This is a genomic window from Aquipseudomonas ullengensis, from assembly GCF_014174475.1.
In the GTDB taxonomy this organism is placed as follows: Bacteria; Pseudomonadota; Gammaproteobacteria; order Pseudomonadales; family Pseudomonadaceae; genus Aquipseudomonas; species Aquipseudomonas ullengensis.
Genome location: NZ_JACJUD010000008.1, coordinates 110380 through 167386 on the forward strand (window position 1 = coordinate 110380; position 57007 = coordinate 167386).

General features: G+C 62.7%; 49 protein-coding genes (2 of these 49 running past the window's edge). 30 read left to right on the forward strand and 19 right to left on the reverse strand.

Going from position 1 to position 57007, the window contains the following annotated elements:
- Positions 1-582: the 5' end (the start) of an amidohydrolase family protein gene (locus tag H3H51_RS20305; protein ID WP_183090900.1), read on the reverse strand. It extends 618 nt beyond the left edge of the window; 582 of the gene's 1200 nt are visible here — the first part of the coding sequence; its start codon is at positions 580-582; the stop codon falls past the left edge of the window.
- A gap of 148 nt (positions 583-730) precedes the next feature.
- On the opposite strand from H3H51_RS20305, the gene H3H51_RS20310 reads away from it, so the two are divergent.
- The 10 genes from H3H51_RS20310 to H3H51_RS20355 all read left to right on the forward strand — a co-directional run bounded on the left by H3H51_RS20310 (position 731) and on the right by H3H51_RS20355 (position 10776).
- Complete coding sequence (locus tag H3H51_RS20310; protein ID WP_183090901.1) at positions 731-1468, forward strand: SDR family NAD(P)-dependent oxidoreductase; 738 nt, start codon at positions 731-733, stop codon at positions 1466-1468.
- Positions 1469-1721: 253 nt separating this feature from the next.
- Positions 1722-2231 (forward strand): MarR family winged helix-turn-helix transcriptional regulator, encoded by a 510-nt coding sequence (locus H3H51_RS20315; protein ID WP_183090902.1) that lies wholly within the window; start codon positions 1722-1724, stop codon positions 2229-2231.
- 100 nt (positions 2232-2331) lie between these two features.
- A complete protein-coding gene (locus tag H3H51_RS20320) occupies positions 2332-3396 on the forward strand; it encodes a phosphotransferase family protein (protein ID WP_183090903.1) in 1065 nt (354 codons plus the stop codon).
- Positions 3397-3429: 33 nt separating this feature from the next.
- Positions 3430-4731 (forward strand): acyl-CoA dehydrogenase family protein, encoded by a 1302-nt coding sequence (locus H3H51_RS20325; protein ID WP_183090904.1) that lies wholly within the window; start codon positions 3430-3432, stop codon positions 4729-4731.
- A complete protein-coding gene (locus H3H51_RS20330; protein WP_183090905.1) occupies positions 4731-5474 on the forward strand; it encodes an SDR family NAD(P)-dependent oxidoreductase in 744 nt (247 codons plus the stop codon). Before H3H51_RS20325 ends, H3H51_RS20330 begins: the two co-directional genes overlap by 1 nt.
- A 68-nt stretch (positions 5475-5542) precedes the next feature.
- On the forward strand, positions 5543-6316 hold the full coding sequence (locus H3H51_RS20335) for an SDR family NAD(P)-dependent oxidoreductase (protein WP_183090906.1): 774 nt from the start codon (positions 5543-5545) through the stop codon (positions 6314-6316).
- Between the two features lie 12 nt (positions 6317-6328).
- A complete protein-coding gene (locus H3H51_RS20340) occupies positions 6329-7159 on the forward strand; it encodes an SDR family NAD(P)-dependent oxidoreductase (protein WP_183090907.1) in 831 nt (276 codons plus the stop codon).
- Between the two features lie 4 nt (positions 7160-7163).
- Positions 7164-8813, forward strand: a complete 1650-nt coding sequence (locus H3H51_RS20345) for an AMP-binding protein (RefSeq protein ID WP_183090908.1) — start codon at positions 7164-7166, stop codon at positions 8811-8813.
- Positions 8814-9019: 206 nt separating this feature from the next.
- Positions 9020-10312 (forward strand): MFS transporter, encoded by a 1293-nt coding sequence (locus H3H51_RS20350; RefSeq protein ID WP_235981437.1) that lies wholly within the window; start codon positions 9020-9022, stop codon positions 10310-10312.
- A gap of 11 nt (positions 10313-10323) precedes the next feature.
- Positions 10324-10776 carry a PaaI family thioesterase gene (locus H3H51_RS20355; RefSeq protein ID WP_183090910.1) on the forward strand — a complete coding sequence of 151 codons (453 nt, stop codon included), beginning with the start codon at positions 10324-10326 and terminating at the stop codon, positions 10774-10776.
- Here H3H51_RS20355 and glcE read toward each other — a convergent pair.
- On the reverse strand, positions 10773-11780 hold the full coding sequence (glcE, locus tag H3H51_RS20360; protein ID WP_183090911.1) for a glycolate oxidase subunit GlcE: 1008 nt from the start codon (positions 11778-11780) through the stop codon (positions 10773-10775). The two genes, H3H51_RS20355 and glcE, sit on opposite strands and share 4 nt — an antisense overlap.
- A 104-nt stretch (positions 11781-11884) precedes the next feature.
- Here glcE and H3H51_RS20365 point away from each other — a divergent pair, with 104 nt between their 5' ends.
- Positions 11885-12745 carry an acyl-CoA thioesterase gene (locus H3H51_RS20365; RefSeq protein ID WP_183090912.1) on the forward strand — a complete coding sequence of 287 codons (861 nt, stop codon included), beginning with the start codon at positions 11885-11887 and terminating at the stop codon, positions 12743-12745.
- A gap of 84 nt (positions 12746-12829) precedes the next feature.
- Here H3H51_RS20365 and H3H51_RS20370 read toward each other — a convergent pair whose 3' ends face one another.
- On the reverse strand, positions 12830-13705 hold the full coding sequence (locus H3H51_RS20370; protein ID WP_183090913.1) for an alpha/beta fold hydrolase: 876 nt from the start codon (positions 13703-13705) through the stop codon (positions 12830-12832).
- Between the two features lie 13 nt (positions 13706-13718).
- Positions 13719-15344 (reverse strand): AMP-binding protein, encoded by a 1626-nt coding sequence (locus H3H51_RS20375; RefSeq protein ID WP_183090914.1) that lies wholly within the window; start codon positions 15342-15344, stop codon positions 13719-13721.
- A 243-nt stretch (positions 15345-15587) separates the two neighbouring features.
- Between H3H51_RS20375 and H3H51_RS20380 the strand changes: the two genes are divergently transcribed.
- From H3H51_RS20380 to H3H51_RS20400, 5 genes are all read left to right on the forward strand, one after another.
- The gene (locus tag H3H51_RS20380; protein WP_183090915.1) at positions 15588-16772 is read left to right on the forward strand and encodes a thiolase family protein; all 1185 of its coding nucleotides are present in this window, start codon (positions 15588-15590) and stop codon (positions 16770-16772) included.
- Positions 16773-16862: 90 nt separating this feature from the next.
- Positions 16863-18059, forward strand: a complete 1197-nt coding sequence (locus H3H51_RS20385) for an ABC transporter substrate-binding protein (RefSeq protein ID WP_183090916.1) — start codon at positions 16863-16865, stop codon at positions 18057-18059.
- A gap of 97 nt (positions 18060-18156) precedes the next feature.
- A complete protein-coding gene (locus H3H51_RS20390) occupies positions 18157-19827 on the forward strand; it encodes a GMC family oxidoreductase (protein WP_183090917.1) in 1671 nt (556 codons plus the stop codon).
- Entirely contained in the window at positions 19824-21314 is a 1491-nt protein-coding gene (locus H3H51_RS20395; RefSeq protein WP_183090918.1) for an aldehyde dehydrogenase family protein, read from the forward strand. The genes H3H51_RS20390 and H3H51_RS20395 overlap by 4 nt, the downstream gene beginning before the upstream one ends.
- 31 nt (positions 21315-21345) lie before the next feature.
- Positions 21346-22533 carry a CaiB/BaiF CoA transferase family protein gene (locus H3H51_RS20400; RefSeq protein ID WP_183090919.1) on the forward strand — a complete coding sequence of 396 codons (1188 nt, stop codon included), beginning with the start codon at positions 21346-21348 and terminating at the stop codon, positions 22531-22533.
- 100 nt (positions 22534-22633) lie between these two features.
- Here the strand turns inward: H3H51_RS20400 and H3H51_RS20405 are convergent, their stop codons facing one another.
- The 4 genes from H3H51_RS20405 to H3H51_RS20420 form a co-directional block, all read right to left on the reverse strand.
- The gene (locus tag H3H51_RS20405; protein WP_183090920.1) at positions 22634-23251 is read right to left on the reverse strand and encodes a TetR/AcrR family transcriptional regulator; all 618 of its coding nucleotides are present in this window, start codon (positions 23249-23251) and stop codon (positions 22634-22636) included.
- A 70-nt stretch (positions 23252-23321) separates the two neighbouring features.
- Positions 23322-24137: an SDR family oxidoreductase gene (locus H3H51_RS20410; RefSeq protein ID WP_183090921.1), complete on the reverse strand. Its 816-nt coding sequence runs from the start codon at positions 24135-24137 to the stop codon at positions 23322-23324.
- Between the two features lie 91 nt (positions 24138-24228).
- A complete protein-coding gene (locus H3H51_RS20415) occupies positions 24229-24984 on the reverse strand; it encodes an SDR family oxidoreductase (RefSeq protein WP_183090922.1) in 756 nt (251 codons plus the stop codon).
- 32 nt (positions 24985-25016) lie between these two features.
- Complete coding sequence (locus H3H51_RS20420) at positions 25017-26237, reverse strand: cytochrome P450 (protein WP_183090923.1); 1221 nt, start codon at positions 26235-26237, stop codon at positions 25017-25019.
- 184 nt (positions 26238-26421) lie between these two features.
- Between H3H51_RS20420 and H3H51_RS20425 the strand changes: the two genes are divergently transcribed.
- A complete protein-coding gene (locus H3H51_RS20425) occupies positions 26422-26742 on the forward strand; it encodes a 2Fe-2S iron-sulfur cluster-binding protein (RefSeq protein ID WP_183090924.1) in 321 nt (106 codons plus the stop codon).
- A gap of 67 nt (positions 26743-26809) precedes the next feature.
- Here the strand turns inward: H3H51_RS20425 and H3H51_RS20430 are convergent, their stop codons facing one another.
- From H3H51_RS20430 to H3H51_RS20440, 3 genes are read right to left on the reverse strand one after another with little or no spacing between them, the layout of a single operon-like run.
- On the reverse strand, positions 26810-27640 hold the full coding sequence (locus H3H51_RS20430) for an SDR family NAD(P)-dependent oxidoreductase (protein WP_183090925.1): 831 nt from the start codon (positions 27638-27640) through the stop codon (positions 26810-26812).
- 15 nt (positions 27641-27655) lie between these two features.
- A complete protein-coding gene (locus H3H51_RS20435) occupies positions 27656-28516 on the reverse strand; it encodes a MaoC/PaaZ C-terminal domain-containing protein (protein WP_183090926.1) in 861 nt (286 codons plus the stop codon).
- A 19-nt stretch (positions 28517-28535) separates the two neighbouring features.
- The gene (locus tag H3H51_RS20440; protein WP_183090927.1) at positions 28536-29432 is read right to left on the reverse strand and encodes an alpha/beta fold hydrolase; all 897 of its coding nucleotides are present in this window, start codon (positions 29430-29432) and stop codon (positions 28536-28538) included.
- Positions 29433-29606: 174 nt separating this feature from the next.
- Here H3H51_RS20440 and H3H51_RS20445 point away from each other — a divergent pair, with 174 nt between their 5' ends.
- The 4 genes from H3H51_RS20445 (at position 29607) to H3H51_RS20460 (ending at position 33784) form a co-directional block, all read left to right on the forward strand.
- A complete protein-coding gene (locus tag H3H51_RS20445; RefSeq protein WP_183090928.1) occupies positions 29607-30758 on the forward strand; it encodes a thiolase in 1152 nt (383 codons plus the stop codon).
- A 52-nt stretch (positions 30759-30810) separates the two neighbouring features.
- A complete protein-coding gene (locus H3H51_RS20450; protein ID WP_235981438.1) occupies positions 30811-31629 on the forward strand; it encodes an enoyl-CoA hydratase-related protein in 819 nt (272 codons plus the stop codon).
- 55 nt (positions 31630-31684) lie between these two features.
- Positions 31685-32818: an epoxide hydrolase family protein gene (locus tag H3H51_RS20455; protein WP_183090929.1), complete on the forward strand. Its 1134-nt coding sequence runs from the start codon at positions 31685-31687 to the stop codon at positions 32816-32818.
- A gap of 159 nt (positions 32819-32977) precedes the next feature.
- Positions 32978-33784 carry a metal-dependent hydrolase gene (locus H3H51_RS20460; RefSeq protein ID WP_183090930.1) on the forward strand — a complete coding sequence of 269 codons (807 nt, stop codon included), beginning with the start codon at positions 32978-32980 and terminating at the stop codon, positions 33782-33784.
- A 59-nt stretch (positions 33785-33843) separates the two neighbouring features.
- Here H3H51_RS20460 and H3H51_RS20465 read toward each other — a convergent pair whose 3' ends face one another.
- Complete coding sequence (locus H3H51_RS20465) at positions 33844-34929, reverse strand: glycerol dehydrogenase (protein WP_183090931.1); 1086 nt, start codon at positions 34927-34929, stop codon at positions 33844-33846.
- Between the two features lie 233 nt (positions 34930-35162).
- On the opposite strand from H3H51_RS20465, the gene H3H51_RS20470 reads away from it, so the two are divergent.
- The 5 genes from H3H51_RS20470 to H3H51_RS20495 all read left to right on the forward strand — a co-directional run bounded on the left by H3H51_RS20470 (position 35163) and on the right by H3H51_RS20495 (position 40024).
- Positions 35163-35957, forward strand: a complete 795-nt coding sequence (locus H3H51_RS20470; protein ID WP_183090932.1) for an enoyl-CoA hydratase/isomerase family protein — start codon at positions 35163-35165, stop codon at positions 35955-35957.
- A gap of 6 nt (positions 35958-35963) precedes the next feature.
- Positions 35964-36860 (forward strand): alpha/beta fold hydrolase, encoded by an 897-nt coding sequence (locus H3H51_RS20475; RefSeq protein WP_183090933.1) that lies wholly within the window; start codon positions 35964-35966, stop codon positions 36858-36860.
- Complete coding sequence (locus H3H51_RS20480) at positions 36853-37632, forward strand: enoyl-CoA hydratase/isomerase family protein (RefSeq protein WP_183090934.1); 780 nt, start codon at positions 36853-36855, stop codon at positions 37630-37632. The genes H3H51_RS20475 and H3H51_RS20480 overlap by 8 nt, the downstream gene beginning before the upstream one ends.
- A 75-nt stretch (positions 37633-37707) precedes the next feature.
- Complete coding sequence (locus tag H3H51_RS20485; RefSeq protein ID WP_183090935.1) at positions 37708-38586, forward strand: tyrosine-protein phosphatase; 879 nt, start codon at positions 37708-37710, stop codon at positions 38584-38586.
- 367 nt (positions 38587-38953) lie between these two features.
- Entirely contained in the window at positions 38954-40024 is a 1071-nt protein-coding gene (locus tag H3H51_RS20495) for a dihydrodipicolinate reductase (protein WP_183090936.1), read from the forward strand.
- 60 nt (positions 40025-40084) lie between these two features.
- On the opposite strand, the gene H3H51_RS20500 is transcribed toward H3H51_RS20495, so the two are convergent.
- The 7 genes from H3H51_RS20500 to H3H51_RS20530 form a co-directional block, all read right to left on the reverse strand.
- Positions 40085-40579, reverse strand: a complete 495-nt coding sequence (locus tag H3H51_RS20500; RefSeq protein ID WP_183090937.1) for a nuclear transport factor 2 family protein — start codon at positions 40577-40579, stop codon at positions 40085-40087.
- 35 nt (positions 40580-40614) lie between these two features.
- The gene (locus H3H51_RS20505; RefSeq protein ID WP_183090938.1) at positions 40615-41628 is read right to left on the reverse strand and encodes an aromatic ring-hydroxylating oxygenase subunit alpha; all 1014 of its coding nucleotides are present in this window, start codon (positions 41626-41628) and stop codon (positions 40615-40617) included.
- An 82-nt stretch (positions 41629-41710) separates the two neighbouring features.
- Positions 41711-43918 carry an acyl-CoA dehydrogenase gene (locus H3H51_RS20510; protein WP_183090939.1) on the reverse strand — a complete coding sequence of 736 codons (2208 nt, stop codon included), beginning with the start codon at positions 43916-43918 and terminating at the stop codon, positions 41711-41713.
- Between the two features lie 111 nt (positions 43919-44029).
- Complete coding sequence (locus H3H51_RS20515; RefSeq protein ID WP_183090940.1) at positions 44030-45583, reverse strand: class I adenylate-forming enzyme family protein; 1554 nt, start codon at positions 45581-45583, stop codon at positions 44030-44032.
- Positions 45576-46739, reverse strand: coding sequence for an acyl-CoA dehydrogenase family protein (locus H3H51_RS20520; RefSeq protein ID WP_183090941.1), 1164 nt, complete (start codon positions 46737-46739; stop codon positions 45576-45578). The genes H3H51_RS20515 and H3H51_RS20520 overlap by 8 nt, the downstream gene beginning before the upstream one ends.
- A gap of 2 nt (positions 46740-46741) precedes the next feature.
- Positions 46742-47944: an acyl-CoA dehydrogenase family protein gene (locus tag H3H51_RS20525; protein ID WP_183090942.1), complete on the reverse strand. Its 1203-nt coding sequence runs from the start codon at positions 47942-47944 to the stop codon at positions 46742-46744.
- 34 nt (positions 47945-47978) lie between these two features.
- Positions 47979-49991, reverse strand: coding sequence for an oxidoreductase (locus H3H51_RS20530; RefSeq protein ID WP_183090943.1), 2013 nt, complete (start codon positions 49989-49991; stop codon positions 47979-47981).
- Between the two features lie 589 nt (positions 49992-50580).
- Between H3H51_RS20530 and H3H51_RS20535 the strand changes: the two genes are divergently transcribed.
- The 4 genes from H3H51_RS20535 to H3H51_RS20550 all read left to right on the forward strand — a co-directional run.
- Positions 50581-52326, forward strand: coding sequence for a DUF1302 domain-containing protein (locus H3H51_RS20535; protein ID WP_328803693.1), 1746 nt, complete (start codon positions 50581-50583; stop codon positions 52324-52326).
- A 39-nt stretch (positions 52327-52365) separates the two neighbouring features.
- A complete protein-coding gene (locus H3H51_RS20540) occupies positions 52366-53745 on the forward strand; it encodes a DUF1329 domain-containing protein (protein WP_183090945.1) in 1380 nt (459 codons plus the stop codon).
- Between the two features lie 132 nt (positions 53746-53877).
- Positions 53878-54915: a WD40/YVTN/BNR-like repeat-containing protein gene (locus H3H51_RS20545; RefSeq protein ID WP_268945838.1), complete on the forward strand. Its 1038-nt coding sequence runs from the start codon at positions 53878-53880 to the stop codon at positions 54913-54915.
- A gap of 35 nt (positions 54916-54950) precedes the next feature.
- On the forward strand, positions 54951-57007 hold the 5' portion of the coding sequence (locus H3H51_RS20550) for an efflux RND transporter permease subunit (RefSeq protein ID WP_183090947.1). 448 nt of this gene lie beyond the right edge of the window; 2057 of the gene's 2505 nt are visible here — the first part of the coding sequence; the start codon lies at positions 54951-54953; its stop codon lies off the right edge, out of view.

Genomic DNA, 57007 nt, shown 5'->3' on the forward strand with positions numbered 1-57007 from the left:
CGGGGCCGGGCGGATGCCCACCACGCGGGCGCCGTGCTTGAGGACGAACTCGAGCTCTTCGACGGCGCGATCGACGTCGTACAGGTTGATCATCGGCACCGGGAACAGGCGGTTCTCGCGAGCGAAGCCACAGCCTTCGGCCAGCCAGCGGTTGGAGGCGTGCATCAGGGCGGCAATCACGTCCGGCTTGTCGGCCAGACGCTCTTCAATTACCGAGGCCAGGGTGGGGATGAACAGGCCGGCGTGGATCTTCTGCTCGTCCATCACCTTCAGGTGCGCGGCACCATCGAAGAAGGCTGGGTCAGAAGGCACCGGATCACCGCCGAACTCGCGTAGCGACAGGCCATCGGGATTCTCACCGCGGTACCAGCCTTCATGCGCGCCTGGCGCGGCCACGACATCGAACGTCGGGTTGGGAATGTAGTCACTGATCACGCCGCCGACGGCCAGTTTGGTGCGGCCATTGACCTGCACATATTGGAATTCCTTGCGGTATTCCTTGGGCAGGTGGGTCAGGAAGGCTTCTGGCGGCTCGTAGAAGTGTCGGTCGACATCGTAGATCGGGTAGTTGACGTTACGCATCATGACCTCTGTGATCGGTCTGGTTGATTAGTGAAACTGACTGTATGTTAGTTATAGGCATGCGTCAATACTGCTTGAGCTGACGCCTGCCAGGAGTTACTAACTGACGTGTTGTCACTGATATTGAAAGTATCCGGAGAAACGAAGCATGAGCGAAGCATTGGCGGGAAAGGTTGCGGTAGTCGTTGGGGGCAGTAGCGGTATCGGTCTGGCCACTGTGGCTGAACTGCTGCGCGCTGGGTGCGCGGTGCGTGCCACAGGCGTTTCCCAGGCAGAAATAGATGCCTGCCGGGCGGACGCCGGGCTTGCCGGCGCTGTATTCGACCTGCTCGACGTTCGCGACAGTGGCGCGGTGACGCGCTATTTCGCCGGCCTCGAGCGTCTGGACATCCTGGTCAATTCTGCTGGGATCGGCCGGGGCGCGGCGGAGTTTGCGGAGGAGGGCTTCCTGCAGACGGTGGAGATCAACCTCAATGGCTCCATGCGTTGCTGCTACGCCGCCCGCGAATTGTTGGCGCGTGATGGCGGAGCCATCGTCAACCTGGCTTCGGTGATGAGCTTCTTCGGCAGCCCCACGGCGCCGGCCTACGCGGCCAGCAAGGGCGGCGTGGTCCAGCTGACCCGCAGCCTGGCGGTGGCCTGGGGCGGCGAGGGCATCCGGGTCAACGCCGTGGCGCCGGGCTGGACCGATACTCCGATGACCCGCGGGATCAAGGAGAACTCCTCCGAGCGTAACGCGCGGGTGCTGGCGCGCACGCCGCTGGGGCGCTGGGCTCGGCCGGAGGAGATCGCGGCGTGCATTCTGTTTTTGGTATCGCCGGCCGCCTCGTTCGTTACCGGTCATGTGCTGGCGGCGGATGGGGGGTATATGGCCAACGGTGTGTGAAACCAGGGCCCGGCATTCGCCGGGCCTTTCTTTCTGGGCCGGACGCTTGCCGGACCCACCTTGCGAAGTCCTGCCAACCCCCGCATCCATTTCGCCGCCCCACGCCGGCAAGGCTGATGTGCCGATAAGCCTGTTGCTCAGGACCAGCGCACCGCATAGCCTGCCCCCTCTGATCCGGCGCACCGGGCCAAGGGAAATTTAATAACAATTAAAACGACAACATGTTGTCATAGTGGAAATGAGGTGTCATAGTTTGAGCAAGACGTCCGATACAAGCGGTGCAGTGACGTTCGACCACTCGGTTCACAGCGAGCAGGGTGCCCGCCTGGCTGAGTTGGTCGATGAAGTGCTGCGTCTGCATGGTCGGGTGATGAGTGCGAGGAAACCGGCGGCGCTGGGCAGTTCGGCCCAAACCATCGTGTTGGCTTCGGTGGTCTTGGCGCAGGAACCACCCACCGTGGCGCGCATTGCGCGCAGCCTGGGCTACAGCCGCCAGGCGGTGCAGCGGGTGGCCGATGTGCTGGTTGAGGACGGCTATGTCCTCTACGTGGACAACCCTCATCACAAGACCTCCAAGCAACTGGTGCCCACCAACAAGGGGCGCCAGGCCTATGTCGAGGCCAACCGGGAAAGCGCGGAGTGGACAGAGCGCATCTCCCATGGGCTGGCGGCAGAGGAGCTGGAGCAGACGCTGAGTGTGCTGAGGCGAATTCGCCGGAATCTCGAGTTGGACAAACAAGAGTCCACGGGAGGGCCGGCATAACAAGAACCAGGTAAACGGGAGGTGGGTCGATGGTCGCGACAACGAGCAATCCACGCTGCCCCGCCAGTCGGGCGGTGCGGGTAGTCAGGGGGCGAGCCAGATGACGTCGACCCTTCCCGATTTCGACGGACTGCTCGACTGGGCAGCCCTGTCTCCCTGGGTCGAGTCGGCCGGCCTGCCTGGTGGCGGTCCGGTGACCGCAGTGACCCAGCTCACCGGCGGCTCACAGAACAACCTGTTCCTCATGCAGCGCGGCGATGCTCGCTTCGTGCTGCGTCGCCCGCCGCGTCACGTTCGTGCCAACAGTAATGTCACCATGCTGCGTGAAGCGCAGGTGCTCAAGGCGTTGGCCGGCAGCGATGTGCCGCATCCTGCCTTGCTGGCCGCCTGTACCGACACTGATGTGATCGGTGTGAACTTCTTCGTGATGGAGCCGCTGGAAGGATTCTCCCCAGCAGGCCCTCTCCAGGGGCGTTATGCCAGCGATGCCGGCTGGCGTCGGCAGATGGGCGAGGAGTTCGTTCGTGCCGCCGTAGCATTGGGCCGCCTCGACTATCAGGCGCTGGGCATGGCGGACTTTGGCAGGCCGGATAATTGGCATGGCCGTCAGGTCGAGCGCTGGCGTTCGCAACTGGACGGTTACCGTGACACTCCCGGCTACAGCGAGACTTCGCTGTCCCATGTCGACGAGGTGGGCCGCTGGCTTTCCGACAATGTCCCCGCGGACGGTTGCATCGGCATCATCCACGGCGACTTCCAGTGGCCCAACGTGATGTTTTCCCTCGAATCCCCGCGTATTTCCGGGTTGATCGACTGGGAACTCTCCACCCTTGGCGATCCGCTGCTGGACCTGGCCTGGGTGCTGACCTCCTGGCGCGAGCCGGGTGACCCCGAGGGTGGTGCCGGCGCCAAGCCGGTGGTAGAGCCTTGGGATGGCTTCATGAGCCGCGCTGAGCTGATCGCCCTGTACGGCGAGCTGAGCGGTCGTTCCATGACCAGCATGCCGTGGTTCTTCGTGCTGGCCTGCTACAAGCTCGCCTGCCTGCTCGAAGGCACCTATGCGCGCTCACTGATCGGCAAGGCCCCGAAAGAAATGGGTGCCTACCTGCACGACTACGCCACCTGGCTGATGGCCAAGGCCCGACAACTCATCGCAGCCGCCTGACGCGGCCCGCCGCCCCTGACTGGAGAACGACAGATGTGGGATTTTTCTACCGACCCTGAATTTCAAGCCAAGCTGGACTGGATCGACCGCTTCCTGCGTGAGGAAGTGGAGCCGCTGGATGTGCTCTATCCCTCGGTGAGCGTGGTCTACGACACGCGTCACGAGAAATCCCGCGCCATCCTCAAGCCCCTGCAGGAGAAAGTGCGTCAGCAGAGGCTCTGGGCCTGCCACCTTGACCCGCATTTGGGTGGCGAGGGCTACGGTCAGCTCATGCTGGCGCTGATGAACGAGCGCTTGGGTCGATCCCTCTGGGCGCCCACCGTCTTTGGTACCGCCGCGCCGGATACCGGCAACGCCGAGATCCTGGCCATGTTCGGCACCCCCGAGCAGAAGGCGCGCTACCTGCAGCCGCTGCTGGATGGCGACATCGTTTCCTGCTTCTCGATGACCGAGCCTCAGGGCGGTGCGGACCCGCGGGTATTCGCCACCACCGCCGTGCAAGAGGGCGACCACTGGGTGATCAATGGCGAGAAGTGGTATTCCTCCAACGCCCGCTACGCCGAGTTCATTCTGGTGCTGGCGGTGACCGACCCGGAGGCGCCGATCCAGAGCCGCATGTCCATGTTCATCGTGCCGCGTGAGACTCCGGGTCTGGAAATCATCCGCAACGTGCCGCACATGGGCGAGCGTGTGGAGCAGGACGAGGCCACCGAAGGCTATCTGCGCTACAGCAACGTGCGGGTACCTCTGGACCATATGCTTGGCGAGGTTGGTGGCGGATTCGCCGTGGCCCAGGCTCGCCTCGGTGGCGGTCGTATTCACCATGCTATGCGCACCGTCGGCCAGTGCCAGCGGGCACTGGACATGATGTGCGAGCGCGCGCTCAGCCGTTCTACCCAGGGCACCCTGCTGGCGGAGAAGGGCACGGTGCAGGCCATGCTCGCCGACACCCAGATCGAGCTGGAGCAGTTCCGTCTGCTGGTACTCAAGACCGCCTGGATCATCGACAACAGCCACGGTGACCCGCGCAAGGCGCGCGCCCATATCGCCATGGTCAAGGTGGCAATGGCGAAGATCTACTACGAGATCGTCCGCCGTGCCATCCATCTGCACGGCTCCCTCGGTGCCACCTTCGAAACGCCGCTGGCCTACATGTGGAACAACGTGCCCACCATGGGCCTGGCCGATGGCCCGACCGAGGTGCACCAGATCACCGTCGCCCGAGAACTGCTGCGTAACTACAAGGCTGCCGAGGGGATGTTCCCCTCCGAGCACCTGCCGCCGAAGATCGCCGCTGCCCGCGCCCGTTATGCCCACATCCTGGGGGAGCAATGATGAGCGACAAGCTGTTCGACCTGACCGGCAAGGTCATCCTGGTCACTGGGGGCAGTCGTGGCCTGGGCTACCAGATGGTCAAGGCGTTCGCCGAACGCGGCGCTGACCTGGTCATCGCCAGCCGCAAGCAGGACGCTTGCGAAGCCGTAGCCGAGGAAGTGCGGGCACTGGGCCGGCGTGCCCTGGCCGTCGCCTGTCACGTGGGCAGGTGGGCCGAAGTGGAGCGTCTGGTGGAGGTGGTCTACGCCGAGTTCGGTCGCATCGACGTGCTGGTCAACAATGCCGGCATGTCGCCGGCAGTGCCTAGCCACGAAGTGACCGAGGAGCTGTTCGACAAGGTTCTCGGCCTCAACTTCAAGGGGCCGTTCCGCCTGAGTGCGTTGGTCGCCCAGCGCATGGCGGGCGGCGAGGGCGGCTCGATCATCAATATCAGCAGCACCGGCGGTATCCGCCCGTCCCCGCAGATAGTGCCCTACGCCGGCGCGAAAGCCGCGCTGAACGCCATGAGCGTGGGTCTGGCCCAGGAATATGGGCCCAAGGTACGGGTGAACACCATCTCCGCCGGCCCCTTCCTGACCGACATCGCCAAGGCCTGGACCGAGGACATGCGTCAGAGCTGCGCCAACGCCTTGGGTCGACCGGGTCAGTCGGAGGAAATCATCACGACCGCGCTCTACCTGGCCAGCCCTTACTCCAGCTACACCACCGGTTCGCTGATCAAGGTGGATGGCGGCTTGCCATAGCGCAGGTGGGCTGACGCCCACCCACGAGTACTTTCAACTCCATACAACAAGAACAAGAGGTCGATGCCATGCAGCTAGCAGGCAGGAACGCGATCGTCACCGGCGGCGCCCGCGGTATAGGCGCCAGCGTGGTGCGTGCCTATGTAGCGGAAGGCGCGCGGGTGGTTTCCCTAGACGTGCTGGACGAGCAGGGCAGGGCCCTAGTCGATGAACTGGAGGCCCGCCACCCTGGACATGCCCTGTTCCTCCATTGCGATATCTCCGACAAGGCCCAGGTGGACGAAGCCTTCCGTGAGGCGGTGGCTTGGTTGGGCGGGCTCAATGTGCTGGCGAACGTCGCTGCGGTGGAGCGTACCGCGCCGGCCGAGACCATTGGCCAGCCGGACTGGGACCTGATCTTCGACGTCAACATGCGTGGCACCCTGCACACCAACCAGGCGGCCTTTGCGTATCTGCAGGACCAGGGCGGGCGCATCATCAATTTCGGCTCCGCCGCCGGCCTCAACGGCATGCCGGGCGCCGCCCACTATGCCGCGTCCAAGGGCGCGGTGCTGGCCTGGACCCGCACCCTGGCCCAGGAGTGGGCGCGCTATGGCATTACGGTGAACGCCCTGGCGCCGATGATCTGGACGCCCATGTACGACGCCCACCGGGCCAAGATGAGTGCAGAGGAACTCGCCGCCCACGACCAGATGCTCAGTCGCCTAATCCCCCTGGGGGGCAAGCTGGGTGACGCCGAGCGGGACCTGGCGCCGGTGATGGTCTTCCTCGCCGGGGAGGGTTCGCGCTTTATTACCGGGCAGACCCTGTGTGTCGACGGCGGCACTGTGCCGGTCCGCTGAGGGAGATGAGCGATGCGCGAGTTTGCGAACAAGACTGTGGTTATCACTGGTGCAGCCAGTGGCCTTGGCCTGGCCATGGCACGGTCCTTCCAGCGTGAGGGCATGCGGGTGGTACTGGGCGATCTGCCTGGCCCGGCGCTGGAAGCGGCGCGGGACAGTCTGGCTGGTCAGGGCGGCAAGGTGCTGGCAATTCCCGTTGACGTCTCCGATGCCGATTCGGTGGAAGCCCTGGCCCGCCAGGTGGATGCCATCGGCGGGGCGGACATTCTCTGCAATAACGCCGGCATCACCGGCGACCGGCCCAGGAGCAGCTGGGAGCACGACCTGAACAACTGGCGACGGGTGCTGGACGTCAACCTGATGGGGGTCATCCATGGCCTGCACAGCTTCGTGCCGCGCCTGCTGCGCCAGGGCCGTCCGGCCCACATCGTCAACACCGCCTCGATGGGTGGGCTGATGGCCATTCCCTTTATCGCGCCCTATGTGGCGGCCAAGTCGGCGCTGGTGGCGCTGTCCGAATCCCTGGCCCTGGAGCTGGTGAGCGAAGGGGCAAATATTGGGGTTTCGGTGTTCTGCCCGGGGCTGGTGCGCACGGGTCTCACGGGGCCGGGACGCGACCATCCCCATTCGCAGGCCCCCGAGCCTTCGAGCGCCGCCCTGGCCTTTCAGCAGGGCACCCAGCAGGCGCTGGGAAAGGCGGTGCTGAGCGCCGAGAGCGTGGCTGAAGTGCTGCTTGCGGCCATTCGCGAAGAACGTTTCTACGTGCTGACCCATGAAGGTTCCCTAGCGCTGGCAGGACAGCGCTGGCAACGCCTGGTCGGCCACTACCCATCCGGAGTTTGAAACCATGAGCTTTTCCATTCAACTCAACGATAAGGCGCTGCCGGGCTGGTCCGTCGGCCAGATGGACACCGTCAACGACGTGGTGCGTCGCGCGGCGTGGGAGCATGGCGAGCGTCTTTTCCTCGACGTGCAGGGCGATATCTACAGCTTCGCCGACATCCAGCGGGAAAGCTGCCGGCTGGCCAATGGCCTGGCCGCCTTGGGCGTGGTCAAGGGCCAGACGGTGGTGAGCCTTCTCGACAATAACGCCGATGCCGTACTGCTCTGGTTCGCCCTGAACAAGCTGGGCGCCATCAGCGTACCGGTGAACACCGCCCTCAAGGGCGAGTTCCTGCGTCACCAGATCGCCGATGCGACCGCCGAACTGGTGATTGCCGAGACCGAGTACGTCGAGCGCATTGCCCTGGTCAAGGATCAGCTGCCGCATCTCAAGTACATCGCCCACCGTGGCGCCGCGCCTGTCGCGGATCTCAGCGGGAAGACACTGGTCTGCCTGGAGGCGCTGCGCAGCGAAGACAGCAGCGATCCCCAGGTCGAAGTACTGCCCAGCGACCTGAGCATGCTCATCTATACCGGCGGCACTACCGGCCCGTCCAAGGGCTGCATGATCAGCCACAACAACGCCTGCAACGAGGCGCGGCAGATCATAGAAGCCCATGGGCGTACGCCTGAGTCCATCACCTGGACGCCACTGCCCCTGTTCCACCTCAATGCCACGGTTACGACCGTCCTGTGCAACCTGATGATCGGCGCCCGCGCTGTGATCTACCCGAGATTTTCGGTTTCCGGATTCTGGGCCGATATCGAGCGCAGTGGCGCCAACGAGGCCAACCTGCTGGCCTCGATGGGCCCGCTGTTGGCCGACGCTCCGGACAACGAGGCCATGAAGCGCTGTTACGGCAAGCTCAACAAGGTCTATTCGGCGCCTTTCCCGCCGGAGCTGCAGGCGCGCTGGCGCGAGCGTTTTGGCGTACGCCACACGGTAGGCGGGGCTGGTTTCGGCCTCACCGAATGCGCCATCGTCACCCTGCTGCCTTTCGGCCAGCCGGACAAACCCAACTGCGCCGGGCGCCGCTGCGACTCGTTTGATATCCGGGTGGTCGACGATTTTGACGTCGAACTGCCCTATGGCACGCCCGGCGAGCTGATCGTGCGGCCCCTCAAGCCCCACGTGATGTTCGAGGGTTACTGGAACCGCCCGGCCGACACCCTCAAGGTGATGCGCAACATGTGGTTCCACACCGGCGACATCGGCAAGATGGACGAGGATGGTTTCTTCTTCTTCCTCGACCGCAAGAAGGACTACATGCGCCGTGGCGGCGAGAACATCTCCGGCTTCGAGATGGAGCGCAGCTTCATTGCCCATCCGGAGATCGAGGAAGTGGCGGTTCACGCGGTGTTCTCCGAACTGTCGGAGGACGAGGTGAAGGTAACCGCCGTGCTGCGCGCGGGCAGCACGCTCAGCGAAGAAGATCTTTGCCGCTGGGCCATCGATCGCGTGCCGTACTACGCGGTACCGCGCTTTATCGAGTTCCGCTCCAGCCTGCCGCGCAGCCCTGTAGGGCGGATCCTCAAGTACCAGCTACGCGATGACGGGGTTACCCCGCAGACCTGGGACAGGGTTAAGGCCAACCTAACCTTCACCAAACGCTGACTCGCTGAAGTGCGGCGATACCTGTCAGGCGTGATTGCTGATGGGGGCGTCGCACTCAAGCATCGAGCGTCCTTGCTGAGCTACACAAACGGCAAAAAATTAAAGAGTGTCATTTATTGATTTGGCAGGTATAGAATCCGGCTAAACAACAACACGGCTGAGTGGGGTATCCACGCATGAGTTCCCAGCATAAATCCGGTCCATCCATGGCGATCGACCTCACCGAATTTCGCCAGGGTTGGCGCATCCTGATCCTGGCACTGCTGGGAATCGGTACTTCTGTGTCCGTCGTTCCGCTTTATTCCTTCGGTTCCCTGGTGCTGCCGCTGCAGGAAGGTCTTGGCTGGTCACGTGAAGTGATCCAACCGACCATTGCCTTTCTGCTTGTCGCGACCGTCATCGCCGTGCAGATCAGCGGCTGGCTGATCCGCCGCTATGGCTTGCGCCCTGTGGCTATCCTCTCGCTGCTCGGGCTGTCGCTGGCTTATTGGTTGGTCACTTTCGTCACAGAGGTCTGGCAGCTTTATGCCTGTTACACCCTGCTGGCTTTCGCCGGGATGGGTACGACCATGGTGACCTGGACACAACTGGTAAACCTCTGGTTCGACCGCAACCGTGGCTTGGCGCTGGCGATCATTCTTTGTGGTACCGGCAGCGCTGCATTGGTCCTGCCGCCACTGCTTAGTTGGGTCATCGGGCTGGCGGGCTGGAAGGCCGGCTACTGGGTTCTCGCGCTTATGCCGCTGCTGATCACTATGCCGCTGTCGATTTTCTGGATGCGCAGCGACAGCCCGGTCATCGCCGTAGCCACTCATGCCGTAGGCGGGCCGTCCAGGCTCGTTGGTTTGTCGCTGGGCGAGGCCGCCCGTTCACCACGCTTCTGGCTGTGCAACGTCGCTCTGCTGATGTCCGTTACTGCGATGGTCGGCATGGTCACCAATACCATTCCGATGCTGCGCGACAAGGGCCTGTCTGCCAGTGACGCGGCGTTAGCCTTCAGTATCTACGGCGCCTCGCTGATTTTCGGGCGGGTGGTGGTGGGTTACCTGGTCGATCGCCTGTGGGCGCCCGGCGTGGCTTTTGTGGTGCTGGCGATGCCGGCGGTGGGCTGCCTGATGTTTTCCGTGGTGGACACCCACTTGCACAGTCTGATGCTGGCCTCGGCACTGGTCGGCTTAGGTGCCGGGGCGGAAATGGACATCGCTGCTTTTCTTATGGCCCGTTACTTCGGGATGCGTGACTACAGCCGCATCTTCAGCCTGCATATGGGCTTCATTGGCCTGGGGGCCGCCCTGGCACCGCTGTATTTCGCCTATCTATATGCCCAGACCGGTTCCTATTCCGGATTGCTGACCCACTGTGTCATCACCTTCGCCTTGGGCTCGGTGCTGATTCTCACCCTAGGCCGCTACCCGAAGTTCGACCAGCCGGAGCCGGCCGAGCAGGCTAGCCAGCGGCCCGATGACGACTTGTCGGGCCTTGCCCGTAACCAGGCGTGAGGAGTACGGAAATGAGCGGCAGAAATGTCCAAGAAGTCAGCGCCTATGCGGCCAGTGTTCCACCCCTGCAAGGTATGGATCCCTTCCTGACGCACTTGGCGATCTATGGCACACCGGAGTTCGACGAGGAGGGCGCAACTCTGCGCCTACGCCTCAAGGATCATCACATGAATGGTGGGGCTTCAGCCCACGGTGGATTGTTGATGACCCTGATGGACGTCGTGCTGGCCTGCTGCACACTGGGTCATGGCAGCGGCCGCAGCTGCGTCACCGTGGAACTCAAGACCACCTTTATGCGTCCTGGCGGCATTAGCGGCAACCTGCTGGTAGCCAGGGGTTTCCTGCGTTCCAGCGGCAAGTCCTTGGCGTTCTGCGATGGCGAGGTGCGTAACGAAGCGGGCGAGTTGCTCGCCACCGCGTCGGGCACCTTCAAGTACGTGAATCGCAAGACGCCGGCAGCCTAGCGGGAGAACAGGCCCTGCGGGTCCAGCTGTTTCCGGAGCGCCCGCATGTCCTCTGCTTCCGGCAGCTGAGCTAGGCCTGGCGCGCAGCCGTCCGGGGTGAAGCAGATCGCCTGGCCACCCAGGGCCTGAGCGTGGCGCTGGATCACCAGTGTCGGCTCGGCGCTTTTTAGCCAGCGCTGGGTGCCGCCCCAGTCCAGAAGCACCGGCCCCGGCAACTTCCGCTGCGGGACACTTGCGTTCGCATGAATGCACCAGAGCGGGCGCGGGTCACGGAAGAAGCTCAGGCGCTGTTCGCGCAGATCGTCCCACAGGCTGTCGCTAGTTTCTTCGCCGCCAATCAGGCTTCTTGCCCTTTTCACTGCTTCCGGAGTGCCTTCCAGGCGTAGATAGAGCGCATCGCCGGTGTGGCAGCTTCCGCTGAGCGGGGAGGAGTAGCGCATCCAGCTGTGGAACTGGTGCAGGGCCAATGACTGGCTGATTTCCAGGCGCAGAGTCAGGCTCTGGCGAGGCTTTTGTCGTACTCGCAGGCATATCTCGGATATCACACCCAGGCGGCCAAGGCTGCCAGCCACCAGTCGGCTCGGAATATCCTCGCCACCAAAGTGGCGCATCTGCCCCGTGCCATCGATCAAGCTGCCGCCTTGGAGGTGCTCCGCCACGCCACCGGCCCAGGGCCGGCGAGGGCCGGCCAGGCCCGTGGCAACCATGCCACCGACTGTGGCGTTGTTTGAGAACGCCGGTGGCTCAAAGGCGAGCATCAACTGATGTTCATCCAGGGTGGCGCTGAGCTCCTGCAACGCTGTGCCTGCTCGTGCGCGAATCCAATGTTGCGTTGGGTCGAGTTCGAGAATTCCACTGTGGTTGCGACTGTCCAGGGTTTCTCCTGAAGTGCCCAGACCCAGAAAGGTTTTGCTGTCGCCGCCGCTGATTCGCAGCTTGGCACTCCTTGCCTGGGCGGAACGGATGGTGTCGATCATCTGTGCACTGGCGTCGTGATCCTTCATCGCTGTCCTGGCTGATTTCAATAATTGACTATGTGTCAGTTTATTGGTTAGTTTCACAGCCATCAACCAGGGCTTGAAAAGCCAGTTTTCGGAGTACGGATTTCATGACTGCAGCAGTGCTAGCTCCACAGAACTGGAGCCAGAAACACCTGGCGGAGCTGTTTGTGCTGGAGCAGGAAGCTTGCGGTTCATTCCTGGCCAGTACCCACGACACCAACCTCAATGGTCGGGTGTTCGGCGGCCAGCTGCTGGGGCAGGTATTGGCCATCGCGCAGCGCTGCAGCCCGGAGCTGATGCCTGCGACACTGCATTGCCTGTTCCTCCAGGGAGCGCGCACCGACCAGCCATTGCACTACCGGGTGACGCCCTTGCAGAAGGGCAAACGTTTCACCAGCTTGCATGTCAGCGGCCAGCAGGGAGCACGTCGGGTAGTGGATGCGCAAGTCACCCTGCAGGCGCCGATCAGTGGCTTTTGTCACATGGAAACGGTGGCCGAACTGCCCGGGCCAGAAGAGCTGCAGGCGCTGGATGTCATCGAAGACGGTCGTTGGGCACGCTTTGTCAGGCCGTTCGTGGAGCTGCGCATCGTCGAGCCGCAGCGCTATCTGCGGCAATGCGCCGGAGAGCCGGCCATCGCCTACTGGTTGAAGCTGCGCGAGCGGCTGCCGGCATCGCCTGCAGTGCACGCCCAGGCCTTGGCCTATCTCAGCGACTACTGGATCAATTCGGCGGCAATCAGCTACCACGTGCCTATCCAGCACGCGCGGGACCGACTGTTCGTCTCCAGCCTCAACCATTCCTTATGGTTCCACCAGCCAGTGGTGGCCGATGACTGGCTGTTATTCGTCTGCGAGAGCCCAAGCATGCAGCGGGGGCGCGGCCTTACCCAGGCACGGGTATATGACCGGGCGCGCAACCTGGTGGCATCCATTGCCCAGGATTGTCTTGTTGGGGAGCGGGAGTAGGGAGGGCCTACCTGAATGGGCTGCCCTTTTCCCTCCGCGAGATGATTGGGGTGAGGGCATGAGGGGAGTGCAGGGCCTGGACAGCTACAGCCCTGTGTCTGTCTGCTGTTCCTGTGGCAACGGATGGTGTTCCCGCAGGAAGTCGATAATGGCGGCGTTAAAGCGGTCGTTCTTGTCGCCAGCGACCATGTGTCCAGCGCCCTCGATATCGACGAAAGCCAACGGCAGCATATGGCGCAGTTCCTCCACGCCTTCTGGGCTGACCACGTCGCTTTGACGGCCGCGTACCAGCAGGGTGGGTATTTGGATCGTCGCAGCTGCCGCCGCCATCGTCTGGCTAATATGCGCGACCTTTTCCAGATGGTTGCCGGCGATAAAGCGCGGGTCCCAGTGCCAGTACCAGCGGCCGTTGTCGCGTTGGCGTAGATTCTTGGCGAGGCCGCTGAGATCACTGGGTGGAGGGCGGTTGGGGTTGTAGGCGCCAACCACTTCGGCGGCCTGCTCCAACGAAGCGAAGCCGTCCGGGTGCTGGGTCATGAATCCAAGGATATGTTCAATACCCTGGGGCTCAAGGCGCGGCGTGACGTCCACCAGTACCAGTGCCTTGGCGATGTCTGGATAGCGCCCGCAGGCCACCAGCGAATGGGTGCCGCCCATGGAAGCGCCGACCAAAGCTGGAGGGCTACCACCCAGAGCTTTGATCACCGCCAGCAGGTCAGCGACTTGGGCCTCCAGGCTGTAATCGCCGTCCTCGACCCAGTCGGATTCGCCATGGCCGCGGGCGTCCACTGACACCGCGCGGTAACCTTTTTCGGCCAAGATCTGGTGGGCGCGCGCCCAAGAGTGGCGGGTTTGCCCGCCACCGTGGAGGAGCACTACCGTAGGGGCGCTCCCGGCGCCGGAGAGATCCACCGCGAGGCGGTTCCCACTGGCGCCTTTGAACCAGATCCGCACTTTCATCGCGTCCGTTTCCTCAGCGCTTTGCAAGCTTGAAGCCGGCTTTTTCACGGTCCCAGGTGCTGGTGGTGACGCCTTCATCACGCAGCTGGAACTTGTAGATGCGGCCCAGCGGGCTCTTCGGCAGAGCACTACGGAACTCGATATAGCGCGGGACTGCGTAGTAGGGCATTTGCTCGGCCGCCCAGCTGCACAAGTCTAATTCGCTCAGCACGGTGTCCGGTTTGAGAGTGATGGTCACCTTCAATTCGTCCTCGCCCAGATCGGAGAGCACTGCATGGGCGGCCACTTCGTCCACGGCTGGGTGCTGCAGGAAGGCGCTTTCCACCTCGAAGCTGGAAATGTTCTCGCCCCGGCGACGCAGGTAGTCCTTCTTGCGATCGAGGAAATAGAAATAGTCATCCTCGTCGAACATGCCGATGTCGCCGGTGTGGAACCACATGTTGCGCATGACCTTGAGGGTATCTTCCGGACGCTTCCAGTAGCCCTCGAACATGATGTGTGGCTTGCGCGGCCGAACGATGATCTCGCCGGGAGTGTTGGGCGGCAATTCGTTGTCGTGGTCATCGACGATGCGTACGTCGAAGTATTCCGTGTTGCGTTTGCCGGAGCTGTTCGGACGCATCGGAGTACCGAATGGCAGGATGGTAGGCAGCGAGCATTCGCTCAGGCCGAAGCCGCCAACGACGGTGTGGGTGACGCCGAAGCGTTCTTTCCACTGCTGCTGCACTGGCACTGGGAACGGCGCGCCCCAGACTGCTTTGATCTGGCCGAAGCAGCGCTTCATCGAGTCGTTATCTGGCGCGCCGGCCAGCATCGGCATCATCGCCGCCAACAGGCCTACGTCATTGGCGCCGGTGCGCTCTATTTCCGGCCAGAAGTTGGAAACCGAGAAGCGCGGGTAGATGGCGACCTGAGCGCCGACCATCATGTTGCACAGGATACTGGTAGCCACGGCATTGAAATGGAACAGCGGTAGCGGAGTCCAGGTGATGGTCGTTTCATCTCGATTTGTGATCATCAGCATCTGCCGCGCCAGGCTGCACGTATAGTTGTGACTGATCATGCAGCCCTTGGACGGGCCAGTAGTGCCGCCAGTATAAATGAGCATGGCCAGGTCACCTGGCTCTACGTCAACGTCTGGCTCACTGGTGTCATCGCTGAGAATGCTGGTCCAGGGCAGCAGTTGTTTGTTAAACACAAGGTCGGGCGTGTTGCCGCGATAGACCAGGGTTTCCAGCTTCGGCAGCTTGTCGGCGATGCTGGCCACGCGCTCGGCATAATCGTGTTCGGCGATCACTACGGCAGCATCGGCGTCCGATACCTGGTGGCGTAGGAAGTCCCCCTTGAGCGCAGTGTTTACGGGCACGCTTATCGCGCCAAGCTTGTTGATGGCGAACCAGATGGCTACGGCATCTGCCGAGTTGTCGAGGATGGTTACTACCGTCTGCCCTTTACAAATACCCAAGGCGCTCAGTCCGTTGGCAAGACGACAGGCTGTCCGGTTCAGTTCGGCGAAGCTGTAGGTCTCGCCAAGAAACTCGAGGAACTGTCGGTCGCCATACTTCTCTGCGGAGCGTTGCAGCACGGCGTTGATGGTATCGACCTGATCAGTGCTCCAGCCGGGTTCGCGTGTTGACATATATCTGGACCTCGATGTTGTTTTTGTAGGCGCCTCTCGTCGAGCCTGAATTGAGAGGCAGTTCCGTTACCATGGCCAGCAGTCAGGTTGCTTCAGCGTCGGCCGCTTTGGCCATTGGTGGGCTAAAACTGACTGTTTGACATTTTTTAGAGTCTGCCGCAGTCTGGATGGGGGGTCAATACTCTCTCGAAGAGTCCACCCTGAACTCGCCTGAAACCCGATAACAAGCAAAGAGGAAGCTCCATGGTGTCGGCTCTGGAACGAACAGCGATCATTTCTGGCATCGGCCAGTCGGCAGTGGGGCGCCGGTTGGGGCGCACAGGTCTGGATCTTACGCTCGAAGCCGTTATGGCGGCGCTGGCGGACGCGGGCCTGGATCGCAGTCAGATAGATGGTGTGGCCAGTTGGCCGGGCTATCGCGCCGACATGCCATCCTTCTCGCCAGTGTCCATCGGTCAGGTCAAGGAAGCCCTAGGGTTGGAGCTGAATTGGTACTGCGCGGGTAATGAAGCGACCCAGATGAGTGCCCTGATCAATGCCTGCATGGCTGTGTCCTCGGGCCAGGCGCGTCACGTCCTGTGCTTTCGCACCATGACCGAATCCAGCGCCATGGCCCAAGGGGTGCGCTCCAGCACCGTGGGTGGGGGCGCGCAGCGGGTATCCGGCTTCGCTGAGTTTCTGGTGCCGTTCCAGGCTACGTCCGCAGCCAACTGGGTGGCCCTGGCCGCCAGCCGTTACTTCCATGAGTTTGGGGTCCGTCGCGAGCAGTTGGCGGCCATTGCCCTGAACGCCCGGCGTAACGCCATGCTCAACCCCAAGGCGGTTTACCGCGATCCGCTCAGTCTTGACCAGTACATGGAGGCGCGGATGATTTCCACGCCGCTGTGCCTGTTCGACTGCGACGTGCCGGTGGACGGCTCCACCGTGCTGATCATCTCGCACCGTGACACCGCAGCGGATCTGCGCAGCAAGCCGGTATTCGTCGAATCCATCTGCGGCCCGTTCAGTGGTCGTGATGCTTGGGATCAGATGGACGATCTGACTCGTTACAGTGCCGAGGCCTGCGGTAAACGCCTGTGGAGCCGCACGGATTACAAACCGGCGGATGTCGATTTGGCTGAACTCTATGACGGCTTCAGCTTCCTCTCGCTGCTGTGGCTTGAGGGGTTGGGCTTCTGCGGTCGAGGTGAGGCGGCGGCGTTCGTCGAGGGTGGCCAGCGCATTGCACTCGATGGCGAATTGCCCCTGTCTACCCACGGCGGTCAACTTTCGGCCGGTCGCCTGCACGGCCTCGGTCATGTGCACGAGGCCGTGGTGCAGCTACGTGGCGAGGGCGAGGCACGCCAGGTTCCGGGCAATCCGAAACTGGCCATGGCCAGCAATGGCGGCGGCCCGCTGGCCGGTGCGGTGCTGTTGTCGCGCGAGTGACGCCTGGATTGGTGCTCCGCCACATGATCAGGTGGGAGCACCCTCTGCATACGCAGTAACGATCAGCACAAAACCTTCAAGGAGACGGACATGAGAGTCCTGGTCGCCGCATTGGCTTTTTTTTGCCTGCAATTCCAGGCGTTCGCCGCAGAGCCCCTGGTGATCGGGCTCAGCTATCCCAGTACTGGAAGCTACAAGTGGGAGGGGTTGTCGCAAAAGCGCGGGGCACTGATGGCGGTGGAGGAGATCAATCGCGAAGGCGGCGTCCTGGGCCGGCAGCTCAAACTGGTCAGCCGGAACAGCGGCGCCATGCCCGATCGGGCGGTGCAGAACGTCGAGCGCCTGGCGGCCGACGGCGCCGTGATGCTAATGGGCGGTGCCTCCAGTGACGAGGTCATAGCCGCCGGCGAACGTGCCCGGCAATTGCACTTGCCGTACTTCGTGCCCACCGCCTACTCCAATCGGGTGACGGGTCGCGCCGGTCACGCCTTCTTGTTCCGGGAAGGGGCGAGTGCCCGGATGGCCAATAACCTGCTGATGGAGTACCTGGAGACCACACTGCCGGGAAAACGCTACTTCATCATCACCAGCGACACTGTTATCCCCAATGGCCGGAGCAGCGACCTGGGCGAGGCCTCACGTAGTCGTGACCTGTCCAGTCAGCGCCACTACCGCGAAGCGCTCAAGCAAGCCGCCCAAAGCAAGACCGAGGTGCTGATCCTGATGCTGTATGGCACGGACGTGGTGAACGCCATGCGCATGGTGGATCACCTGGGGCTGAAGAAACGCATGCAGGTGGTGGTACCCAACCTCAATCAGGACGTGGTCGACCAGGCCGGGCCAGCCTTGATGAGTGGCGTGATCGGTACTGACACCTGGACCTGGCGGGTGCCTGAGCGCGAGGGCAACCCGAGCGGCAAGCGCTTCGTCGCCGACTACAGCGGTCGCTACCAGAGTTACCCCTCCAGTGCCGCCGCCTCGGCCTACGGCATTGTTCGGCAATGGGCCGACGCGGCGGTACGCGCCGGCACGACGGAGTCGACGGCAGTGATCGCGGCCCTGGAAGGCCACACTTATCGCCTCCTCAAGGATGAGCAGACTTGGCGCGCACTGGATCACCAGAACCTGCAGGGTATGTATGTGGTCAGGGTCAAGCCGCGGGCGGAGGTTCTCAAGGACGAACTGAAACAGGATTACTTCGAGATCCTCTACTGGATGGAGGGCGAGGTGGCCGCGCCGACTGAGAAAGAGGTGCTCTGGGAGCGCAGTCCGGAAGGGCCTGAGTGATTCCCTAGCCTGTTCGTGGAAAGGCATTGGCGAAGGCATAAAACTGATGATATGTTACTTAGCGGTAACGTAAAACAACAACAATCAGGTGCCTGCCATGCAAGAGCAATATGACTACATCATCGTGGGCGCGGGCTCGGCCGGTTGCGTGCTGGCCAACCGGTTGTCCGCCGATCCAGGGGTTTCGGTTCTGTTGGTCGAGAGCGGCCCCGCCGACACTGACCCGATGATCAGAATGCCGCGCGGCATCGGCAAATTGTTGGTCGCGGGTAACAAGCATGTCTGGGATTACCAGATTGATCCGGGCACTGGTCAGCCCGAGGAGCTGTGGCTGAAAGGCCGTACTTTGGGCGGCTCCAGTTCGATCAACGGCATGGTCTACGTGCGTGGCACACCGGCCGACTACGACGCCTGGGAAGCTGCTGGCTGCACCGGCTGGGGCTGGCAGGACATCGGTCGGCAGTTCGTTGCGCTGGAAGATCACCAGCTTGGCGCGGCGCAGTGGCGCGGGGCCGGCGGCCCGCTCAAGGTCAGCATCCATCCAGCGGGCTCGCCGCTGTGCGAGGCGGTGATTGGCGCCGCAGAACAGTGCGGTATACCACGGGTTGCGGACACCAATGATGTCGCCACGGTAGAGAGTGGTGCCTTCGGCTATCAGCCCCAGAACACCTGGCGCGGCCAGCGTTTCAGTACTGCACGGGCGTTTCTGCAGCCCATCCGCGCGCGCACCAATCTCACCGTGTTGACCGCCACTAATGTGCTGAAGATCAACTTCCACGGGGGGCGTGCTACCAGCGTCAGCCTCAGGGGCAAGCGTGGCATGCGGGAGGTCGGCATCGGTCACGAGGTGATTCTCAGCGCCGGTGCCATCGAGTCGCCAAAGCTGTTGCAACTTTCCGGTGTCGGCCCGGCGGCGTTACTGCGCGAGCATGGCATTGGCGTGGTCGCCGACCGTGCGCAGGTTGGCAGGAACCTGCGTGAGCACGTCTGCCTGCCTCTGCAATACCGGGTGCGCAGCGGCAGCCACAACCCGGCCTTCCGTGGCCTTGGCCTGCTGGGTTCGCTGTGGCAGTACTTCACAGCCAGCAGCGGTCCGCTCAGCCACGCTGCCCACGAGGCGGGCGGCTTCGTCAAGACGCGTCCGGAGGTCGAGCGCGCTGATGCGCAGATCGGCGTCAGCCTGCATTCCCTGACGGTGGCGAAGACCAACCAGGTGGTACCTGAGAAGGAGCATGGCCTGACCTTCTACAGCTACTTCACCCGTCCCGAGAGCCAGGGCGAACTGACGATCCGCAGCGCCGATCCCGACGTCGCTCCGGCGATCAAGGCCAACTACCTGGCGGCACAGGCCGACCGCGATGCCGCCGTGGCCGTGATTCGCTGGATCCGCAAGCTGGTCGCGCAGCCGGCATTGGCACCGCTGGTGGTCGAGGAGCTGGTGCCCGGCCCGCAGTACCACAGCGACGAGCAGTTGCTCGAAGCGGCCTTGCGCATCGGCCGGACCGCCTACCACGTGGCCGGCACCTGTCGCATGGGCGGCGACGCCGATTCGGTGGTGGATCCCGAACTGCGGGTGCGCGGTGTGGAGGGCGTGCGGGTGGTGGATACCTCGATCATGCCGACGCTGCCCTCGGGAAATACCAATGCCCCGACCATGGCCATCGCCCTGCGTGCGGCTGAAATCATCCAGGCGGACGCCAAGAGGCGCGAGACCGAAGCAGCGCAGCACCAACCGGAATTTCACGAACTTGAGGGTCAGCAGCAATGAGCGTTCCTTTCACTGATATCAAATCCTTTTATATCGATGGCGAATGGGTGCTGCCGACTCAAGGGTACGAGCCCATTATCAACCCGGCCACCGAGGAGATTATTGGCGAAGCGCCCCTGGCCGGCCGAGCCGAACTGGAGCTGGCCCTGGCCGCGGCGCGCCAGGCGTTCGACGATGGCCCCTGGCCGACCCTGCCGATGGCCGAGCGGATCACGGCGGTGAAGCGCCTGCGGGCGGCGATTCTGGCTCGCGAGGAGCGCATCAAGCAGCTGCTGATCGCCGAAGTGGGCGCGGCCCAATTGCTGCTGAACAGCGCTCAGTTCAAGGGCGCCATTGAAGCTATCGACTACGCCATCGGTCTGGCGGAGAAGCTGCAGCCCCACGGCACGCCCATCGAGCTAAAGCCCAATCCCTTCGATCCGGCCGGCGGCGACATCCTCGCCGCCGGCATGGTGGTTCAGGAACCCTACGGCGTGGTGGTGGGCATCACCCCGTACAACTATCCGTTCCTGCTGAATATTGTGAAGGCCGTGCCGGCCTTGCTGACTGGTAACACGGTGGTCATCAAGCCATCGCAGTTCACCCCGTTCTCGGCCCTGCTGCTCGGTGAGGTGATTGTCGAGGCCGAGCTGCCGCGCGGTGTGCTCAGTGTGGTCAACGGCGGGCCTGAAGTCGGCGCGATGCTGACTGAGGACCCGCGAGTGGACCTCGTCACCTTCACCGGCTCGGACAAGGTAGGGCAGGCGATCCTGCACCAGTCCGCCGGCACCCTGAAGAAGGTCCACCTGGAGCTGGGGGGCAAGTCGGCAATGATTGTCCGGCACGACGCCGATCTACTGAAGGCTGCCGGCACCGCCGCCTTCAGCATGTCCATGCATGCTGGCCAGGGTTGCGCATTGCTGACCCGCTACCTGGTGCACAACTCGATCCGCCCGGCCTTCGTCGAGACGGTCAAAGCAGTGCTCAGCCAGTTCAAGATTGGCAACCCCGCCGACCCCAGTGTGATGGTCGGGCCGTTGATCCGCGAAAGCGCGCGGCAGAAGACCGAGCAGTACGTTCAGATCGGTCTCGATGCCGGGGCCACCCTGGTGGCTGGCGGTCGGCGGCCGGCGCATCTGGAGCGTGGCTTCTTCCACGAGCCAACCCTGTTCGATAACGTCGATAACGCCTCGCGGCTGGCCCAGGAGGAAGTGTTCGGTCCCATCGGCGTGGTGATCGGTTTCGACAGCGACGAAGAGGCCATCCGTATGGCCAATGACTCGAAGTTCGGCCTCAGTGGCGCCGTCATGTCCGCTGATCGTGCCACCGCTTACCGGATGGCGCTCAGGCTGCGCACCGGTGGCGTGTCCATCAACGGTGGCACCGGGGACTTCTTCGTTAAGGCTCCCTTCGGCGGCTACAAGCATTCGGGTATCGGTCGGGAGTTAGGCAAGGACTGGCTCAACGAATTCCTGCTGGAGAAATCCATCACCTATCCCATCGGCTGAATCGGTTGCCACCAACCTGCGAGGACATGTCATGTATGACGTAATGAATGGAGTAAGAGTGATCGAGGTGGCCGAGCACACCTTCGTGCCAGCTGCCGGCATGGTGCTGGCCGACTGGGGCGCGGATGTGATCAAGGTGGAGCGCGCCCAGGGCGGTGATGCCTCGCGGCATATGAAGTTGCCAGGTGCAGACGGCGTGATCAACCCTTTCTTCGAGGCGGCCAATCGAGGCAAACGCGGCATTGCCCTGGACCTGACTCAGGCGGCGGGTCGCGAACAGCTGTACCAGCTGATCGACGGCGCCGACGTTTTTCTTACCAACCTGCGTGCAGATGCCCGGCAGAAGCTCGGTATTGAAGCGGCCGACCTGCTCGCGCGCAATCCTAGGTTGATATATGCCCGTGGTACTGGCTACGGGCTGCACGGGGCCATGGCCAATGACGGCGGGTTCGATTACCCGTCGGCCTGGTGCCGCGCGGGCGCCGCCAACGGTCAGACGCTACCGGGGGAGGCGCCGCCGCGCCAGCCTGGCTCGATCGGTGACCTCACCGGTGGCGTCACCCTGGCCGGCGCCGTCGCGGCCGCGTTGTTCCGTCGCGAGCGCACCGGGCAGGGGGCGGTGGTGGACAACGCGCTGTACATGGTGGGGACTTACCTGATGTCGCAATCCTTGCTGGCGACCAGCATCGGCGCGGCAACTATCCCCGTGCAGTCGCAGGCGGACAGCGACTTCGCCCTGGCCAACAATTACCGCACCCGCGACGGTCGCTGGATCAGCCTGTGCCTGCTGATGGACAAGTGGTGGCCGGACTTCGTCGCCCACATCGAGCGGCCAGAACTGCTGGAGGATCCGCGCTTCGTCGATGCCCGCGCGCGGCACATCAATTCGCGCGCGCTGATTGCCGTTCTGAACGAGGTTTTCGCTGGCCGCGACTATGCCGACTGGTGTGCGCGCCTGGCGAGCCTGGAAGGCGTCTGGGCGCCCGTGCAGAACCCGGCGGAGGTGCTGGCCGATGCCCAGGCGCTGGAGAATGGCTTTGTCAGTCCGGTGGCGGACAGCTACCTGACGGGGGTGTCGCCCGCCCAGTTCGACGAGCGCCCCGTGGGTGAGCTGCGCATAGGGCCCGGCTTCGGACAGCACACGGATGAAGTGCTTCGGGAAATCGGCGTAGGAGAAAGCGAACTGGTGGTGTTGCGAGAGGCAGGCGTGATCAGGTAGGAAAGCGTCGGTAACCGGTTGGCGCTGAGCAGAGTGAAGAGCAGCGAACAGGGCAGCCGTGATGTGTCTTGTCGGCCTTCACCGGCTCTAAGCCAATCTACTACGTCAGAGATTTTTCCGGTGCATATCCGGCAAGGAAGAACCGCACGAGCTCGCGAAGATGCGGCTCCACTTTCTCCTCGGGCATCACCACCCCCATCAACCGCTCATGGGGGCGGCCGGTGAGGGTAGTGAAAATGATGGCCGCGTCCAGGGTGTCCCGCATGCGCACCACTTCCTGGTCGTGGAGCCATTGGAAGTAGGCAGTCAGGGGACCCATGAAGCCTTTCATCACCTCGGCGCGGTAGGCCAGGATCAGCTCGGGGAAGCGGGTGCTGGTAAAGGCGCTCAGGCGGGTCATGGAAATCACCTTGGCCGAGCCCAGTTTGTCGTAGAACAGCCTGGCCAGATCGTAGAGGGCATCTTCAACAGGTCGGGTCGGGTTTAGGAAGCTTAGATCCAGCTCGAAATCCTTCGCCAGGTGGCTCAGGGTCGCCTCGAACAGCGCTTCCTTACTCGGGTAGCGGCGGTATAGCGCTGGTTTGCTGGTGTTGCCCGCGGCGGCGATACGTTCGATATTGGCATCGGTGTAGCCATGTTCGAGGAATTCGGCGGCTGCGGCCTCTAAAAGGGCTATGTCGAGCTCCTTGCGGGGTCGCCCTCTGAGTTTGACGGACATGAAATGCCTTCTGCTTCTGAATAACGTTATGTGGCGTACGACATTCTGCCAGCAAAGTACCTACGGGTGCTCATCGCTCGGAGGCCCAGCGCAGCGCCGCGATGCTGCCCCCGTCGATGCGCAGGTCGGTGCCGGTGACGAAGCCCGCAGCGGGACTCGCCAGCCACTCTACGCATGCGGCGATGTCGTCTGGCGTGCCGATGCGGCCAACCGGGCAGTCGCGTACCAGTTGCGCAACCTGGGGTTGTTCGGCCACCTCCTGGCGGCCCTGGGCGGTGGAGATAATGCCGGGGCTGATCGAGACCAGCCGTGCGCCACGCGTGGCCCAGCGCAACGCCTCGACTTCGACGCGCAGCTGGTTACCACGCTTGGCGACCATGTAGGCCTGGTTGGTGTCTTCCGAGCCTTGCCAGCCGGCTGCCAATGCAACGAGTGACTGCGTGGGGGCGCTCGCCAGGGCCTGTTCCTGCTCCGGCGTCAGACTGACGAACTGGCCGGCCATGCTGGCGATCACCACGCCCACTGAGCCGGGGGCCAAATAGGGCGTCAACTGTTCCAGCAGGCGTGCGGTGCCTTCCAGATTGACCTGGTAGATGGTTCGCGCGCTGGCCTGGGTGGGCGATACCGCCGCCGTGTGCAGCAGTAGGCGCAGCGATGCGCCCAAGGCCTCGATCCGGCCGCCAAGGCGTTGTGCCGCATCGCTGGCACCGAGGTCGAGTACGAGGCTCTCGATGCTGTGGCCGTCCTCGCTTAGTGCCTGTTCGGCCTCTCGCAGTCGCTTACTGGAGTTGTCCACCAGCAGCAGATGGCGGCCCGTGCCCAGTCGGCGGGCGCAGGCAAGGCCCATCGCGCCGAGGCCGGTGATGATCAGCAATTCCTTGTTCATCTGTACTTTCCTCTGGATATTCGATCGGACGATCCGGCTAGCTGCATGAAGCGGGCTCTGCCCCGTACGGGGCGATCGAAGATGCTGCTCGTCAGGCCGGGCGCACCTCGAGGCAGTCGATATTCGCCTCACGTGGCAGGGTGATAGCCGAGACCAATGCCCTGGCAACGGTTTGCGGCGCCATGCCTGCACCCACGAAGCGGCCATGCCCGGAAAGCTCGATGGCTTTGAGGAAACTTTGCAGGCGGCCTTCGGGCCAGGTGAGCACGCTGGTGTTGTCACCGTCCATGTGCCCGGAGCGGAGTACCGTGACCCGGATGCCGTCCGCCCGGAGTTCGTTGCGAAGTCCGGCGGAGAGGGTTTCCAGCGCACCTTTGGAGGCGGCGTAGGCGGTCAGGAGTGGGAAGGGAGCGCGCGCCGAGTCTGATGAAACGTTGACGATGTCACCACCACCGCGCTGGCGCATCAGGGGGATCGCCTCGCGAATGCAGTAAGTCGGGCCGAGCACGTTCACCGCGAAGGTGGTTTGCAGCTCTTCGTCGCTGGCCTCATCCAGGGAGAAGGCTTTATAGACGGCGGCGTTGTTGACCAGGATATCGACGCCACCGAACGCCGCGACGATCTTGGCGAAGGCGTCTCGCACCTGCTGCGGGTCAGCGACGTCCGCCACCACGGGCAGCACGTGCTCGCCCAGTTCGTCGGCGGCGCGCTGCAGGGTTGCGGCGGTACGGCCGAGGATGGCGACCCGCGCGCGCTGCTCCAGCAACTGGGCGGTGACCTGGCGACCCAGGCCGAGCGCCCCGCCGGTGACTACGGCAACCTTGCCCTGCAAATTTGATGTGGTCATGGGTATGTCCTCTTGTTGTTATCGGGTAGGGATCAGGGGCGGCTGGTGGCGACATCCCACTGGAGCTCCAGGTGCGGCATGGCCACCACCATGCCAGGCTCGACGCGCAAGGATTGATCGGGTTTGAGGCGGAATTCGGGAATGCGCTTGAGCCACTCTTCGAGGAATACGCGCACTTCGATGCGCGCCAGCATTGAGCCGATGCAGCGGTGCGCACCGCTGCCGAACGTGCCGTGGAACACCACTTTGCGCTCGAAGTCCACTGCCAGTGGTTGGTTGAACAAACGATCGTCGACGCTGTGCGCGGAGGTCTGCATCAGTACCAGGTCGCCTTCACGGAAAGCGATGCCCTTGTAGTCGTGATCCTGAGTGACTACTCGCACCAGGGTGGAAATGGGGAAGCGCCGCATCAGCTCCTCTGCTGCAGCGGGAATTCGCTCGGGGTGCTCAATCAGCTCGCGGCGTGCCTCGGGATGGGAGGCCAGATGGCGGACGATGAAGCTGAGCATGGCGGCCACCGTGTCCAGTCCCCCCAGCAACAGGAGGAAGAACATGCCAATCAGCTCTTCGTCTTCCAGGAGCTTGCCGTCCACTTGGGCCTGGGTCAGTACCGAGAGCAGGTCGCTGCCGGGTTCGGCGCGCCGCTCCTGGAGTTTGTTGAACGCGTATTGCATCAACTGGTTGCCGGCCTCCAGGCTGTCCACCTGAGTGGGTCGAATCATTTCGTCCACCCACTCCAGCAACTGCTCTCGATCGGCCGCGGGTAGCGCGACCATGTCCATGAAAATTCCGATCGGCAGGCGGCGGGCGAACTCGGAGACGAATTCGCATTGGCCACGGCTGTGAAACCCCTCCATCAGCTCGATGGTCAGCGCCCGCGCTTTTTCACCCAGAGGCACCACCGCCTTGGGCGAGAATGCCGGAATGAGCAGGTTGCGATAGCGGGTATGGTCGGGTGGGTCCAGCTGGATCGGCTTGATGACGATGGGCATGAGCCGCTCGCGCGGCACCACATTGACGCGCGACGAATAGGTCTCGGGATTCTTCAGAACGTGCTCGAAGTCTTCGCCCCGCGTCACCACCCAGTGGCCGCCGTTGTGCCGGGTCCAGAAGATGTCAGGCGTGCCTGCCGCCTGCAGTTTGGTGAACCAGGTCTGGTAGTCGTCAGCGCTCTCGATGGGCGCATAGAGATCAAAGTGGCGAACCAGATCGGCCGGTACGTGGCTCGGAAGCTCGCTGAGTGGAGCGGTCATGATGGATCCCTCGTCTTGTTGTTGTGATGGATAACCCTAGTGGTTCACCGGCGTTGCTGGCTGTTGGTCACTTATTCCTTTTCTGGGTGCTTATTTGTCTGATGGTTAGCTTTAAAAGCTGGCGAATATTTAGTTATATTACTTGCGAGGAACGAAAAAACAACAGCCCAAGACAGGATTTCCCATGCCGACCATTACCTTCATCCAGCACGATGGTTCCCCGCGCCGAATTGAGGCGCACAGTGGTCAGTCACTGATGCAGGCAGCCCAGGCCAATTTGGTCCCGGGGATCCTCGGCGACTGCGGAGGCAGCTGCTCCTGCGCCACTTGTCACTGTTATATCGAGGGCGCCTGGGCCGAAGCCTTGCCGGAGCCGGCAGAGGATGAGCGGTTGATGCTGGATGGCGCCTTGCACGTACTGCCGAGCAGCCGACTGGCTTGTCAGGTGGTGTTGAGCGAGGCGCTGGATGGGTTGGTGGTGACGCTGCCTGCGTCTCAGCTTTGATGGCAGTGAGGGGGATGGGCAGAAGTGGCGCAGGTCGGCCAAGCAGGGGGCCGACCTGCGCGGAGGGTCACTCCGGTGCGTGATAGAGGTCCCAGGCCCCGGTAACCGGTGAGCGTGTCCAGCCGCTGGAGGCAATAGCACCGCCGTCCACCGGCAGGGTCAGTCCGGTGACGAAAGTCGCCAGGTTGGACACCAGGAATATCACCACTCCCGCCAGTTCATCTGTAGAACCGACACGCCCCATGGGAATGTAGCGGTCGCGGGCGGCGCGCCCGGCTTCGCCCGCCGCTTCGAAGTAGGGGGCATGGCCAGGCGTGAGGATCATGTCCGGGGCCAGGGCGTGCACGCGGATATTGTGCTCGGCCAGCTCCAGCGCCATAGAGCGGGTGAAACTGATCATCCCTGCCTTGCAGGCCGCATACACGGCGAAGCCCGGCGCGGCCCGCAGGCCCTCGCTGCTGGCGATGTTGATGATGGTGCCGCCGCGGCCGAATTTGACCATGACCTTGGCCGCTGCCTGCGTCGCGGTCAGGGTGCTGATCAGATTGAAGTCGATGTGCTTGCGCCAGCTCTTTTCGGTCTGTTCCAGAAAAGCTGTGCGCCGCACGCCGCCTGCGTTGTTCACCAGAATGTCGAGACGGCCGAAGTGGCGAGCCGTCTGTTCGACAGCGGCACTGATCTGCTCAGTGTGGTTGACGTCGGTCTGCAGGAACAGGGCGTCACCGCCCTGTTCGCGAATATCGGCCACCAGCCGCTCGCCACCTTCCACGTCGATATCGGCAATGGCTACCAAAGCGCCGAAATTGGCCAGGTTGCGGGCGATCCCCGCGCCTATGCCGCCGGCGCCGCCAGTGATAAATGCCACCTTGCCGTCCAGCTGGATGTCCTTGGGTGTCATGGGGGCTTCTCCGGTTCAGTCGCGCAGTTCGACGCGGCCGTTATTGATGACGATGACGTCGCGCTCCACGGCCCGAACGCGGAAGGCCACGGTGTTGCCGTCGACCCAGATTTCGCTGCGGAAGGTTTCGCCCGGATAGGCGGGTGCGGTGAATCGGCCGAAGATCGAGGCGATGCGGCTGCCGTCGAACTCGCACACCGCCTGCATGATGGCGCGCCCGGCGATGCCCCAGGTGGCCAGGCCATGCAGGATGGGCCGCTCGAAACCAGCCTTGCGCGCCACTTCCGGGTCGGCGTGCAGCGGGTTCCAGTCGCCGTTGAGTCGGTAGAGCAGGGCCATGTTTGGCAGGCTCGGCAGGTCCACACAGTGGTCGGCGGGCCGCTCCGGTACCGCCGGCGGTGGCGCGACGCTGCGTTGCGGGCCACCAAAGCCGCCGTCACCACGGGCGAGCATGGTCTGGGTGATGGTGCACAGCGGTTCGCCGGTGCTGCGCTCCAGGATGCGGCGCTCATAGGTGATCAGCGCGCCCTTGTCGGCACCCTTGTCGATGATGTCCACCACGCGTGACTTGCCGATCACTTGCGCTTCAGCCGGTAGCGGCTTGTGCAGGGTCAGGCCCTGTTCGGCGTGGACGATGCGCACCCAGTCCAGGCCGGTATTCATGGTTCTGGGCCAGTAGCCGGGGTGAGCGAGGACCACGCCCATGGTTGGCACGGCGTGCAGATCGGCCTCGTAGACCAGGGGCAGCTGCCGGGTGTCCAGCGGATCGCTGGCGTAACCCAGGCTCAGGGCATAGAGGATGCTGTCCTTGTGGTTGTAGGACTGCTGGGTGTCCGGGATCTGCAGGTCGAGGAGTTTTTCGTAGTCGATGGCCATCTTGGTCTTCCTGTGGTCTTCAAGGTTGCGTGGCGAGGAGCGCGCGCAGGGTGCTGATCAGGGTCAGGGGCTGGTCGAACATCAGGTGATGATGGCCAGCTGGAATGGCGATGGGGCCGCGGGCATGAGGCAGGGCCTGGACGATGCGCTCGGCGCGCTGGCGGTCGACCACCACGCTGTGCTCGCCATAGAGGTAGTCAACGGGGCGCGTCACGCGTGCCAGCATTTGCCCGCCATCGCTCTCGCGGGCGCCACCCGGCGGCAGGCCGATGTCGAACTTCCAGCGCCAGCCTTCGCCATGGCGCCGCAGGGAATGACTGGCCACATGTTCCACCAGGCATGGCAGCGCATCCGGCTGCGCGGGTATCAGGCGAAAGCGCGCGGCGCCGCTGGCGAGGTCCGGGTACTCGTGGTCGCCGCGAACCTTGATGGGCTCGGAGGGCAGGCTCTCTCCCTCGAACACCACATAGCTGTCGACAATCACCAGGCGCTGGAACAGTTCGGGTCTCTCGCCACAGGCGCGCAGCAGGCGCGAGCCGCCATAGCTGTGCCCGACGGCGATTACCGGCGAATCGCTGATGTGCTCCGCGATGGCGGCAATGTCACGCCCCAGGCTGTTGGCGTCGTACTGCGCGCGGTGCGCGCTGTCGCCCATGCCGGAGAGGTCCATGGCCACCACCCGGTACTCCTCGGCGAACCAGGGGGCGATGAAGTCCCACCAATGGGCGTGGCCACGAAAGCCATGGACGAACAGCAGCGTGGGCTTGTGCGTGTCCTCGAATCCCCAGGACAGAAAGTGCAGGCGGGCGCCATTGGCGTCGATGAAGTGCGAGCGCCCGGGCTGTGCCAGGGCCCGCTCGACCCATTCGGGGCGCGCTGCACAGAGGGGCGGGAGATTACTGGATAACTCGCTCATGCAATGGCCTTGTCCGTCATGAAAACTGAAAGCTAGACATATGTCCCGTTCCAGGTGCGGCTTGCACCGTCTACTGGCATGGGGTAGCTTAGTCTTTAACTGATACTATGTTAGTTATGTGAATCGAGTCCAGAACAATGCGTCCCCTCGAAAGGTCGCCAGCGGAGTAGGGCAATGGAGCAGTTTCCTCGTGGCCGCGTGGCCATAGTCGGCGCAGCCACCTATGGCATGGGCGAATCCCCCGGCATGCGTCCCTTGGACCTGGCCGCGCAGGCGGCAGTGCTGGCGCTGAAAGACGCCAACCTGAAGCTGGCCGAGGTCGATGCGCTGTTCGTCTGCACCCCGGACGATGCATTGTCCGGGCTGAGTGCTGCGGAATATCTGGGTATCACCCCGCGCTTCACCGAGAACAACCGTACCGGCGGTTCGGCTTTCCATTCCCATGTGATAACGGCCAGCCTGATGCTGGAGGCGGGTTACTGCGACACGGCGCTGATCATCTATGGCAGCAATCAGCGCACCGCGTCCGGGGGGCTGGTGTCGATGCGCTTGCCGTCGCCCTATGAGAAGCCCTACAAGCCGCTGACCCCCCTGTCGTCCTACGCCCTGGCCGCGTCGCGGCATATGCACGAGTACGGCACCACCCGCGAGCACTTGGCCGAAGTGGCGGTGGCCGCGCGCAATTGGGCCCGGCTGAACCCCGAAGCCTTCGCCCGCGACGAGCTGACCATCGAGGACTGCCTGAAGGCGCGGATGGTCTCCGACCCACTCAGCGTGCGTGACTGCTGCCTGGTTACCGACGGCGCCGCTGCCATCGTGCTGACCCGCGCCGACCGCGCCCGTGACCTGCATGCCCAGCCCATCCATGTATTGGGGGCGGCTGCCGCCACCTGGTATTCGGGCGTCGATCAGTCCCGTGACCTGACTGTCACCGCTGCCCGTGAATCGGGCCAGCGTGCTTATGCGATTGCCGGCGTTGGTCCGCAGGACATCGATGTGGTGCAGCTCTACGACGCCTTCACGATCAACACCATCCTCTTCCTCGAAGACCTGGGCTTCTGCCCCAAAGGCGAGGGAGGGCGCTTCGTGTCTGGCGGCAACATCGGCCCAGGTGGCTCGCTGCCGGTGAATACCAACGGTGGCGGCCTGTCGTGCTGCCATCCCGGCATGTACGGGCTGTTTACCCTGGTCGAGTCCTGCCTGCAGCTGCGCGGCCAGGCCGGTGCTCGCCAGGTGGCGGGCGCTCGCCTGGCGCTGGCCCATGCCAACGGCGGAACCCTGTCCAGCCAGGCAACCATGATTCTGGGCACGGCTGACTGCGTCTGACCGTCCCCCACGACAAGCAGGCCGCCGGCCTGATTAACGGAGAATTCCACGCATGAATATTCCTGCCAATCTGCCCGAAATGCGCCATGTGCGGGTCGAGATCCGCGAGCGCATCGCCACCGTTACTCTTGATCGTGCGCCGGTTAACGCATTGGACTCGGTGGCCATTCGCGAGCTCACCGCCACCTTCAATGCTCTGGGGCGTTCAACCGAAGCCAGCGTGATCGTGTTCACCGCACCGGGGGAGAAGATCTTCTGCGCCGGCATCGACCTCAATGACTCGACGCGCCGTCACGCCCGCCAGTTGGTCGAGGACGACAGCAGCATTGATTTGTTGGACCCGGGCGCCGTGGTGCGCGAATGCTTCTGGGCCATTCTCGAATGCCCGCTGCCGGTGATCGCCGCGGTCAATGGCAAGGCCATCGGCGCCGGGCTGGTGCTGGTAGCCAGCTGCGACATGATCGTCTGCTCGGAGAACGCCAGTTTCTCCGTGCCCGAAATTAAGGCCGGCGTGCTGGGCGGCGCCCGTCATCTGCAGCGTCTGGTCGGACCGTTCAAGACCCGGCGCATGTTCTTCACCGGTGAGGCGGTACCAGCCCAAGAGTTCTACCGTCTGGGCGCGGTGGAAGCCGTGGTGCCGCCGGCGCAGCTGATGGGCGCCGCCATGGAACTGGCGGCGCAGGTCGCGCGCAACAGCCCCATCGGCCTTCGTCTGGGTAAGGAGTCCCTGAGTCGGGTGGAAGACCTGCCGCTGAAGGAGGGCTACCGCATCGAGCAGGACTATACCGGCCGGGTGACGCGCTATAACGACTCTCAGGAAGCACGTAAGGCCTACCTGGAAAAACGCGACCCGGACTGGTCCTGGTCCTGATCGCCGAGGCTGCTCCGGCAGCTATTACCCATCCCTGAACAGGCAGAGAATAAAAATGAAGAGTTTTCAGGTCGAGTGGACGCGTAACGAGATCGATCGCGTCATTGCCAAGGTTGCCGATTGCCGTTTGCCGCCTGCTCCCGCCGGAGCCGGCTGGTCCCTGGGTTGCGATGCCGACTTCCTTGCTGGATTGCAGCGCTATTGGCTCGAGAAGTTCGACTGGCAGGCCTGCATGGAGGTGCTCAACCGCTATCCGCAGTTCCAAGTGGAGATCGACGGCCAGTTGGTGCATTTCGTCCATGTGAAGGGTGAGGCCGAGGGGCGTCGGCCGCTGCTGCTGACCCACGGCTGGCCGGGGTCGCACTTTGAATTCTGGCAGTCCATCGAACCGCTGGCTTATCCGTCACGCCATGGTGGCAAGGCCGAGGATGCCTACGACCTCGTGATCCCCAGCCTGCCGGGGTTCGGTTTCAGCGGAAAACCGGCCGGGGTCACTTCCCAGCGCCAGACAGCCGCGCTGTGGAACAAATTGATGACCGAGGTGCTTGGCTACCCCCGTTACCGCGCCCAAGGCGGCGACTGGGGGGCCATAGTGACCTCCTGGCTGGGGCTGGATCATGGCACCCATGTCGAGGCCATCCACCTCAACATGCTCGGCTTCCGCTCTCTGGTACCGCCACAGGATGATGCCGAGAAAGCCTGGCAGGCGCGGGCCGAAGGTGCCCAGCGCGGCTACAGCGGCTATGCCGCAGTGCAGATGACCAAGCCGCAGTCCATTGCCTGGGCCACCGCCGATAACCCCATGGGCCAGGCCGCCTGGATCCTGGAACGGTTCCATGATTGGGCAGACCTGCGCCAGCGTCCCTTCGACGCGGTATTCAGCCTAGACAGCCTGCTGACCAACATCCTGATCTATGTAATGACCGGCAGTTTCGCCAGTGCCACCTGGTTCTATCCGGGTGTGGTCAAGGACGGCTTTACCCTGCTGCCCGAAGGCAAGCGCTGCGAGGTTCCCACCCACTTCCTCGAATGCACCGGGGATGCGCTGTCGCCGGCGCCGCCGCGCAGTCGAGTGGAGCTGGTCTACAACCTGGCGAGCTGGAGCAGCCTGGAGGAGGGCGGGCATTTTGCTGCCATGGAAAGTCCGGCGGCCTTCGTCGAGGACCTACGCCGTTGGGGTCGGGGCTGACCCGGCAACCGATCGTCGCCACGCTGATTGACGTGGAGCAGCTATGAGCATACAACTGATGAATAGTCATTTATTCCATCAGTTCAGTGTCACGCCATGAACTGACGAACATTCGGCGCTGTGCCGGATGTATCACATGACAACAAGAGGAACAGTGGGATGAAAGTCCGCCTACCCGGTTTCGATTTTTCCAGCATTCGCCCGCATTGGGCGCCCGTCCGCGAGTTCGCCCAGAGCTATAACGCCTTCTCCACGGTGCCGGCTCACATCGAGCCGTTTCTGGTGAAGGTGATGATGCGGGTCAAGGACGCATTGGGCGATGAGCACCAGGCGCTGCGCGAGGACATCGAGATCTTCAACAAACAGGAAGTGCAGCACTGCAAGCAGCACGTGGCCTTCAACAAAATGCTCTACAAGTCGGGCTATGCTGGCATGCAGGAGCTGGAGAAGCCCTACCGCGACGACTACGCCAGCTTCCTTGCCAACAAGTCGTTGCGCTTCAATGTGGCCTATTGCGAAGGCTTTGAGGCCATGGGCTCGTCCGCCGGGCAGGTGTTCTTCGAGGAGCTCGAGGAGTACCTGGAGGGGGCCGACCAGGAAGCCGTGGATTTGTGGAAATGGCACCTGGCCGAAGAGTTCGAACATCGCGAGGTCTGTTTCCAGGCCTACAAGGCGCTTTATGGCAGCGGCCCGTTTGCCTACCTGTACCGGATCTGGGCCTTCGCCTTTGCGGTCAAGCATATCGGTAGCCATACCGCGAAGGTGGCGGCCTACCTCAATGGCGTCGACCGTGAGTCCATGACAGCGGAAGAGCGCGGACGCTCCATCGAGCGTCAGAAGGTGCTCAAGGCCAAGATCTCCAAGGCCAGCCGCACGCGCCTGCTGAAGGTTCTTTCGCCGTTCTACAACCCAGGCAAAATGGTGCCTTCGCCCGGTATGGCGGAGCTGCTGGCACGCTTTGGCTGATTGAACACGCAGAATGAAAAACGGGGAGCTGAGCTCCCCGTTTTTCATTGGTGCCTGGATTAGTTCTGGGCAGCGGTGATGGCTTCTACCTGACGGATCGCCACTTCCAGTTGGTCAGCGTCGACCGGCGGCGCGAAGCGGGCGGCGCTGGGGCTGACCATGGATTTCTCCGCCAGCTCGCGAATTTCTGTCGCCGTGGGTTGCTCAAGACCGAAGTCGGCCAGGCGGGTGGGCAAGCCGACCTCGCGGAAGAACCCGCAGAGCTCCAGGATGAAGTCCTGGCTGCGCTTTTCCATCACCAGCTGGACCAGCAGGCCGTAGGCGACGTGGTCGCCGTGCAGCGTTCCACGGGCCCGCTCCAGGTAGGAAAAACCACGGGCCAGGGCGTGAGCCAGCGATAGGCCGCCGTTTTCGAAACTCAGGGTGCTGAGCAGCACCGTGGCTTCCACCAAGGCCTCCAGGTCGTCGTTGACCTGCTTCTGCTCCACAGCGCGTACTGCCGCCACGGCATGCTGACGAATGATCTGGTAGCAGGCATCGGCCGCCATCAGTCCGGTCAGGGATGCTGGGGTGCCGAGCAGCGTGGTGGCGCCAGCTGCGGCGCAGGCCTCGGCCTCGAATTTCTTCGAGATGGCGTCGCCTATGCCCGCGCGCAGGAAACGCACCGGCGCATTGGCAATCACCTGGGTGTCGGCCAGCACCAGCTCAGGGTTGCGCGGCAGGTGGAGGATGTCCTGCATGATGTGGTGCTCATCGTAGACGGCGATGGCGGCGCTGGCCGGTCCATCGTTGGACGCGATAGTAGGCACGCTGACGCTTCGCGCGCCGAGCTTGAGCGCTACGCCCTTGGCGGTGTCCAGCGCCTTGCCGCCACCCAGGCCTACGATCATGTCCGCGCCAAAGTCACGGGCCCGTCCGGCCAGTTCAGCGATGGCGGCGTGGGTGATTTCTCCCGGGAATACCTCCAGTGAGCTGGCCATCTCCGCCGTTTCGAAACTGGCCGTCACTCGCGCACCGAGCAGCTTGGCCATATCCGCATCGGTGATTACGAAGGCATGGCTACCCAGGGGGCGGCAATACCGGCCGAGGTCGTCCAGCGCGCCCGCGCCCTGAACGTATCGAGAGGTTGCGGCAAAGATTCGCATTTGTTGGCTCCTGGATATAGTGGACTGTCAGTCAGTTATTGTTTTCTGGATCCTCATTTCCCCCGCTACAGCCCGTCTCCCGGGATTGCGGCAGGGTTAGCGCAAGGCCTGACTTTAATATCTGTGTTTCGAGGTGCTTGCCAGCCCATGTGCAGTGCTATACATTCTACACAGAACTGACCAAATGTCAGCTTTTAGAAAAATCAACAGCCCGAATGATCTGGAGAGCGACGATGAAATTCGCTGACTACAAGACGCTGACCTTCGAACGCCGTGGCCGCGTTCTCAACGTAACCTTCAACCAGCCAGAGAAACTGAACAGCTTCGCTGGCGAATCGCATACCGAACTGTCCTGGCTGTTCTATGACCTGGTAGAGGACAAGGAAAGCGACATCATCGTCCTCACCGGCGCCGGGCGCGCCTTCAGCGCCGGCGGCGATATCGAGTACATGCAGTGGCTGCATGACAACCCGGCCGAGTTCTATCGCTGCGTGCGCGAAGCCAAGCGCATCGTCAATGGCATGCTCGAGTGCGACAAGCCGATCATCTGCAAGGTCAATGGCGATGCCATCGGTCTGGGCTCTACTGTTGCCGTGTTCAGTGACGTGATCTTTGCCGCCGACACTGCTCGCTTCGGCGACCCGCACAATAACGTTGCCTTGGTAAGCGGCGACGGTGGCCAGATCATGTGGCCGCACCTGATGGGTTATGCCCGCGCCAAGCACTACCTGTTCACCGGCGAGAAGCTGACCGCTGCAGACGCCGAACGTTTTGGCCTGATCAACAAGGCCATGCCGGCCGCCGAGCTGAACGATTTTGTCGACGCCTACGCCGACAAACTGGCCGCCATGCCGGTCCAGTCGCTGCGTTGGAGCAAGTCGACCATCAACGTGCCGCTGCGTCAGATGGCCGCCAGCATGATGGACGTGGGCATGGCCTACGAGAACATCTCCTCGCAGACCGCCGATCACGTCGAGGCGATCGCTGCCTTCCGCGAGAAGCGCAAGCCTGTGTTCAACAAGAAGTAAGTGCTGATGGGCATTGCACAGGAATACGAGCCGGCGGAAGTACCCAGCTGGCTCACCTGGGCAATGCAGCGCCCGGGCCGTTCATGCTTTCTCGAGGTGGACGGTCGGCGCCTGCATTACCTGAGTTGGGGTGAGGAGAGGCCGGAGTGCCCCGTGCTGTTGTTGGTGCACGGCATGCGTGGTCACGCCCATTGGTGGGATGCCATCGCACCTTATTTCAGCGAAAATTACCGCGTGGTCGCTCTGGACTTATCCGGTATGGGCGACAGCGATCATCGTCAGAGCTATCCGGAGCAATTCGGTGCCCTGGATATCATCGACCTGATCGAAGGTGCCGGATTCGGCCCGGTGATCGGTGTCGGTCACAGTTACGGTGGTTCGCGGGTGCTGCGCGCCTGCGCCGACCGTCCTGATCTGTTCACCCGTCTGCTGGTGCTGGACTCGTTCATCGTCTTGCCCGGTGCCGAGATTCCCGTCGATACCGCCAACACCGCCAGCAAACGTTATTACCCGGATTTGCCCAGCGCCTTGCAGCGTTACCGGCTGATGCCGGAGCAACCGAACCCGGTACTGCCGATCCTGGCCAATATCGCCCGCCACTCGCTGCGTGAGGAAGAAGAGGGTTGGGGCTGGAAGTTCGACCTCAACCTGCCGCTCGGCCTTGCCCACGAGGAGTTTGGCGTCAGCCTGCTGCCCCGCGTGCAGCGACCGGTGGATGTGGTCTATGGCGAATGCAGTCCGGTGGTCAGCCGTCAGGATGCCCAGCAGGCCGTCGAGCTGTTGCCCCTTGGGCGTGGCCCGTTCGGCATACCCGGAACTTACCATCACATGATGATTGACCAGCCTCTCGCGGTGATTGCGATCTTGCGCGGGTTGCTGGCCTCTGGAGCGGAACATGAGTGAATTGGTCCTGCAGGAAAGACACGGCGCCGTTGCCGTCGTCACCCTGAACAACGAAAAGACCCGCAATGCGTTGTCGCGGGACATGCTGTTTGCTCTGGCCGAGTGCCTTGAAGCCTTGAATGAAGATGCGCAAGTACGCGCCATCGTGCTCAAGGGCGCGAATGGGCACTTCTGCTCGGGCGGTGATGTGTCCGGTATGTCGGCCGAACGGCCGTTGCCGGTGGGACGCGGGCGCATGGTGCTTGGCCATCGGGTGATCCGCGCCGTGGTGGAGAGCACCAAACCGGTGGTCGCCATGGTCGAAGGCTACGCCGCCGGCGCTGGCTTCTCCCTGGCGACGGCGGCGGATTTCGTGGTGGCCACCCCCAACGCCAAGTTCGTCTCGTCCTTTGCCAAGGTGGGCCTGATTCCAGACCTCGGTCTGCTCTGGACCCTGCCGCAGCGAGTCGGCCTGGCTCAGGCCAAGCGCATCTTCTATAGCGCACGCGTGGTGGCCTCGGCCGAAGCGGCGCAGCTGGGCATAGTGGATGAACTCCTGGAGGAGGGCGTCGACCCGCTGGTGCGGAGCCTGGAGATCGCCGCCGAGTTCACCGCCAATGCCCCGTTGTCCGTCGCCCTGGTGCGCTCGGCCCTGGCCCGCGGCGTTACCTGTCTCGGCGATGCCCTGGATTACGAGATGGACAACCAGGCAGCGCTTTATCTGACCAAGGACCATCGGGAGGCCGTGGATGCCTTTCTCAACAAACGTGCGCCGGAGTTCGTCGGTCTCTGAGTCTTAGCGGATGTACGCGCGCACTTTCTGAGTACGCGCGTCGGCCACTCACGACTCGGATTCTCAAATTGAGTCATGACAGAGAAAGAGAGCCTGAAGTTGAAACCACTACACAGTGCATTGCTGGCCTTTACTTTGAGTGGGCCGGGTATCGCCTATGCAGGCACCCCGCCCAATACCCCGCCGCCCTATACCGTCAGCTTGCAGGGCACAGCCAATTTTCGCGATCTGGGCGGCTATCTGACCGAGGGTGGCCAGCGTGTGCGCACGGGCATGCTCTACCGCGCTGATGAGCTGTCACGCCTTAGCGCGACGGATCAGACACACTTGCTAGAGCTGGGCATACGGCAGGTTGTGGACTTTCGTAGCGAGGCAGAGCGGCAGAGAGCCCCGGATCAATTGCCTGCAAGTATTCGCTACATTCCGATCCCTGTGACGGTGGAGGCTACTGCGGTGGGTGATATCCAGCAGCGCATCTTTGCGCCGGATAACACGGCGGCCGCCATGAGCGATTTTCTGCAGTCCGCCTACCGCGATTTCATCGTCATCTATACGCCGCAATATCGGCAGTTCATGCAAGGGCTGCTGGACGGCCAGGAGTATCCGCAGGTATTTCACTGTACGGCCGGCAAGGATCGTACGGGTATGGCCGCCGCCTTGGTGCTGACGGCTATTGGGGTGCCGCGCGAGACCATCCTGCAGGATTATTTGGCCTCCAATCGTCTCACCACTGAACGCGTCAATCAGCGTGTCGAGGCGATGGTCGCGCACAGCGGCGGCCAGGCCAATCGTGAGGCGCTGACAACCCTATTGCAGGTGCAGCCGGTGTTTCTGCAGGCCACCTATACAGCCATCGACCAGCAGTACGGCAGTATCGACAACTACCTGACGCAAGGTTTGGGCATCGGCCCGGCGCAGCGGCAGATCCTGCGGCAAAAACTGCTGGAGCCATAGAGTCGGCGCGCTCCTCAGCTCGTGCCTGCGCTCAGCCACCTGTCGCGCAGGCGGTTGAGGTCGGCGAAGGTCTTCAGGCAGTCGCCCATATCGCCTTGGTGCACTCGGCCTTACCTGTCTCGGCGATGCGCTGGATTACGAGATGGACAACCAGGCAGCGCTTTATCTGACCAACGACCATCGGGAGGCCGTGGATGCCTTCCTCAACAAACGTGCGCCGGAGTTCGTCGGCCGGTAAGCCAGGGCAGCAGTAGCTCCTGGCATCCCGACAAGGCCCCGGCTCAGACCCGGGGCCTTCGCTTTTCCGATGCTCGTATTTCATGGCTAGTGCCGCAGGAAAGCGGCAAACACAGTAGGGAGAGAACAGATGACCTTGCGCGTGATCGTTTGCTACACCGGCGGCGTCGGCCGCGAACTGGTGCGCCAGCTGCTGCATAACCCGGCCTTCGAACTGGTCGGCGTGCTGGTGCACAGCGCGGACAAGGAGGGGCTGGACGTCGGCGAAATCGTTGGAGTCGACCCGGTCGGCCTCAAGGCCACGCGTGATCTTGCCGCGCTTACGGCCCTGCGGGCTGATGTGATGTCCTGGCACGGGCTGAAGTGGGAGCCAGAGGTCATCGCGCGCTTTCTCCGCGCCGGCACCAGCGTCTATTCCGGCATCGGTGGTTGGTATCTGCCGAGCCAGCCAGAACACCAGATGCTGCAGGAGGCAGCCGCGCAGGGTGGTGCGGCTCTGGTTGCCGGCGGCAACATTCCTGGCCTGATCAGCGATGTACTGCCGCTGTTCTGCTCGGGTTATTCCAGCAATATCCGCATGGTCAGGGCCAGGCAGCGCAACTACATCCCCCACTATCCCTCCGCGGTGCAGATGGGCCAGTACCTGGGTATTGGCCAGCCCTTGCCCGCAGCAGCTTTCGATCCATCGGCGGCCCCTTCGGAGATAGACAAACTGTGGATGTGGGGCATCGCCCAGTCCGCCGCTCTGGTGGCCCAGGGGTTGGGCGTAGCGATGGATGAACTGCGCCTGACCAACAAGGAATTTGGGGCCTCGCCAGCCGATATGGTTCTGCAACCCAGTGGGCTTGCCGTGGCCAAGGGCACCGCCGCCGGTGTGCGCTGGACCTTCACCGCCTTCACCGGTGGTCAGCCGTTCTACGAGCTGATCAACGAGCAGACGGTGCGCCTGGATATCGGCGCGGGGTGGCGCGATGTGGAGGATGCCCCCAACTGGCGCGTGGTCATCGAGGGCTCACCGACCATCCAGTGCGAACTGGGTCTGGTGGCCGATCCCGCTGCGCCAGATCATGTTGCCGCTCTGAATGCTGCCCGTGCGCTGAACTTCCTAGCACGCATTGCGGCAGCGGCGCCTGGCTGGCGCAGTGTGCTGGACCTGCCAGCACCGGTTGGGACTCTGGCTGCGCGTCGCCCTGGCTTATGACATTGGGGCCTGGAGACGCTCAGGCCTTTTTAGCGCCAACGCAGATGTCTGATGTGATGATCAGTCAGGATTGATCAGTAGCGGCCAGGGCGTGTAGTCGTGTTTGAACGAGGGCTGCTGGTAAAGCTTCCCCGTTGAAGGAATGCTGCCCCGGTAGAAGGGGACGAAACGGCGACTGACGAAATGCCAGCCGCCTGGGCAGCGTTCCAGGACGTCCTCGTACAGGCCAAAGCAGCAGGCCAGCTCCTCCTTGTCCTTGAAGCGCAGCAGTTCGGTGATGCTCCAACTGGCCCGTGCCCGATCGCCGTCCACATCTATCACTCCAGCGGAGGCCGTCTGGCAGATGAACTGGATGGGCGCGAGCGTGGTGGTGAGAATTTCGGCGATGGTCTGACGGCCGATGATGTCGGGCGCGTAGAACGCGGACAGGATGCCGTTTTCGGCGTAGGTGGCGGCTGCTGCCCAGGCATCGAGACGCATGATCGCGTGGCTGTAGGCGGCGGTCAGTTTCTGGATGTTCAATTCGTCTATCAGGCGCTGTGTACTGGTGGTCATGGGCTTGCCTCATGGGGAATCGGTGGCCGGCTGTCTTACATGTCGTCTTCCATGACCTGCAGCGGGCCGCGCGGATAGCCTTCGGCTTCGTAGAACTGTGCGCACCACTCGCGCAGGGCGCGATAGCCGACGACATCGCGCTTGGCGAAGATCGGCTGCTGGCGGAACTTCTGGTGGCGCCACATGCGCGCATCTTCCTCGAACAGCTCCTCGGTCTGTGCCGACAGTTCGCGCAGATGCTGGGGCATGATGTCCGGGGAGACCGGGTCGCGCGGGAAGTAGTAGCTGACCCGCAGGTCGGAGGTGTCGTCGTCCACCGGGGTGCAGGACAGCACCAGGCGGCGACCCAGTACGCCGTGCTCGAAGATGGTGAAGGACAGGCCCACCCCGGCGTTGCGCGCATGCAGGCGCAGGGCAATTTCTTTGGTGCGCTTGCTGAGAAAGCCCATCTGCGACTTCCAGACCGGGGTGCTGGTGTCGAAGTTGAGCAGCACCGGGTCTTCCGGGGCGTTGTGGGTATAGCGAAAGTGCGCGGTGTCCGCGGCATTCTCGGTCATCAGCTGCGGATGGATGCGCTCGCCCGGCTTGAACACGATGTTGTCCGGGTAGCAGGGATAGAAGCCCGTGGGCTCGGCCGGCAGCTCCGGGTTGGCGAACAGGTCCGGCAGCTCCCAGCCTTCGCGGGGCGCGCCGCCGGCCGGGTCGTGCCAGAGGAAGATGATGCCGTGGCGCTCGAGCGCATGGTACTTGCGCATCTTTTTGGGGATCTTGCGCTCCTCACCGGGGATCAGGGCGTTCTGCCCCTCGGTGCCCCACTCCCAGCCGTGGTAGGGGCAGGCGATGCAGTCGCCCTTGACCTTGCCGCCGTAGCCCAGGTGGGCGCCCATGTGCGGGCAGTGGGCATCGAGCACCGACAGCTCGCCTGCGTCGGTGCGGAAGGCGACCATGTCGTGACCGAAGTATTTCAGCGGTTTCACGCCGCCAGGGGGGATCTCGCCACTCCAGCCGATCTGGAACCAGCCGGTGGGCTTCATCGAGAGATTGAGCATTTTTCCTCCTTTTTGTTATTGGCTTGTGGCGAAGGCGAACGCAGCAGCCAGCCCGCCTTCCCTGGCAGCGCGCTGTGCCAAGTCAGCTGCGCGAGCGCGGCATGCCCAGGCCCTGTTCGGCGATCAGGCTGCGGTGGATCTCGCTGGTGCCACCGTAGATGGTCATGCCGATGGACTGGCGGTAGCCCAATTCGATCAGGCCGACACCATGCTCACCACGCAACAGCGAGAAGGGCGCGCACAGCTCCATCAGGTCTACCGCGTCGCGCTGGTACTGCTCGGTGGAGAACAGTTTGGACATGGGCCCGTAGGCTGCGCGGTTCGGCGTTTGCGCCTGGACCGACCAGGTGGCGCGGTAGCAAAGGTCGCGAGCGATGGTGGTATGCACCGCGACCTTGGCCAGGCGGCGGCGCACGTCCTGTTCACCCAGACGGCCGTGCTCGCGGGCCCAGTCCACGGCGTGGCGGTACATGTTCCAGAAGCTGATGCGGTACTGGTCGCCGCTGTGCTCCAGCTCCAGGGTGGCGGCCATTACCGAGGTGCCGGCGTTGATTCCACCAACCCGGTAGCGATCAGGCAGGCGCACGCCGCTCAGGTAGGTGATGTTGGTGCGCTCGTCCTGCACGGTGTACACCGGGTGTACCTCGATGCCGGGCAGGTTCATGGGCACCAGGAACAGGGTCAGGCCGGCGTGCTTGGGCGCGTCTGGATCGGTACGTGCGAGCAGAAAGCAGTAATCGGCCAGGTTCGCCGCAGTGGTGAAGATTTTCTGCCCCTCGATCAACCAGTCGCCGTCGGCGGTCTGCGTGGCGCGAGTCTTGGCGGCGAATACATCGGAGCCGCACGAGGGTTCGCTGAAGCCCAGGCAGGCCAGCGCCTCGCCTCGGGCGAAGCGGGGCAGGGCTTCGGCCTTGGTTTCTTCAGTGGCAAAACGCATGACGATCTGCGCCACTTGATTAGTGATGGGGCCGGTGATGCGCTGCCAGTTGAAGGACTCGAAGACTTCCTGCAGGGCGTGCATGTCGAAGGCGGTCTTGCCACGGCCGCCCCATGCTTCGGGCCAGTGCGGGAACAGCAGTCCGGCCTCGGCCAACTGGCGGTTGAAGCCGGCGTGGTAGCCATCCACCGAGTGGTGGGCGTGGGCCTTCAACTCGTCGCTCAGGTTGCTCTCGAAGAAGGCGCGGACTTCTTCGGCGAAGCGCGCCGCCGCGTCGCCGTAGCCGAACTCCTGGGAGACATTGCCGGCGTCAGGCAGGGGCACATCGGCTTCCCGGTTCCACAGGCGATCGGCGATGAGGTCCAGCTCCCGCGCCGGATCGCCGGCCAGCAGGGACCAGGCGCGCGCGCGTCGGTAGTGGAGCTGGATGTCGTATTCCAGGGACACGCCGTAGCCGCCGAAACTGTGCAGGGCGCGGGCCACGGCGCGAGTGACGGATTGTCCGGCCCACCACCAGGCCATGCAGACCAGAGCGGCGGCATCCGCTTCGTTGTGTGCAATGGCCGCGACGGCGTGCCAGAGCAATAGTTGCGCGCCATCCACTTCGGTCAGCGCGTCGGCCAGCGGGTGGGCGATGCCCTGGAAGCTGCCGATGGCTTTGCCGAACTGCTTGCGTTCGCAGGAGTAGTCCGCGGCCAGCTGGATGGCCTGGCGGGCAAGGCCGGCCAGCATGGCGCCCTTGAGTAGCTTCCACTCCTCGATGGCGGCGAGGAAGGCCCGCCGCGCGCTGTCACTGGAGGCCAGATGCTGGCGTTCCAGGCTGGCCAGTTGTGTGGCGTCCAGGACCAGGCAGCTATCGCTGCCGAGGTTCGCCTGAGGTTGGCGCAGGGCCTCGCCACGCAAGGCGAAGACCCGCTTGCCATCCAGGGCCAGTACCGCTTCGGCAGCCCCTGCGCCCGGCAGTACCAGGGGAGCTGCGCCGTCCAGTGGCTGTGGCAGCAGGCAGACCACTGCGCCCTGGCTGATGCGCGCCAGCAAGTCGGCGGCCTCGGGGCTGTCCAGCTGGGACAGCAGGCGCGCCGCCGGCAAGCTTTCGGCCAAGGGCACCGAAGCCAGGTGGCGTCCCGCTTCCTCGGCCACCAACAGGGCTTCGAGCAGGCCCATATCGCTGCCACCGGCTTCGGCCGGCGCACGCATCATGGGAATGCCCAGCTTCACCAGTTGCTCCCACAGGCGGGGATCAAAACCGTTGGCCTCGGCCTCGCGCACGCGAGTCGGCGTGGATTCACTGGAGAACAACCGAGCGACTGTATCGCGCAGCATCAGTTGTTCTTCGGTAAATGACAGATTCATGGGTAGGCCTCGATGTGGGTGGGGGCGGTCACAGCTCGCTCTCCATGACCGTCAGCGGTCCCTGGGGGGTAGCCCTTGGTCTCAACAACTGGGCACACCCCTGTCAGGCCCTCAGGGCCTGGCGTACAGGTTGCGCAGCTCGATCTTGTTGACCTTGCCGGTGACCAGCTTGGGCAGCGCCTCGACCGCGATGACCTTCTTCGGCTTCTTGTAGCTGGCGATCAGGTTACGGCTGTGCTCGATGAGATCAGCCTCACTGGCACTGTGGCCGACCTTGAGGGTGATCACCGCGCAGACACTCTCGCCCCACTTGGGATCGGGGATGCCGATCACCGCGCACTCCGATACGGCAGGGTGCTGCAACAGGGCCTCTTCCACCTCGCGGGAGTACACGTTCTCGCCGCCGGTGATGATCATGTCCTTCTTGCGATCGACCAGGTAAAGGAAGCCGTCATCGTCGAACTTGCCCATGTCGCCGGTGTGGCACCAGCCGTCACGCAGGGTTTCCAGGGTGGTTGGATGGTTGTTCCAGTAGCCACGGAACATCGCGCTGCTCTGTACAACGATTTCGCCTGGCTCGCCGGTTGCGCACTCGTTGCCGTCTTCATCGACAATCCTGGCCAGCAGGTTGGGGTAGGGCTTGCCCACGGAACCGAGGCGTTTGCGGTCGCGCTCGTCGCCATCCGGGCGGTGATGCTCGGTCGACAGGCAGAACATGCAGACTTCGCTCTGACCGAACAAGTTGACGAAGCCGCAGCCATCGAAGACCTCGATGGCGCGTTTGAGCACTGGCACCGGCATCGGCGCGGCCGAGTAGATGATGGTGCGCACGCTGGAAAGATCGGCTTCGGCCACATACGGATGGTCGAGCACCATCTGCACCATGGTCGGCGCCAACAGCAGGATGCTGAGTTTTTCCTTCTCGATGGCCTTGAGCACATCGAGCGGTTCGAACTGGCGCTGCAGGTAGGCGGCGCCGCCGCGAACATGCTGCGACAGGCTGATGACCATGCCGCCCAGGTGGAACATCGGCATGACGATCAGCGTGGTATCCGGCTGCTGCATGTCGCATAGCCAGGTATCGACCTGGATCAGCTGGCGGTATTCGCGGTGGCCCCAGATCACCCCCTTGGGTTTACCGGTGGTGCCGCTGGTGTAGATCAGGCAGCAGATGTCTTCTTCGCGTGCCTTGGTAGGTGGGCCGGCTGGATCGCCATTGGCGGCGAAGCTGGCCAGGCTGACCGCCCAATCGGTGGCGCCATCGATGCACACGTAGGTCTCGATGGACGGCAGTTGGTGGCGGATCTGCTCGATCACCGCCTGGTACTGGGACTCGAAGAAGAACAGCTTGGGTTTACTGTCGTTGATGATGCTGGCGATCTCGGCGGGCGCCAGACGGAAGTTCACCGGCGCCAGGATAAAGCCGGCCCACTGGGTGGCAGCCATGATCTCGCCGAACTCGATGGAGTTCATCGACAAGATGCCCACCCGATCCTGGTGACGGACGCCGGCTTGGTGCAGCGCCGAGCCGATCTTTAGCGCGCTGGCCAGCAGCTGGCCATGGCTGATGCGACGGTCGTCTTGGATATAGGCCGGGTCGTTGCCATAGAAGCGCGCCCGTTGCTCGAGGTCGTCGGCGAAGGATAGCGGCAGATAATCACGCATTCAGGCCACCCTTCAGCGGTTGACCCATGTTCATCAGGTCGTAGCTGGAACGATCCAGGTGGAAGTCACTGTCGCCAAAACGCTTGTCGTACATCAGGGCGAACTTGTAGTGGTGACCGACCGCGTACTCGTCGGTGGTGCCGATACCCCCATGCAGCTGAATGCCCTGGCCGCTGACAAAATACTGCGCACGTGCGGTGACCACCTTGAGACCCGACACGGCGAAGCGGCGCCGCTGCACGTCACCCGACTCAATGGCAGCGATGGCGCTGACCAGCATCGAGCGGGCCTGATCGGTTTCGACGAACATCTCCGCCATGCGATGTTGCAGCGCCTGGAACTGCGCGAGAGGCTTGCCGTATTGCACACGGGTCTTGAGGTAGTCGGCGGTCATGGCCATGACGGCTTCCATGGAGCCGAGGCAGGCCGCACTCATGGCCAACACGGCGTGATCCAGAGCTTCCTCGAGTGCGTCCAAGGCCGCGTCGCCGCGCAGCAGCAAGGCATCTGCCGGAATCAGGGTGTGATCCAGGGTGATGTCTGCCGCACGGCTGCCATCGACCAGCTCGTAGCTGTCCAGCGCTGCGCCGACCGGATGGCGATCGATCACGAACACGGCGAAGTCGCCGGTGCCTTCGATCTCTGCGGTCACCAGCCAGTGCTGAGCGCTGGCGCCATGGAACACCCGGTGCTTGATGCCGGACAGGCTCCAACCACCGGCCACCGACCGCGCCTTGGTTTCAATTTCGCTGTCGTACTCGTGGCGAGATTGTTGCTCTTGGTGCGCCAGGGCCAGCACCACTTCACCGCAAGCGATCTGACCCAGCAGCCGCTCGCGTAGCGCGAGGTTGCCGCTCGCCTGAACCAGCTTGGCGCAGAGCACGGCGGTTTCCACCACGGGCTCGACGACCAAACCGCCACCCAGTTGCTCCATCAGCAGGGCGAGGTCGAAACTACTGCCGCTCAGCCCGCCAAATTCTTCGGGGATGTTCAGCGCCAGCCAGCCCATTTCGGCAAAGTTATGCCAGTGTTTTTTGCTGAAGCCGTCCGCGCTCTTGAACACCTGACGGCGCTCTTCGAACTGATATTTTTCGCGGATGTAGCGCTCGGCGCTGTCGCTGAGCAGTTTTTGCTCATCAGAAAGTTCGAAATTCATGATCAAAATCCGAAGGCCAGTTTGGCGATGATGTTTTTCTGCACTTCCATGGCGCCGCCGAAAATGGTGCAGGCGCGGAGGTAGAGGAGGTCGACGGTTACGCCAGGTGTGTAGGCTGGCCACAGCGGGTCGCCGCTCGGCGGCGCATAGGCTTCATCGCGGCGATAGACGCGCAGGCTGCGCTGGCCCAAAGCTTCAACCATCAGTTCGGTCAGACGTTGTTGCAGCGAGGAACCGCGAATCTTCAGCACCGAGGCGCAGGCGCCGATCGGGTGCTTGCTGGGGGCTTCGTACATCACCCGCAGCACCGACCACTCCAGCGCCTCGACGTCCAGGCGCAGGGCGGCGAACTTGCGGGCGAAGTGCGGGTCGGCTAGCAGGGGATGGCCATCCTTCAGCTCCTCGCTGGCAATCAGGCGGATGCGCTCCAGGTCGCCACGCGCCTTGTAGATGTCAGCACTGGAGGTGCGCTCGTTGGACAGCAGGAACTTGGCCTGAGTCCAGGCGGCTCCTGATTCGCCGAGCAGGTTTTCACGGGGCACCCGCACGTTGTCCAGGAACACTTCGCAGGTAGAACCTTCACCGTTGATCATGGTGATCTGGCGGACGGTCACACCGGGGCTCTGCATGTCGATGATCATCATCGAGATGCCGCGCTGGGGCTTGTCACTTTGTTCGGTGCGCACCAGGAAGAAGCCCTGTTCGCAATACTGCCCTTCGGTGGTCCAGAGTTTCTGGCCGTTGACGATGTAGTGGTCGCCATCCAGCACCGCGGTGGTTTTCAAGGAGGCAAGGTCGGAACCGGCACCGGGCTCGGAGAAGCCTTGTGCCCACATTTCTTCGCCTTTCAGGATCGGCGGTAAATAGCGGGCTTTCTGCTCTGCCGAGCCGAAGGTGTAGAGCACCGGCGCGAGCAGGCGCAGCCCCTGCCAGCGCAGTTCCGGCGCACCGGCCATGCGGCATTCGTACTCGAATAGGTGCGTCTGCAGGTGGGACCACCCCGTGCCGCCATACTCCACCGGCCAATGCGGCGCCGCCCAGCCTTTGTCGAACAACACGCGGTTCCACCAACGGCGGTCATCCTCATTTGGCGGATGCATGCCGGTACGGCTGCGGCGGATCACGTCATCGTTCAGCGCTTGCTTGAGGAAGTCGCGGACTTCCTCGCGGAAGGCTTCGTCTTCCGGGGTGAGATGCAGGTGCATGGCAAATTACCTTCGACAGATTTGCTGTTCTTGTTTAGCAGGCCAGAGGGCGCAGTGGCGCCGTTCCGGAACATAGGCTGTGGACTGCGCGGTAGGCGTCATGCACGGCATCGCCGATGCGTCCGCCGCGGCGCGCGTCGCCAATCACTGTGACTGGCAGGTTGGCTTCCAGCAGGCTGCGCAACAGGCTTTCGTCCGGGCGTCGGCCCTGGGCGATGAGCACGGCGCTGGTCTGCACTTCGCTGCTGCTGCCGTCCTGGTGGCGCAGCAGCACACGGCCGTCGTCGTCGATGCGTTCGATGCTGGTGTTGTCCTGAATATGGATGCGTGGATTTTCCTGCAGGCGGCGGTTGAGTACGCCGCGGTAGATCATTTCCGCCGAGCGAGCCAGTTGCTCGGCCGGAGAACGGCTCACCAGCACGACCTCATGGCCCTGTTCGCTGAGCAGTTCGGCGGTTTCACAACCGGTTTCGCCGCCGCCGTAGACCAGCACTGGCCGCTCGCCAATCTCGACCGGCAGGCGCGGGCTATCACCCATCAGCAGTTCATAGGCGTCGTGCACGGCAGGGCTGTTCGCCCCCTCTATCGGCATGCGGATGGGCTGGCCGCCAGTGGCCAGCAGGACGATCGCGGGTGCTTCGCCCTGGGTGAGATCGGCCAGATCTGCCCGGCTGTCCAGGTTTACCGTTACCTCGCTGCTCTCAAGCTGGCGATCCAGGTAATCCAGATACCAGGTGAGCTTGTCCTTGAAGGGCGGGGCGGCCGATGCGATCAGCCCCCCACCCAGTACCGAGCGGGCCTCGTGCAGCTCGGTGGCAAAACCGGCCTGTTGCAGCATCAGCGCCGCGGCCATGCCGCCGGGGCCACCGCCGATCACCACTGCGCGCTGCCCGCGACGGCTGCCGGCATCCGGCAGGCTGTCCAACTCATGGCCGGCACGTGGGTTTTCGGCGCAGCCGATGGCGCCGTCGGCGGCGGAACTTATTGCCACGCAATAGTTGCAGGAGGTGCATGGGCGGATGCAGTCCCGCTCGCCGCGACGGGCCTTGTTCGCCCATTCCGGGTCGGCCAGCAGCGGCCGGCCGAGGGCGATCATGTCGGCGTCACCGTCACGGATGGCGCGCTCGGCGGTTTCTGGCCAGCGGATTTGACCGACGGTGATCACAGGCACACTCACGGCTTGGCGAATACGCCGCGAATAGGGCAGGCGCCAACCCTCGGGGGTGGACATGGGCTCCACCACCTTGTCGAAGCTGGTCCAGCCCAGGCCGATGGAGACGTGCAAGGCATCCACCCCGGCCGCCACCAGCTTGGGCGCGATGCGCTCCATGTCGTCGATGGACAGGCCTTCAGGAGTGAACTCGTCGGCGGACAGGCGGAAGATCAGCGGCCGGTCGCCAATGCTCTGGCGCACCCGCTGGATCACCCGGCGCGGGAAGTTGAGCCGGCGTTCCTCGTCCCCGCCCCAGCGGTCGGTACGTTGATTGGAGTAGGGCGAGAGGAAGGACGTCAGCAGGTAGCCGTGGGCGCCATGCAGCTCGACGGCCTGGTAGCCGGCCTGTACCCCCAGTTCGGCAGCGCGGCCGAAGGCCTCGATCAGGCGCTCGGCCTCGGCGTCGTCCATGGCGCGGGCCATCAGGCGTCCAGAGCGTGTCGCGACATCGCTGGGTGCGATGGGCATGCCGTCGGCCAGAAGGTCGCGTTTGGCACCGCGGCCGCCGTGCTGCAGCTGCAGGCAGGCAACCGCGCCGGCCGAGGTTATGGCTTCCACCAGGCGCTGGTGCCCGGCCACCTGGGCCGGGGATTCCAGGGTCAGTTGACGGTGTTCGGAGCGGCCGGTCGCGCCTTCCACGCAGCAGAACTCGACGATAATCATCCCTGTGCCGCCGACTGCACGTTCACGATAGAAGGCGATCTGCTCGGGAGTCACGAAACCGTCCACGCTGCCCAGGTTGGTGGACATCGGGGCCATCACGGTGCGGTTGGGGATTCGCAGGTTACGCAGGACCAGGTCCTGGAACAGGTGGGGGTAGGGAGCGTCGGGCATTGTGGCCTCCTTATTTACCGCTCTGGGCTTTCGACCCTGAAGCAGGATCTGGTCTGCAATCGCTGGGGCGTGTTGGTGTAGATAGCATAAGCTGACGATATATCAGTTATCAGGATTGCGCTAGGGAAAAAGCGAGAGAATGGATGGGGTGGCATTGGTTGGTGAGGTGGCGCTGTTGCTGGTGTGGCGTCTGGTAATGAGCGTTGTGATCGGGGCTGCCGCTGGTCGTCGGTGGTGATGCTTTTGCCTTGCTAGTAAAACTCAAGATAAACGCTCTACCTCGCATGTTTTGGCGAGATATGGCGCGAAAGACGAGAGAAGATGCCTCGCGCTAGAGGCTTGTGCAATTGGACTGGCACTCAGTCAACTGAATGGTTAAGTTACTGATCGGAAACGAAAACCGAAGAGGTGGATGTTTTTTCCGGGTAAAGGGGTTGCGGATAGCTGACTGTGTGTTAGCTTATTGGCGTGGGTTCCGGTCGCTAAGGTATTTGCCGTAGGCCGTTCTACTCATCCTTGCCGATGTTCCGAATGCCGTCTGGTGTGCGGAGCCGTCAACAAAACCGATCTAATTCGGAGAGACAGCCAAGTGAAAAGAACAAAAACAAGAAGTGCTTGCAGCAGTGTTTCAGGCTATCCAAGCCCTTCCAAACTGTCCTGCTCAATCGCGCTAATTATTGGCGCGGTGGGGTCTACCTGTGTGCAGGCGATGCCCTTCGAGACCGGCAATCCGGACCTCGAAGTCCGCTGGGATAATACCGTCCGCTACAACGCCGGTTGGCGCATGGAGGGGCAGAACGACCATTTCAAACGTTCGCCTTACTTTGACGACACAGAGAATAAGTTTGATCGTGGGGACATGGTGACCAGTCGCCTGGATCTGCTCACTGAGCTCGACGTCGTTTGGCAGCAGAAGCACGGTTTTCGTGTCAGTGCTGCGGGCTGGTATGACGATGTCTATCAGGACAGCCCGGAGCCGAATAACGAACTGAACGGCAGCGGCAACTACACCAATAATCACTACAACTCCTATACGAGCCGCTATATCGCAGGCCCATCCGGAGAGATTCTCGACGCGTTCGTCTTCACCGGTTTCCAATTGGGTGACATAGGGGTCAACGTCAAGGCTGGCCAGCACAACGTCTATTGGGGTGAGTCGCTGTTCACTTTGGGCAACAGCATCGCGTATTCCCAAGGTCCGGTGGATACCATCAAGGCGGCCAGCAGTCCGGGGTCGGAAGCCAAGGAGCTGTTCCTGCCGCTTGATCAGATTTCTACCACCATTCAGCTGACTGACGAGTTGGCGTTGTCGGCGCAGTATTTGCTGGACTGGAAGCCTTTCCGCTTGGTGCCGGGCGGCACCTACTTCTCCGGTTCCGACGGAGCGCGCTCGGATCTAGGTGCCCCTCCGGCGGTGACTCCAGCGTCGGTGCTGCCTAACGGAATTCCCAATGGCGATGATTTGGAACCGGATGATGATGGTGACTTCGGCGTGAATCTACGCTGGAGCCCTTACTGGCTGGAGGGCACCGCGGGTCTCTACTACCGCAAGTTCGACGAGAAGTTGCCGTGGAGTTTTACTCAGTACGGTGACCGTGAGCTTTTCCCGGGCGTTGTCATTCCGTTGCCCAATGCAATCCGCTTGAACTACGCCCGAGATACCGAACTCTATGGTCTCAGCCTGACCAAGAACATTGGTACTGTAAGTGTTGCGAGCGAGCTGTCGTATCGCAAGAACACTGCGCTTAACTCGGTGGCGGGTTACACCGTTATTTCGTCCAATGGTGTATCAGCCACTTATGATGAGGCAGAAGGTGCTCGCGGTAATAGTTGGCATGCACTGATTAACGGTATCTACCTGCTGCCCAAGACTGCGCTCTGGGAAGGTGGCACGCTGCAGGGCGAACTGACCTACAACCGTCTTGATAAAATCACCGAAAACGAAGCCCGCTTCAACGATCGTGCTCACGCGTGCGTCACCGCCTTTACCGAAAACTGCGCTACCAAGGACTCTTGGGGCATGCAAGTCGGCTTTACTCCGGAATGGCCGCAGTTGTTCCCAGGCTGGGATGTGTCAATGCCGGTCAGCGTGGCCTACGGCCTGGACGGTAATAGTCCGACCCTGGGTGGTGTCAGCGAAGGTGCGTACAGCTACTCGCTGGGCGTCAGTGGCAAGTACCGCCAAGTGCACAACTTCACTCTGAAGTGGGTCGACTCCTATGCAGACTACGACGTAAATCCGGCGCGTGGTTATGTAACGAGCGACTACACCAACGGCGCGGCCGTGCAGAACGACCACGGCTGGTTGTCCTTCACTTATAAGGCGACTTTCTAGTCCGTTCCTCTTTTCCTGCCCGATGTGAGGGAATAGTCAATGAACTACAAGAAAATGTTAGTGATGGGTGCTGCAGGCATGTTGCTTGCTGGCCAGGCTTTTGCTGCCCCTACGGATGAAGAGATCAGCCAGCTCGGCACTACCCTGACGCCCCTGGGGGCGATCAAGGCCGGTAATGCCGATGGCAGCATCCCCGCCTGGGATGGTGGCTTGTGCTCTGCTCCGGCCGGTTACAAACCGATCATGGGGGCCAAGGGCGGTTCGCCCTATGTCGACCCCTTCGCCAGTGAAAAGCCGCTTTACAGCGTCACCGCGGCCAATCTGGCGCAGTACAAAGACAAACTGGACGAAGGCACTCTGGAGCTGTTCAAGCGTTATCCGGACAGCTTCCGCGTCGATGTGTACCCAACCCACCGGACTGCTTGCTATCCGCAATGGGTGTACGACAACACCATCAAGCGCGTGAAGAATCCTAAGCTCGTCGGCGACGCCCCGGGTCTGGAAGGCGCCCATGCGCAGGTTCCGTTCCCAATCCCGAAAAATGGCTATGAAGCCATGTGGAACGCCAACGTCAAGTATGAACTGCCGTTTTCCGAAGGAACTCAAGCGGCCTACCTGATCGACAGCTCTGGCGGCGTGAGCCTGACCAGTGTGCAGAAGATCGAGAACCGCAACCTGTACTGGGACAACAGCCTGGACAAGGTGCCGGACAATCAGCCGTATTGGGCATTGGTCGCCTCCACCAGCGAGCCTTCGGCTTCGGCCGGCGTCAAGCAGATGCGGTTCAACTTCCTGAACGTCCATGAGCGTGATGCCATGGCTTGGTCCTACGTGCCGGGTCAGCGCCGTGTGCGTTTGGCGCCGGAGTTCAAGTACGACACGGTCAGTACCTCCAGCGGCGGCATCCTGCTGTTCGACGAGATCAACGGCTTCGACGGCAAGATGGACAAGTTCGACTTCAAGCTGGTCGGACGCAAGGAAATGCTGGTGCCTTACAACACCTACAAGGCCTGGAGTGTCGATCCGGAGGTAGCCAACACGCCCAAGCACCTGAATCCCGACGTCCTGCGCTGGGAGCAGCATCGGGTGTGGGTGGTGGAAGCGACCCTGAAGGCGGGCGAGCGCCATGTGCAGAAGGTCAAACGCTTCCTGCTGGATGAAGACAGCTGGAGCATCCTTGTCTATCACTCGCTGGATCAAGCCGGCAAGGTTCACCACCTGATGTACCAGCCGTCGATCCAGATGTATGAGAAGCCTGCCTACCGTAACGGCCAGTACGTCCTGTACGACATGACCAAGGGTGTTTACGGCAACGGTTCCCTGATGGGCGCACCGAAGATGACCGGCTTCTACCAGGTCGATCCGTACCCGGTGAGCTTCTTCACCTCGGGTGCACTGGGTGGCAGTGGGGTGCGCTAAGCACCGCGCTACAAGGTTTGAGCGTCGGGGGGAGCAATCCCCCCTTTTTTTCCTGACTGTTCAGGGATTCAATGCACAACGGTCCGGCGCTGCTGTGAGGTTGAAATGGTTGTTGCACGTAATCTGTTCCTGATGTTCCTTTTCTCGTGCTGCCTGCCGGCCTTTGCGGGCCAGACGAGCGACTTTATCGATCCGCTGGATCGCCCGGCGTCTGCGGTGCGCAACCTGACTGGCGCTCACCTCAATGCGGTGGCTGCGGCGGGGGATCGGCTGGTGGCGGTGGGGGTCAGGGGACTGATCATGAATTCTGATGATGCTGGGGCAACCTGGCGTCAGGTCGATTCACCGGTATCTTCCGACTTGCTGGGCGTGGACTTCCCCACGCCGCAACAGGGCTGGGCAGTGGGCCACGAAGGGGTGGTGCTGCACAGCGCCGATCAGGGCAAGAGCTGGGTCAAGCAGTACGACGGTCGCCAGGCCGCGAAAGAGCTGGTAGAGCATTACACCAAACTGGCTGAAGGCGGTGACGAGGCAGCCCTGGCCTACCTTGATGGCGTGAAACTGAACTACAAGGACGGGCCGGAGCAAGCACTGATGGACGTCTGGTTCGCCGACGACCAGCGCGGATTCGTTGCCGGGACTTTCGGCACCCTGCTGGGCACAGAGGACGGCGGCAAGACCTGGGTGTCCTGGATGGAACGGGTCGACAACCCGGATTTCCTTCATTACCTGGCGATTTCCGGCTCCGGTGAACAGGTATTCATCGCCTCCGAGCGCGGCATCGTCTTCCGTTTCAACAAGGGCAGCGGCCGCTTTGACCTGGTGGAAACCGGGTACTCCGGCAGCTTCTTTGGTATCGATGTCACTCCGCAGGCAGTGGTAGCCGCCGGCCTGCGCGGCACGGCTTACAAATCCTTGGATCAGGGCGCGTCCTGGTCGTCTATGCAGACCGGTGTGAAGGTGGCATTGAGTGATGTCCAGGCACTGCCGGATAGCCGCTTCCTGCTGGCCAGCGTCGATGGTCGGGTGATCATCAGCGATGCAAAACTCGACGCCTTTCAGTCCGTTTCCACCAGCCGGCCGGGGCGTTTCTCCAGCCTGGCTCTGCTGCCGGGCGGCAAAGTGGTCACAGTTGGATACTCTGGTGTGCGCCAGGTGGGCCTGCGTTAGACATCAGTAGAAATACAGAACAATAAGAGGTGAATATGGCTTTCTCAAACGCACTCGACATGCCTGTCATCTCGGATCCGCGGCAGTTCGACAGGGCAAGTGGGAACTGGCTGGAACGCATGGTTTTCAACCATCGCGGCATGGTCATCCTGCTCTGTGCATTGCTGACCCTGTTCTTCGGCTGGAGCGCACTCAAGCTGCCAGTCAACACCAGCTTCGAGAAGATGATCCCGCAGTCTCACCCGTACATTCAGAACTACTTCAAGCACCGCGACGCGTTACGCGGCATGGGCAACGCCACTCGTATCGTGGTGGAGAACACCCAAGGTGACATCTTCGACAAGGATTACCTGGTAGCTCTGCAAAAGGTGAATGACACCGTGTTCCTGATGCCCGGCGTAGACCAGGGCTGGATGCGCGGCCTCTGGACCAGCAGCCTGCGCTGGACCGAAGTGACCGAGGAAGGCTATCGCGGCGGCCCGGTGATCCCGGATCGCTGGGATGGTAGTCCGACCTCCATGGAGCGCCTGCGGGAAAACATCACCCGCGCTGGTATCGTCGGCAGCTATGTGGCCAATAACCAGCGTTCCTCGATGATTTTCGTACCGCTGCTGGAGATCAATCCCGAGACCGGCAAGGCGCTGGACTACGCGGAATTCTCCCGGCAGCTGGAAACCCAGGTGCGCTCGCTCGAGAACGACAAGATCAAGATCCACATCATCGGCTTCGCCAAGCTGGTGGGTGACCTGATCGACGGCCTCTACGACGTCATGACCTTCTTCGCCTACTCGGTGCTGATCGCCACTGCCCTGGTGCTGGCCTACACCCGCTGCTGGCGCAGTACCCTGCTGCTGGTGTTCTGCGCGATGCTCGGGGTGGTCTGGCTATTGGGCCTGCTCAGCGTGCTGGGCTACGTACTTGACCCCTATTCGATCCTGGTGCCCTTCCTTATCTTTGCCATCGGCTTGTCCCATGGTGCGCAGAAGATGAATGGCATCATGCAGGACGTTGGTCGCGGCACCCACAAGTACGTCGCCGCTCGTTACACCTTCCGCCGCCTGTTCATGGCCGGGCTGACGGCGCTACTGGTGAACATCGTCGGCTTTGCCGTGCTGATGATCATCGACATCCCGGTGATTCGCGACATGGCCCTGACCACCAGCCTGGGCGTGGCCATCCTGATATTCACCAAGCTGTTCCTGATCCCGGTGCTGCTGTCCTACTTTGGCGTCAGCTCTACCGCCGCCAAACGCAGCGTGCAGTCGGCGGAACAGTTGAACGCCGGCCGCAGCCCGATGCAGACCATTCGTGCCTGGTTGATCCGCCTGACCGAGCGCCGGCGTGCCACGGTGGCCGTGTGCGCCGCGGTGGTGCTGACTGGCATCGGTGTCTCGATCAGCCAGCAGGTCAAGTTCGGTGACCTCAACCCCGGCGCGCCGGAGCTGCGCCCCGAATCTCGCTATAACCGTGACGTGGCTTTCGTCAGCCAGAACTACGGCCTTTCCACCGACCAGTTCGTGGTGATGCTGAAGACCCCGCTGGGGCAGTGCACGCAGTTCGCATCCTTGATTGAGGCCGACCGCCTGAGCGCGCGCCTGCGTGAGCTGCCGGGTGTGCAGACCACCTTCTCGCCGGCAGACGGGATACGCCTGGCCACGTCCGGTACGTTCGAGGGTAACCCCAAGTGGATGACCATCCCGCGTAACGACAGCAATCGTACCCAGGCTTTCAACATGTTCTCTACGGACCGGCCCGAACTGGCCGACCGCAGTTGCGCCATCACGCCCATCGTCGCGTACCTGTCCGACCACAAGGCGGCTACCCTGGACAGCGTGGTGCAAGAGGTAGAGAAGCATGGCGCCGAGTTCAACACCCAGGATCGCCAATTCTTACTGGCGGCCGGCAGCGCTGGGATCGAAGCTTCGACCAATATCGTAGTCAAAAGCAGCTTCTGGACCTTGCACTTCGTGCTCTATGGAGCGGTCGCCTTGCTCTGCTTCATTACCTTCCGCAGCTGGCGCGCGGTGGTGGTGGCGCTGATCCCGCTGATCATCACCTCGATCCTCTGCGAGGCCCTGATGGTGGTGCTCAA

Coding starts and splice junctions, on each gene's coding strand:
- H3H51_RS20310 (WP_183090901.1), top strand. CDS start 731: ATGAGCGAAGCATTGGCGGGAAAGGTTGCGGTAGTCGTTGGGGGCAGT.
- H3H51_RS20320 (WP_183090903.1), top strand. CDS start 2,332: ATGACGTCGACCCTTCCCGATTTCGACGGACTGCTCGACTGGGCAGCC.
- H3H51_RS20325 (WP_183090904.1), top strand. CDS start 3,430: ATGTGGGATTTTTCTACCGACCCTGAATTTCAAGCCAAGCTGGACTGG.
- H3H51_RS20330 (WP_183090905.1), top strand. CDS start 4,731: ATGAGCGACAAGCTGTTCGACCTGACCGGCAAGGTCATCCTGGTCACT.
- H3H51_RS20335 (WP_183090906.1), top strand. CDS start 5,543: ATGCAGCTAGCAGGCAGGAACGCGATCGTCACCGGCGGCGCCCGCGGT.
- H3H51_RS20340 (WP_183090907.1), top strand. CDS start 6,329: ATGCGCGAGTTTGCGAACAAGACTGTGGTTATCACTGGTGCAGCCAGT.
- H3H51_RS20345 (WP_183090908.1), top strand. CDS start 7,164: ATGAGCTTTTCCATTCAACTCAACGATAAGGCGCTGCCGGGCTGGTCC.
- H3H51_RS20350 (WP_235981437.1), top strand. CDS start 9,020: ATGGCGATCGACCTCACCGAATTTCGCCAGGGTTGGCGCATCCTGATC.
- H3H51_RS20355 (WP_183090910.1), top strand. CDS start 10,324: ATGAGCGGCAGAAATGTCCAAGAAGTCAGCGCCTATGCGGCCAGTGTT.
- glcE (WP_183090911.1), bottom strand. CDS start 11,780: ATGAAGGATCACGACGCCAGTGCACAGATGATCGACACCATCCGTTCC.
- H3H51_RS20365 (WP_183090912.1), top strand. CDS start 11,885: ATGACTGCAGCAGTGCTAGCTCCACAGAACTGGAGCCAGAAACACCTG.
- H3H51_RS20370 (WP_183090913.1), bottom strand. CDS start 13,705: ATGAAAGTGCGGATCTGGTTCAAAGGCGCCAGTGGGAACCGCCTCGCG.
- H3H51_RS20375 (WP_183090914.1), bottom strand. CDS start 15,344: ATGTCAACACGCGAACCCGGCTGGAGCACTGATCAGGTCGATACCATC.
- H3H51_RS20380 (WP_183090915.1), top strand. CDS start 15,588: ATGGTGTCGGCTCTGGAACGAACAGCGATCATTTCTGGCATCGGCCAG.
- H3H51_RS20385 (WP_183090916.1), top strand. CDS start 16,863: ATGAGAGTCCTGGTCGCCGCATTGGCTTTTTTTTGCCTGCAATTCCAG.
- H3H51_RS20390 (WP_183090917.1), top strand. CDS start 18,157: ATGCAAGAGCAATATGACTACATCATCGTGGGCGCGGGCTCGGCCGGT.
- H3H51_RS20395 (WP_183090918.1), top strand. CDS start 19,824: ATGAGCGTTCCTTTCACTGATATCAAATCCTTTTATATCGATGGCGAA.
- H3H51_RS20400 (WP_183090919.1), top strand. CDS start 21,346: ATGTATGACGTAATGAATGGAGTAAGAGTGATCGAGGTGGCCGAGCAC.
- H3H51_RS20405 (WP_183090920.1), bottom strand. CDS start 23,251: ATGTCCGTCAAACTCAGAGGGCGACCCCGCAAGGAGCTCGACATAGCC.
- H3H51_RS20410 (WP_183090921.1), bottom strand. CDS start 24,137: ATGAACAAGGAATTGCTGATCATCACCGGCCTCGGCGCGATGGGCCTT.
- H3H51_RS20415 (WP_183090922.1), bottom strand. CDS start 24,984: ATGACCACATCAAATTTGCAGGGCAAGGTTGCCGTAGTCACCGGCGGG.
- H3H51_RS20420 (WP_183090923.1), bottom strand. CDS start 26,237: ATGACCGCTCCACTCAGCGAGCTTCCGAGCCACGTACCGGCCGATCTG.
- H3H51_RS20425 (WP_183090924.1), top strand. CDS start 26,422: ATGCCGACCATTACCTTCATCCAGCACGATGGTTCCCCGCGCCGAATT.
- H3H51_RS20430 (WP_183090925.1), bottom strand. CDS start 27,640: ATGACACCCAAGGACATCCAGCTGGACGGCAAGGTGGCATTTATCACT.
- H3H51_RS20435 (WP_183090926.1), bottom strand. CDS start 28,516: ATGGCCATCGACTACGAAAAACTCCTCGACCTGCAGATCCCGGACACC.
- H3H51_RS20440 (WP_183090927.1), bottom strand. CDS start 29,432: ATGAGCGAGTTATCCAGTAATCTCCCGCCCCTCTGTGCAGCGCGCCCC.
- H3H51_RS20445 (WP_183090928.1), top strand. CDS start 29,607: ATGGAGCAGTTTCCTCGTGGCCGCGTGGCCATAGTCGGCGCAGCCACC.
- H3H51_RS20450 (WP_235981438.1), top strand. CDS start 30,811: ATGAATATTCCTGCCAATCTGCCCGAAATGCGCCATGTGCGGGTCGAG.
- H3H51_RS20455 (WP_183090929.1), top strand. CDS start 31,685: ATGAAGAGTTTTCAGGTCGAGTGGACGCGTAACGAGATCGATCGCGTC.
- H3H51_RS20460 (WP_183090930.1), top strand. CDS start 32,978: ATGAAAGTCCGCCTACCCGGTTTCGATTTTTCCAGCATTCGCCCGCAT.
- H3H51_RS20465 (WP_183090931.1), bottom strand. CDS start 34,929: ATGCGAATCTTTGCCGCAACCTCTCGATACGTTCAGGGCGCGGGCGCG.
- H3H51_RS20470 (WP_183090932.1), top strand. CDS start 35,163: ATGAAATTCGCTGACTACAAGACGCTGACCTTCGAACGCCGTGGCCGC.
- H3H51_RS20475 (WP_183090933.1), top strand. CDS start 35,964: ATGGGCATTGCACAGGAATACGAGCCGGCGGAAGTACCCAGCTGGCTC.
- H3H51_RS20480 (WP_183090934.1), top strand. CDS start 36,853: ATGAGTGAATTGGTCCTGCAGGAAAGACACGGCGCCGTTGCCGTCGTC.
- H3H51_RS20485 (WP_183090935.1), top strand. CDS start 37,708: ATGACAGAGAAAGAGAGCCTGAAGTTGAAACCACTACACAGTGCATTG.
- H3H51_RS20495 (WP_183090936.1), top strand. CDS start 38,954: ATGACCTTGCGCGTGATCGTTTGCTACACCGGCGGCGTCGGCCGCGAA.
- H3H51_RS20500 (WP_183090937.1), bottom strand. CDS start 40,579: ATGACCACCAGTACACAGCGCCTGATAGACGAATTGAACATCCAGAAA.
- H3H51_RS20505 (WP_183090938.1), bottom strand. CDS start 41,628: ATGCTCAATCTCTCGATGAAGCCCACCGGCTGGTTCCAGATCGGCTGG.
- H3H51_RS20510 (WP_183090939.1), bottom strand. CDS start 43,918: ATGAATCTGTCATTTACCGAAGAACAACTGATGCTGCGCGATACAGTC.
- H3H51_RS20515 (WP_183090940.1), bottom strand. CDS start 45,583: ATGCGTGATTATCTGCCGCTATCCTTCGCCGACGACCTCGAGCAACGG.
- H3H51_RS20520 (WP_183090941.1), bottom strand. CDS start 46,739: ATGAATTTCGAACTTTCTGATGAGCAAAAACTGCTCAGCGACAGCGCC.
- H3H51_RS20525 (WP_183090942.1), bottom strand. CDS start 47,944: ATGCACCTGCATCTCACCCCGGAAGACGAAGCCTTCCGCGAGGAAGTC.
- H3H51_RS20530 (WP_183090943.1), bottom strand. CDS start 49,991: ATGCCCGACGCTCCCTACCCCCACCTGTTCCAGGACCTGGTCCTGCGT.
- H3H51_RS20540 (WP_183090945.1), top strand. CDS start 52,366: ATGAACTACAAGAAAATGTTAGTGATGGGTGCTGCAGGCATGTTGCTT.
- H3H51_RS20545 (WP_268945838.1), top strand. CDS start 53,878: ATGTTCCTTTTCTCGTGCTGCCTGCCGGCCTTTGCGGGCCAGACGAGC.